This window comes from Streptomyces sp. NPDC026377 (genome assembly GCF_055567715.1).
Window position 1 is genome coordinate 1 of the sequence record NZ_JBVHPV010000025.1, and the last position, 54,973, is coordinate 54,973.

A 54,973-nucleotide genomic window follows, 5' to 3' on the forward strand; every position below is an offset into this window, starting at 1 on the left:
CCGCCCAACCCGGCCCCCCCCCCCTCGGGGGCGGGGGAAACGCCGCCCCCCCCCCCCCCCCCCCCGGGGGGCCCCGCCACCCCCCCCCCGGGGGGGGGTTTGGGGGGGGGGGGGGGGGGGGGGGGGCCGTGCACATGCCTCAGCCCACCCACGTCACCAGCACCCCCACCCCACCCCCCACCACTCCACGAACGCCCCGCACCACATCCACCGCCCGATACCCCGCCGCGACCCCCACCTCCACCCACTCCGGTCCCGCCCCGGACCTGGCCCCCTCCCCGCCCAGCAGCAGCCCAGGCAGCTCCGACGTCACCCCCGCCACCCCGGGCACCGCCGCCAGCGCGGGATCGGGGGACGGGCGTACCTCGGGTGGGGGAATCGGGGGTGCCGGGTCCGCGGGGGCGTCCAGCAGGGCCGTCACCCGGATGTCGACACAGGACACCCGCAGGCCCAGGCGGGCCCGCGCCGCCCCCAGCACCGCCTCCCGTACCTCTTCCGTCCGGGGCCGGTCCACGCCCCAGACCACCACCTCCGCCACCGCCCGCGACTCCCCGGGCGGCAGCCCGCTCGGGGGCGGCGCGACCACCGGGATCCCGGCCGCCGCCGGGTCCGCCAGGGACAGGCGCAGGGACGTCACGGCCAGGCCCGGCACCGGCGCGCAGGCCGCCCGCAGCACCGCCCCGGCCGCCCGTTCCGTGATCCACGCGCCGTCCGCCGCGTCCCCGAGAGGCAGCAGCCTGCCCAGGGCCAGTCGGTGGCGTACCTCCGTGCTCCATGCGTCTGGGGTCATTGCTCCACCCTGCCGCATCCCGGGCGCGAGATGGGGCAACCGCGCTTAGTGTGGGCAGCAGAGGGGAGGGGGAAAGCCGAAAGGGATGAACGCCATGAGCGACACCGTGGGAAGCAGCCGCCCCGAATCGTCCGGCCCGGGTGACAGGGAGTCCGAGGGCGGGATCGGCGGAACCAGAAAGAGCCCCACCCCCCGGCGCGGCGGCGGCGACCCCGGCACACGCGGGCGCACCACCATCGCCGACGGCGTGGTGGAGAAGATCGCGGGGATGGCGGCCCGTGAGGTCATGGGTGTGCACGCGATGGGCAGCGGTCTGTCCCGTACGTTCGGCGCGGTGCGCGACCGGGTGCCGGGCGGCGGCAAGGCCGCGGTGGCGCGCGGGGTGAAGGCCGAGGTCGGCGAGGTCCAGACCGCACTCGACATCGAGATCGTCGTCGATTACGGCGTGTCGATCTCGGATGTGGCCCGTGCCGTACGGGAGAACGTGATCGCGGCCGTTGAGCGGATGACCGGGCTTGAGGTCGTCGAGGTCAACATCGCGGTGAGTGACGTGAAACTGCCGGACGAGGAAGAGGACGAGCCGGAGCCGCGGCTCCAGTGAGGCCCCGCTGCGGCCCGGCCCCGACGAAGAGCGACTGAGGAGCTCAAAATGAGCATGGCGGTGATCGGACTGGTGGCCGGCATGGCGCTCGGCTTCGCCGGATACTTCGGCGGATTCGGGGCGTTCCTGCTGGTCGCGGCGTTGGGCGCGATCGGGTTCGTGGTGGGCAGGTTCCTGGAGGGCGATCTTGAACCCGGGGACTTCTTCCGTCCCCGGGACCGCGGCGACCGGCTGAGGTGACGCGCTCCGATGACGATGTCGTCGACGGCGTCCCCGGGCTCCTCCGGGGGCCCGGCCCGGGAAGGGTCCGGGTCCGGACCGGACGTGTCCGGCTCCGGCGCGTCCGCGCCCGCCACCACCCCGGCCCGTATCGCGCCCGCCGGACGCGGGGCGACGCGGATCGCCGACCGGGTGGTCGCGAAGATCGCCGCACAGGCGGCGCGCGAGGCACTGGGCGCGCCCCCCAAGGGCGGCAGCGCGCCCCACGCGGCGGTCACGGTGCACCAGGAGGTGGCCCGTGTCCGGGTCAGCCTGGAGCTCGGCTACCCGTCCGACCTCGGCGCCCAGTGCGGCGCGGTGCGCCGGCAAGTGGCCGAGCGGGTAAGGGCGTTGGCGGGCATGGAGGTGCCCGAGGTGGCGGTGCAGATCGAGCGTCTGCACGCGGCGCACACCGGTGCGGCGGACCGGGGGAGGATCACATGAGCGAGACCGGCCGGCCGGGGCGCGACGACGCGTACGGCGACGAGGACGGCACCACCCGCCCGCTGCCCGTCATCATGGAGAAGACCCCGGGCGCGGGCATCGACGCCCCCGGGCTCGACCAGTCGCAGTCGTCCGCCGCCTACGACCCCGTACCGGTCCTCGCCGAGGGCGAGGGCGACGGCGAGGGCCGCCGGGCCGGGCGCTTCTGGTCCGCGCGGCGGATCCCCGCGGCGCTGGTGGCCCTGGTCGTCCTGGCCGCCTCCGGAATCCTGCTGTACGACGTCGCGGCCGTACGCGCGGACCGCCCCGGGATGCGCTGGCGCCGCGGACTCGCGCACTGGCTGGCCCGGCACACCGTGGACGACGTGGTGGTGCTCATCGGCGCCGGTGTCGCGGTGGTTCTCGGGCTCTGGCTGATCGTGCTGGCGGTGACGCCCGGCCTTCGGGACGTGCTGCCGATGCGGCGGACCTCGGCCCCGGTACGCGCGGGCCTCGACCGCTCCGCCGCCGCGCTGGTGCTGCGGGACCGGGCGATGGAGGTCCCGGGTGTGCAGTCGGCGCGGGTCAGGATGGGCCGCGCCAAGGTCGCCGTACGGGCCGTCTCGCACTTCCGCGAGCTGGACGACGTACGGGCCGATCTCGACGCCGCGCTCGGCGCGGGCATCAAGGAGCTCGGGCTCGCCGGACGGCCCGGGCTCTCCGTGCGGGTGGGCCGTGCCGCCAGGAAGAGGTGACCCATGATCAGGACGGTGAACCGGGTGCTGATCGGCCTCGCCGGGCTGGCCCTGACGGCGGCGGGCGGCGCGGTTCTCGCGGCCGGGGCGGGTCTGTCGGTCCCGTCGTGGTGGCCGTGGACGGACACCGACGACGTCCTGCTGAGCCGGGCGAGCCGTGAGCGCTGGCACGACCACGGCTGGTGGTGGCCGACGGTGATCGCGGCGCTAGCCGTGCTCCTCCTGCTCACCCTGTGGTGGCTGCTCGCCCAGCTGCGCCGGGCGCGGCTGGCCGAGGTCCTGGTGGACTCGGGCGACGGCGAGGGAGCGCTGCTGCGCGGCCGCGCCCTGGAGACGGTCCTGGCGGGCGAGGCGGAGGGACTGCCGGGCGTGGCCCGCGCCCAGGCGACCCTGCACGGCCGCCGCACCACCCCCGCGGCCCGCGTGTCCCTGGTCCTGGAACCCCACGCGGCCCCCGCCGAGGCCCTGGCCCGCCTCACCTCGGAGTCCCTGGCCCACGCCCGGGACTCAGCGGGCCTGGCGGCCCTCCCGGCCGAGGTCCGCATGCGCGCGCTCAAACACCGGGCCCACCGAGTGACCTGACTCCGCAACGGACCGGGCGCCGTGGCGAGCCGCCCGCCCTTGGTGGGCGGCGGCGCCCGCTCACCCGTCCCGGACCGGGCGCCAGGCACCCGGCCCGGGGTCAGAACCCGTGTCGTGCCCCGCCGTCCACCGGCAGCATCAGGCCCGTCAGGTAGGACGCGGCGGGGGAGAGCAGGAACGCGGCCGTGTTGCCGAATTCCTCGGGGGTGCCGTAGCGGCGCAGGGGGATGCGGGACTCGTTGGCCGTGCGGGCGGCCTCCGCGTCGCCGGAGAGCGCGTCGAGCCGGCGGACCCGGTCGGTGTCGATGCGGGACGGGAGCAGGCCGACCACGCGGATGCCGCGCGGGCCCAGTTCGTCTGCCAGGGACTTGGCGAAGCCCGCCAGGCCCGGGCGCAGGCCGTTGGAGACGGTCAGTCCGGGGATGGGCTCGTGGACCGAGGCGGACAGGACGAAGCCGATCACCCCGCCCTCGTCCAGCTCCTCCGCCGCCGTGCGCGCCATCCGTACCGCGCCCAGGAACACCGATTCGAAGGCCGAGCGCCACTGCTCGTCGGTGTTGTCGGCGACGAAGCCCGGCGGCGGCCCGCCCACGCTGATCAGTACGCCGTCGAAGCGGCCGAACCGCTCGCGGGCGGTGGCGATCAGCCGGGCGGCCGCGGCGGGGTCGGCGTTGTCGGCGGCCACGCCCAGCGCGTTGGGGCCCAGCTCCTCGGCCGCCGCGCTCACCGCCTTCTCGTCGCGTCCGCCGACCACCGTCTTCGCGCCGTCGGCCGTGAGCGCCCGGGCGGCGGCGAGGCCGAGGCCCCGGGAGGCGCCGGTGACGACGTAGACGCGGTCCTTCAGTCCAAGATCCATGCGCCTATCCTGCCTCCAGCCCCATCGCGGTCGCCACCAGTCCGATGTGGCTGAAGGCCTGCGGGAAGTTGCCCAGCTGCCGCCCGGCCGCGGGGTCGTACTCCTCGGCGAGGAGTCCGACGTCGTTGCGGAGCCCGAGGAGCCGGTCGAACAGCTCCCGCGCCTCCTTCTCGCGGCCGGTCAGCCGCAGCGCGTCGGCCAGCCAGAACGAGCAGACCAGGAAGGTGCCCTCGTCGCCCGGCAGCCCGTCGACCGTGGCGCCCTCGGTGGTGTAACGGCGTACGAAGCCGTCGCGGCCGAGTTCGGCGCGGACCGCGTCGACCGTCCCGATCACCCGCGGGTCGTCGCCCGGCAGGAACCCGACGCGCGGGATGAGCAGCGTCGCCGCGTCCAGCTCCGCGGAGCCGTACGACTGGGTGAAGGTGTTCCGCTCGGGGTCGAACCCCTTCTCGCACACCTCCCGGTGCACCTCGTCGCGCATCCGCCGCCAGCGCTCCGCGTCCCCGCGCCGCGACGGGTCGGACTCCAGGGCCTTGACCGCCCGGTCAGCGGCGACCCACGCCATCACCTTGGAGTGGACGAAGTGGCGGCGCTCCCCGCGCACCTCCCACAGCCCCTCGTCCGGCTCGCGCCAGCGCGCCTCCAGGAAGCCGAGCAGGCTGAGCTCGACGTTCCAGGTGTGCCGCTTGGTGGCCATGCCGGAGGTGCGGGCCAGATGGAGGGAGTCGATGACCTCCCCGTACACGTCGAGCTGGAGCTGTTTGACGGCGGCGTTGCCGATCCGGACCGGGGCGGAGTCCAGATGGCCCTTGAGCCAGGGCAGTTCGATCTCCGGCAGCCGCCGCTCGCCGCCGAGACCGTACATGATCTGGAGGTCGGCCGGGTCGCCCGCGACCGCCCGCAGCAGCCAGTCGCGCCAGGCCGCCGCCTCGTCCAGATAGCCCGCGGAGACCAGCGCCTCCAGCGTCAGCGTCGAGTCGCGCAGCCAGCAGTAGCGGTAGTCCCAGTTGCGCACGCCCCCGATCTCCTCGGGGAGCGAGGTGGTGGGGGCCGCGACGATGCCGCCGGTCGGGGCGTAGGTGAGGGCCTTGAGGGTGATCAGGGAGCGGACGACGGCGTCCCGGTAGGGGCCGCAGTCGCGGCACTTGCCGGCCCACTCGCGCCAGTCCTCGAGGCTCTGCTCCAGCGCCTCGTACGGATCGATTATCGACGGGCGGGGCTCGTGCGAGGGGTGCCAGGTCAGCACCATCGCGACCTTCTCCCCGGCGCTCACGGTGAACGACGAGCGGGTGCTGAGCTGCTGCCCCCACGTCTTGATCTCGGGGTCGGTGCGCAGCCAGACCGAGTCGGGGCCGGCGACCGCGACCCGGTGGCCGTCGGCGCGGCGCACCCAGGGCACCACCCGGCCGTAGTCGAAGCGCAGCCGCAGCACGGAGCTCATCTCCACGCTGCCGCTGATCCCCTCCACGATCCGTACGACGTCGGGCGCGGTGTCGCGCTGGGGCATGAAGTCGAGGACGCGTACGGTCCCGCCGCGGGTCTCCCAGACGGACTCGAGCACGAGTGAGTCGTCGAGGTAGGCGCGGCGCGTGCAGTCCCCGGCACCCGCCGGGGCGATCCGCCAGTGGCCGTTGTCGTCGTCGCCCAGCAGCGCCGCGAAACAGGCCGCGGAGTCGAAGCGCGGCAGGCACAGCCAGTCGATGGAGCCGTCCCGGCCGACGAGGGCGGCTGTCTGGAGGTCGCCGATGAGGGCGTAGTCCTCGATGCGTTGGATACGTCGCGTCACGCTCTGGCGTCTTCCCGCCCGGTGTGATTGTCAATCAGACAGGTGCGTCACTCCGTACGGCCGGACGCTGCCCATCGGCGCAGGCGGGGGGCGTGAGGGCGCGCCGGTCAGGCGGCCGCGGGCGCCGGCGCGGCCGGCTCGCCCTTCGCGGCCGCCTCGGCCCGGTCGCGCTTCTCGCGGCGGACCAGGATCACCCAGCCGACCGGGACTCCGGCGGTGAACAGCCACCACTGGACGGCGTACGCCATGTGCGGCCCGATGGAGGAGTGGTCCGGCGCCGGGATCAGCTCGGGGGAGCCGTCGGGGGGCTCGGGCGCGGTCTGCTCGATGTAGCCGCCCAGGACCGGGCGGCCGAGCGCCTTCTGCTGCTGGGCGCTGCTGATCAGCATCACCTGGCGGGGCGGCAGGCCCTTGACGTCCTTGATGCCGCTGGCCGCGGTCGTCTGGTCGGCCATCAGCCGTCCGGTGACCGTGACCTCGCCCCTGGGCGGGGCCGGGATGCGCGGGAACTCCGTCTGGCTGCCGTTGTCCGCCACCCAGCCGCGGTTGATCAGCACGGTGGGCCCGCCGGCCAGGACGAACGGGGTGAGCACGTGATAGCCGACCCGCCCGTCGGCGGCGGTGCGGCGGCGCACCACGACCTCGTGGGCCGTGTCGTAGGTGCCGGTGGCGGTGACCCGGCGCCAGTACTGGGCGTGCGGGACGGTGTGGCCGGGTGAGGTGAGCGCGGTCACCGGGACCGGCTCGGCCTTCAGGTTGTCCGCGATGACGGTGTTCTGGGCCACGCGGTGCTGGTGGCGGTGCAGCTGCCAGAAGCCCAGCTCGATCATCGTGGGGATGAGGACGAGGGCGAGGAGGGTGACGAGCACCCACTGCCGGGACAACAGGAAGCGGTACACCCCACGACGGTACAACTCCGGCGCGGGGTGTTCTCACGGGGGTCGGTTCCGGCGGGGGCGAAGGAGGGGGCTGGGGCGAAGGCGGAGGCGGGGGTCCGGCGCGGTGGCCCGCGACGCGCGCCGGATGCGCGGGCGCGCGGGGCGGACCGCGCGGGGCGGACCGCTCGGGCGGCATCGGCCCCTCGGTCCAGCCGCCGGGTGCGCGGGCGCGCGGGTCAGACCTTGTCGACGATGCCCACCTGGCCCTCCGCTCGGGCGCAGTGCCCGCCGCAGTACCAGTGCCCCTCGACCTCGACGCCCTGGCCGATGATCTGGACCCGGCAGTGTTCGCAGATGGGCGCCATGCGGTGGATGGCGCACGAGAAGCAGTCGAAGACGTGCACCGCGCCCTGCGCGTGCACCTCGAAGGACATCCCGTAGTCGTTTCCGCAGACCTCGCAACGTGCCATGCGCCACAGGGTGGAACGCGCCGCGCCGTAACGCGGGGCGGCACGCCACGCGGTCACCCGTCTGCCGGAGCCACGTCCCGCAGCAGCTGGGTGAAGGCCGCCTCGTCGATGACCGGGGTGCCGAACGCCTTCGCCTTCACGGTCTTGGAGGTCGCCGAGTCCGGGTCGTTGGTCACCAGCAGACTGGTGAGCCGCGAGACGCTGCTCGCCACGTGCAGCCCGGCCTCGACCGTGCGGTCCTCCAACAGGTCGCGGTCGATGGAGGTGTCACCGGAGAACGCCACCCGCATGCCCTGCTTGAGTGGTTTGTCCGCTTCGTAACGCCCGGGGTTGGGGTACGGACACGCCGGGCGCTTGCGCGCGGGACGCCAGCTCGAACTCCGTCCGTACGGCCCTGTCGCCTGGTAGCCGATGCGGGGGGCGGCCGGGCCGTCCGACCACTCGGTGAGCGGGCGGCATTCGAGCAGCGGCAGCCGCGCCCCGACCCGCGCCGCCTGGTGCAGGCTCGGGCGGAACGCCTCGGCCAGCACGCGCGCGTCGTCCAGGGCATGGTGCGCGCGCTGCTGCACCACTCCGTAGTGCGCGGCCAGCGACTCCAGTTTGTGGTTGGGCAGCGGCAGCGCGAGCTCCTTGGAGAGCGCGATGGTGCACAGCCGCTGGCGCACCGGCGCCGCGCTCTTGGCCCGCGCGTACTCCCGCGCGATCATCTGCCAGTCGAAGATCGCGTTGTGCGCCACCAGGACCCGTCCGTCCAGACGCTCGGCGAACTCCCCGGCGATGTCCGGGAAGAGCGGCGCGCCCGCGAGGACGTCGGTGGTCAGACCGTGGATCCACACCGGCCCGGGATCGCGCTCGGGGTTCACCAGCGTGTACCAGTGGTCCTCGACGTTGCCCTGGGCGTCCAGGCGGTAGACGGCAGCAGAGACTATCCGGTCGTCGCGGGCGAGGCCGGTGGTCTCCACGTCGACGACCGCGTACCCCTGCGGGTAGGCGGCCGGCCACGTCGTTGCTGCTGTCGTACGGTCGTCGAGCATGGTCACAGAGAATACGGGGCCGCACTGACAGTCCGACCGGCGCCCGTCAACGCGACTGTGCGAGCAGGCCGTCCACCAGGGCCCGCACCGACGCCGCGAACAGCCTCTCGGCGTCCGGCGGCCGGGCCAGCGCGCGGGCGAGCTCCGGGTCGTGTCCGGCGGGCGCGGTGTGCCACAGCTCGTCCTCGCCGGGGTGCTGGACGGGGGCGCGTTCGCGGTAGCGCTCGACCAGGACATGGCCGACGACCTGGAACTGGACGGCCCGCACCACCCGCGCGGCCGCCCCGCCGCGCAGCCCGGCCGTGTGGACCTCGTGGACCAGGGCCTGCTGGGCGGGCAGGAACATCCGGTCGGTCAGGCCGCGTTCGTGGACCATCGCGATCAGGTGCGGGCGCGCGCGCAGCTCCCGGCGCAGCGCCGTGGCGACCGAGACGATCCGGGCGGCCGGGGTGCGCCCGCGGGGCCGGATCTCGCCCAGCTCCCGTACGGTCCGCTCCACGAGGGCGTCGAGCAGCGACTCGCGGTTGCCGACGTGCCAGTAGATCGAGGTGACCGCGGTGCCCAGCTCCGCGGCCAGCTTGCGCATGGTCAGGGCGGCCGGGCCGTGCTGTCTGACCAGCAACCCCGCGACCTCCAGGATCTCCTCGCGGCTCACCGGCGTACGCGTCATGGCCCGCGCCTCCCAACTCCCGTGCGGCCACGGCCCTTTACCCTTCATCGGACGCGGTGTAACTGTGTTACAGACCCGGGGGGAACGCACTGCGAGGCACGACCCAGGAAGGGTGGTACGCCATGGCACGCGTACGGTACGGCGCGCGGACCGAGGAGGAGATCCGGGCCGCGCGCACCGCGAGCTCACGGCTCCCCGACATCTGGTCCACCGGTGTGGTGGCCGTCTGGGAGAGCGACCCCGACGCGGTGGCGGCCGTGCTGCCGCCGCCGCTCAAGCCCGCCGGGGATTCACTCGTACGGGCCAACATCAGCCGGGTGGACCTGCCCGGCCATCCGCTGGGCGCGGGCTCGGTGGCGGTGTCCGCCGTGCACGACGGGCAGCCCGGCTGGTATCCGCTGGTGATGCCGATGACCCAGGAGCGGGCGCTGATCGGCGGCCGCGAGGTGTTCGGCGAGCCCAAGAAGCTCGGCGAGGTCACCGTCGAGCGGGACGGACTCGTCGTGCGGGCCGCCCTCGCCCGGCACGGCATCGCCTTCGTGGAGGTGCGCGGCGCCGTCGATCGGGCGCTGCCGCTGCCGGAGCCCGCGGAGAAGGTCGACTTCTACTTCAAGTTCCTGCCGGCCGTGGACGGCGAGGGCTTCGACGCGGACCCGGTGCTGGTGCACTGCGTACGCAACGAGAAGGTCCGCAAGCTGGAGCGGATCACCGGCGACGTGGTGCTGCGCGAGTCCATGTACGACCCGGTCGCGGACCTTCCCGTGCGCCGCGTCGTGGAGATCACGATCGGGGAGAAGACCACCGACCAGCGGGGCCGGGTGGCCGGACGGGTCAGCGCGCGCGACCTGTTGCCCTACATCCACCAGCGCTACGACGACCCCGCGCAGCTCCTCGACGGGCCGCCCGCGGGGAGTGTGTGATGCGGCTCGCCGAGGGGCAGGTCGCCGTGGTCACCGGTGCGGCGAGCGGGATCGGGCTCGCCCTGGCCCGCCGGTTCGCGGCCGAGGGGCTGCGGGTGGTCCTCGCGGACGTCGAGGAGGCGGCCCTGGAGAAGGCGGCCGGGGAGCTGCGCGAGGAGGGGGCGCGGGTCCTCGCGCGCGTGGTCGACGTCTCCGAGCGCGCGTCCGTGACCGAGCTCGCGGACGCGGCGTACGACACGTTCGGCGCCGTCCACGTCCTGTGCAACAACGCGGGTGTCGGCTCGGGCGCCGAGGGCCCGATGTGGGAGCACGAGCTCAACGACTGGCAGTGGGCCTTCGCCGTCAACGTGTGGGGCGTCTTCCACGGCATCCAGGCGTTCGTCCCGCGCATGATCGAGTCCGGCGAGCCCGGCCACGTCGTCAACACCTCCTCCGCGGACGGGGGGATCGCGCCGCTGCCCACCGCCTCCGTGTACGCGGTCACCAAGGCCGCCGTCGTCACCATGACGGAGTCGCTGTACGCGCATCTCAAGGCCGCCCGCGCGCGCGTGGGCGCCTCCGTGCTCTTCCCCGGCCCGCACATGCTGCGCACCGGCCTGTGGGAGTCGCACCGCAACCGCCCCGCCCGGTACGCCAAGGAGCGCCCGCGCAAGGCGCCCTACCGCAGCCTCGGCCAGTGGGAGGCGGCGATGCGGGCGGCCGGGCACGAGGTCGCGTTCACCCCCGTCGAGGAGGTCGCCGGGACGGTCGTCGACGGGATCCGCGCCGACCGCTTCTGGATGCTCCCGGAGAGCGAGCACAGCGACCGCCAGATCAGGGCGAGGTCGCGCTCGATGCTGGACCGGGCCGACCCGTCGTACCTGGAGAGCTTCATTCTCGACTGACCCGCGAGGAATCCGTCATGCCACAGCAGCACAGCACCCCCGAAGGCGGGCACCACGACCCGTACCTGATCATCTCCTCCGACTGCCACGCCGGACTCCCCACCGAGCGATACCGGCCCTACCTCGCCTCCCGCTTCCACCGCGACTTCGACGAGTTCCTCGACGGGCGCGAGCGCCGCCGTGAGGAGATGACCCGCCTCGGGGTCCGCAACGAGGCCTTCGCGGACCAGTGGTTCGCCGAGAACGAGGAGGGCCTCAAGGGCGGGTGGGACGTCGACCGCCGGCTCAAGGAACTGGACGGTGACGGGGTGGCCGCCGAGGTCGTCTTCCCCGACGCGGACGCCGTCGACAGCCGCACCGCCGCCCCCTTCGGCGTCGGCCTCGGCCTCTCCGGCGACCAGGACCCCGACCTCGGCATGGCGGGCGCGCAGGCGCACAACCGCTGGCTCGCCGAGTTCGTCGGCCACCATCCCGAGCGGCATCGCGGGGTCGCCCTGCTGTCGGTCACCGGTGACGTCGACCAGGTGGTCGCGGAGATCCACCGGGCCAGGGGGTCCGGGCTCGGCGCGCTGATGATCCCCTCGATGTGGGTGGACAAGGCCCCCTACCACGACCGCCGTTACGACCCCGTCTGGGCGGCGGCGGCCGAGACCGCGATGCCGGTCCTCACCCACTCGGGCGCGGCCCCCCGCCACGAGTACGGCGACCACCTCGGCATCTACGTCAGCGAGGTCACCTGGTGGCCTGCCCGGCCGCTGTGGTTCCTGCTCTGGTCCGGCGTCTTCGAACGCCACCCCGGGCTGCGCTTCGGCGTCGCGGAGTCGGGCTGCTGGTGGCTGCCGAACCTGCTGTGGTTCATGGACCGGCTCTACCTGGGCGCACACGGCGGCAAGAAGCTCTCGCCGTTCGCGGAGCTCAGGCGGCCGCCCAGCGAGTACCTGGACCGCCAGATCTTCGTCTGCGCCACCAACACCAAACGGCGCGAACTGGCCCAGCGCTACGAGATCGGCGTCGACAACATCCTCTGGGGCTCCGACTTCCCGCACCCCGAGGGCACCTGGCCGCACACCCGGGAGTGGCTGCGCAGGACGTTCCACGACATCCCCGTCGCGGAGACGCGCCGGATGCTGGGGCTCGCGGCGGCGGAGGTCTTCGGCTTCGACACCGCGAAGCTGGCCCCGCTGGCCCGGCGCATCGGCCCGACCCCGGCCGAACTCGGCCAGAGCGAGGACCAGTCGGCCGTCGAGGCGTCCTGGGCGCGCTCGCGGGAGGTGGGACGGCACTGGCTGACCGACCACGACTTCCCCGTCCTGGGGGCGTCATGACCGCCGACCGGTACACGGTGATCTCGGCGGACTGCCACGCGGGCGCCGACCTCCTGGACTACAAGCCGTACCTGGAGAAGCGGTACCACGACGACTTCGACGCCTGGGCCGCCACCTACGTCAACCCGTACGAGGACCTGCTGGCCGACACCGCCGACCGCAACTGGAACTCCGCGCGGCGGGTGGCGGAGCTGGAGGCGGACGGGATCGTCGCGGAGGTGGTGTTCCCCAACACCATCCCGCCGTTCTTCCCCTCGGCCGCGCTCATGGCGCCCACGCCGACCGGGGAGGAGCTGGAGCGGCGCTGGGCCGGGCTGCGGGCGCACAACCGCTGGCTGGCCGACTTCTGCGCCCTGGTGCCGGGCCGCAGGGCGGGCGTCGCGCAGATCCTGCTGAACGACGTCGAGGCGGCGGTGGCGGAGATCCAGCGGACCAGGGAGGCGGGCCTGACCGGCGGCATCCTGCTGCCGGGCGCCCCGCCCGGCTCGGGCGTCCCCGAGCTCTACTCGGACGTGTACGACCCGATCTGGGCGGCCTGCGCCGACCTCGGCGTCCCCGTCAACCACCACGGCGGCTCCGCGTCGCCGCCGCTGGGGGAGGAGCCCGCCGCCCGGGCCGTCTTCATGGTCGAGACGACCTGGTTCTCGCACCGCGCGCTCTGGCACCTGATCTTCGGCGGCGCCTTCCACCGCCACCCGTCGCTGAGGCTCGTCCTCACCGAACAGGGCTCGGGCTGGATCCCCGGGGTGCTCGACATGCTCGACTACTACCACGGCCGTCTGGTGTCGGCGGCGACCCGGGCGGCGACGGCGGAGTCCAAGTTCGGCGCGGGCCTGGCCGAGTCCATGGGCAGGGGCCCCAGCCGGGTCTGGCGCGAGAACTGCTACGTCGGCGCCAGCTTCATGCGCCCCCACGAGGTGCCCCTGCGCGACCGGATCGGCCTCGACAAGATCATGTGGGGCAGCGACTACCCGCACGACGAGGGCACCACCCCGTACTCCCGCGAGGGCCTGCGGATCGCCTACGCCGGGCTGCCGCCCGAGGAGGTGGCCGCGATGGTGGGCGGCAACGCGGCCCGCGTCTACGGCTTCGACCTGTCCCTCCTCGACCCGGTCGCGGCGAAGGCGGGCCCGGCCGTCGAGGAGATCGCCGAGCCCCTGAAGGAGATCCCGCCGGACGCCACGAGCCCGGTGTTCGCGCGGGGCGGGTCGGTACGGGTGTGGTGAGGCGGGGGGTGAGACCCTTCGCCGCATGACGGAAGCGGAGACGGCCGAGGGCCACGACGAGGCCCACCGGAGCGGCCTCGGAACCCGCCTGAACTGGCTGCGGGCGGCGGTCCTGGGCGCCAACGACGGCATCGTGTCCACGGCGGGCCTCGTCGTCGGCGTGGCCGGCGCGACGGACGACCGCTCAGCCCTGCTGACGGCGGGCCTCGCGGGCCTGCTGGCGGGCTCGATGTCGATGGCGGCGGGCGAGTACGTCTCCGTGTCCACCCAGCGCGACTCCGAGAAGGCCGCGTTGGCGATGGAGCGGCGCGAGCTGCGGGAGGAGCCGGAGGCGGAACTCGACGAGCTGAGCGGTCTGTTGGAGGACCGCGGCCTCAGCGCCGAGCTGGCGCGGGAGGCGGCCGAGCAGCTCACCGAGCGCGACGCCCTGCGCGCCCACGCGCGCGTGGAGCTCGGCATCGACCCCGACGAGCTGGCCAACCCCTGGCACGCGGCGGGCGCCAGCTTCCTGGCCTTCACGGCCGGGGCGCTGCTGCCCCTGCTCGCCATCGTCCTGCCCCCGTCCGAGGTCCGCCTGTACGTGACGGTCGCCTCGGTCCTGGCCGCCCTGACCCTGACGGGCTGGTGGAGCGCCCGCCTCGGGGCGGCACCGGCGGGGGCGGCGGTGCTGCGGAACGTGAGCGGGGGTGCGGTGGCGATGGGGGTGACGTATGCGGCGGGGGTGGCGTTGGGGGCGGCGGGGGTTTGAGGGTCAGGGGCGGGTGCGGGTTCGCCGTAGGCGTTCTGGGGGGATGCGGTCGGCGCCGATGAGGGGCAGGTTGTCGGGGACCTGGATGGTGAGGCCAGGCAGGTCCGCCAGAGGCGAGAGGTCGAGCGGGGCTCCGGTGGTCGTCGACCGGAAGAGGAACAGCTCGGTCAATCGGGGCAGCTCGCGTACCGGGCCCAGCCCGTCCGGGAGTTCACATGCGGTCAGGGCCAACCCCTCGAGCCGAGTGGCACGGTCCAGCATGCTCAGATCGAGAGAGTCGAGCTCATAAAGGCCCAGGTGCCGCAGCCGTCCGAGTACGTCGGGCATCCGGCACAGTTCCCGCAGCTGGGACTGTCCGGAGAGCGTCAGACGGGTGAGGAGAGGCCAGCGTTCGATGCCCTTGAGGCTCGCATACCGAATCTGTCGCTGAAGCGTCAGCGAGGTCAACGGAGGGCCCAGGGGCAGTTCGGCGAGGCTTTCGATGAGCGCGGGATGGCCGACGGACACGCTGGTGAGGCCGGTCATCTCCCGTAGCGGTTCGAGTGAGAGCTCTGGATCGAGCATGTGGAGGGTGAGGTGCTCAAGGCCGGGCCCGGTCAGCGGCGTCAGATCGCGCACTGCGGAGCATCGGCCCAGAAAGACCCGCTTGAGCCGGGTGAGGGAGGCGAGAGGGGTGAGATCCGCGAGATCCATGCTGCCGTAGACGAATAGCCATTCGATTTCCCGGGCCGCGATCAACGGATGGAGATCCGCATGGTTGCCGGACAACTGGATGTGCCGTGCGCCGGGCAGTAGCCGGAGGGCTCGCAGCTGCTCCGGAGTGGTGACGGTCAGGAACACCTTGTCCCATGCCGCTGCCGCCAACACCTCCCGGGTGTACTCCTCAGCACCGAAGGCTCCCCAGGCCGCCGAGACCTGGTCGGCCACGTGCGCCCGCTGATCCTCCCGGAACCGCGAAATGACCTCCAACGCCGCATCCCCCCGGATCGCCGCAGCCGTTCGCACCACCGCCCCCGCCTCGTACTCGTCCAGCCCCTCCGGCCCCGGCAGCAGCTCAAGCACCAGCTCGCCCACCTTCGCCAGCTCCTCCGCGTCGTCCAGACTCCGGGGCGGCAGCAGCTCCCGCGTCCGGGTCTGGATCGTCTCCCGGACCGCCGGATCCAGCTCGGGCGCGTGCTCCAGACAGGCCGCCGCCAGAAGGACCAGCCGGTGGCGCAGCTTCGGGGCCCGGTCGGCCCGGCGGAGCAACTGCTTCAGCAGCCGGGCGCGTTCGTCCGCGCGCGCGTGGCCGACCGCCATCTGGACCACGTCGTCCCAGGTGTCGTCGTGCGCGTTGGCCGCGAGCACGCCGAAGTCACGGGACTCCACCGCCGCCTTCGCGCCGAGGTAGTCCTGGAAGGTGCGGTGCACGAAGCCGACCGTCCCCGGGGCCGGTTCGCGCAGCAGGCCGCTGCGGATGAGCAGATGCGCGAAGACCTGCTCGGGAGTGCCCCGTACCTGCGGCATCGCCGTGAGCCAGTCGGCGATCATCTCCATGGCCTCGCCCTGCTCGGCCTCGGCCTGGGCGTTGCGGATCAGCCAGTACGCCAGGCGCTGGAGGAGCGCGGTCTGCTCCTCGCGAGTGAGCTCCACCCCCTCCACCCCCGCGATCTCGCGTTCGGTGTCCCGCCGTACGAGCAGCATGTCCAGAGCCGCGTCGTACAGCTCCTTCCTGGCGCGCGGCAGCTGCATCCGGCGGTCCCGGTTGAGCGCGCACAGCAGGGCGCACATCAGCGGGTTGGTGGCCAGCCGTCCCAGGTCGCGACGGCTGCCGACGGCCTGGCGCAGCGAGGTCTCATAGGTGGCGAGCCGCGCGCGCTCGGCGGCGCCCAGGCACTCGCCGCGCGCGGCGTCGTGCCAGTGGCCGATGAAGGTGCGGATGTCGTCGCGGTCCATCGGCAGCAGCGAGTGGGCGGCGAAGCCCTGCCGGGAGAGCCAGTCCACGGGCACCGCGGAGGGGCGGGTGGTGACGACGTAGCGGGCGTTGGGGAAGGCCGCGATCAGCGACTTCAGCCAGGCCTCGGTACGGTGGCGCAGCCGGACGGGGACCTCGTCGACACCGTCCACCAGCACCAGCCCGCGCCCGCCCGCCAGCACCTGCTCCACCCATCCGGCGGGCGCCGCCCCGTGCAGCGGCACCCCGGCCGCCCGCAGGAACTCGTCGGGGAGCGGGAGCGTGTCCGCCTGGGTGAAGGCGCGCAGCCGCAGCACGAAGGGGACGCACCGGTTCCAGTCCGCCAGCTCGCCGGTGAAGGTGCGCCGGGCCGCGTTGAGGGCCAGCCACTGCACCAGCGTGCTCTTGCCGGAGCCCGCCGGGCCCCGCAGCACCAGCCGGTCGGCCCCGGCGAGCGCCTGTTCGGCGTCGACCGCGACCTGCTCGCCCCGGGCCGGGCCGAAGTCCCCGCGCTCCCCGCTCACCGCGAGGCTGATGTAGGCCGTGTCCAGCGCCCACTCGCCGCGCGAGCGCCCCAGGGTCAGCCCGAACAGCTCCAGGCGCCCGTGCGTCTCGGTGACATAGGCCGCGTACCGCTCCTCGAAGCTCAGGGCCGCCGCCTGGGGTCGCGGGCCGAGCCGGTCGCGTACGTCCGCCACCAGGTCGTGCGTCCGCCCCGCCACCCGTGCCTGCTCCACCGCCGCCCGCGCGGCGAACGCGGGGTGCGCGGTCAACTGCTCGACCACATGGGCGCAGCAGAGCCCCAGCAGCTCCTCGTAGAGCGCCTCGCCCGGCCCCGGATACGGACGGCGGAGCCCCGCTCGCAGCCGCTCGGGGTCCAGGCCGAGGGAGAACAGGTACTCGCCGGTGATCTCGCCCGCCGCCGCGAACGCGTCCGCCACCGCCTCGGCCGCCGCCGTCCGCTCGTGCTCCGGCAACGAGCCGTACGCGTCGGTGAGCCGCCGCCCCAGGACCTTCGCCAGCCGTTCCGGCGACGCGGGCCTCGGCAGCGGGCGGACCGGCGCGGCCACCAGGCCCGCGCCGGGGCGCGGGCTCAGGAGCGACTTGGCGACGGTGGAGGCCACCGTCCCGGCCAGCCGTAGGAACGCGACTTCCATGCCTGTCACGGCAGTTGACCTCCCCTGGGCCCGGAGGAGGGAATCCTACGCCGTGGGCCGGTCCGGCCGCGGGGCGGTGACCGGCGGTCTCGGCGGGCGGGCACCGATGGCACAGGCGTACGGTGAGAGACGGACTCCCCGTACGGCTTTCTCCGTACGCCCCCCGACTGACCAGCAAGGATCTGCCCCATGCGCGCCACCGTCATCCACGCCCCCCACGACATCCGGGTGGAGGACGTGCCCGACTCCGTGGTCCAGCTTCCCACCGACGCGGTCGTGCGGGTGCTGCGGGCCTGTATCTGCGGCAGCGACCTGTGGGCCTACCGGGGCGAGTCCGCCCGGCAGCCGGGGCAGCGGATCGGGCACGAGTTCCTCGGCGTGGTCGAGGAGGCGGGCTCCGAGGTGACCGGGTTCCGCACCGGCGACCTGGTGGTCGCGCCGTTCGTCTGGTCCGACGGCTCGTGCGACTACTGTGCCGAGGGGCTCCAGACGTCCTGCCCGCAGGGCGGCTTCTGGGGCTCGGTGGGCTCCGACGGCGGTCAGGGCGAGGCGGTGAGGGTGCCGTTCGCCGACGGCACGCTGGTCAAGCTGCCCGCCGCCGCGGCCGGTGACGAGCGCCTGCTCACCGCGCTGCTGGCGCTCTCCGACGTGCTCGGCACCGGCCACCACGCGGCCGTCGGCGCCGGGGTGAAGCAGGGCTCCACGGTAGCCGTCGTCGGGGACGGGGCGGTCGGGCTCTGCGGAGTCCTGGCCGCCAGGCGGCTCGGCGCCGAGCGGATCATCGCGCTCGGGCGCCACCAGGTCCGTACAGACATCGCGCGGGCCTTCGGCGCCACGGACGTCGTCGCCGAGCGTGGCGAGGCCGCCGTCGCGGCGGTGCGCGAGCTGACCCGGGGCCAGGGCGCGCACGCGGTGATCGAGGCGGTCGGCACCGAGCAGTCGATGCGCACGGCCGTGGAGATCACCCGCGACGGCGGCGCCATCGGCTACGTGGGCGTCCCGCACGGCAGCGGCACCGGCCTCGACCTGAGCGTCATGTTCGACCGCAACATCGCGCTGCGCGGCGGCGTCGCCCCGGTCCGCGCCTACATCCCCGAGCTGCTCCCGGACGTCCTGTCCGGTGCCGTCGACCCGTCCCCGGTCTTCGACCTCACGGTCGGCATCGACGGCGTCCCGGGCGGTTACAAGGCGATGGACGAGCGCACCGCCCTGAAGGTGCTGATCAAGCCGTAGCGCGGGCGCCGGGGCCGGGCGGGAGAGCCGCCCGGCCCCGGGGCACCACGCCTTACCGGACCGCGCGCAGGGCGTTGACGATCCCCGCCCCGTAGAACCCGCTGCGGTGCCTGCCGCCCTCGCAGACCGCGTCCGCCTTGCCGTCCCCGTCGATGTCGTACGGGACGGGGCAGGCGGTCGGGTCCGCGCCTTCCCTCAGAAGCTCCTTGATCTTCCAGGCGGGCGCGTGCGGGTGCGCGGACTTCAACAGCGCGGCCACGCCCACCACGTGCGGGGTCGCCATCGAGGTGCCCGCCATGTACGCCCACTTGCCGCCGGGCACCGGGCCGAGGATGAGTCCGCTGGTGGCCGGCGCCTGCGGCGGCTGGTAGGCCGTCGAATCGCCGCCCGGCGCGGCCACGTCCACCACGCCCAGGCCGTAGTTGGAGAACGAGGACTTCAGGCCCTTGGCCCCGGTCGAGGCGACCGTGACGACCCCGGGCAGCTGGGTGGGGATGTCGAGGCAGGTGCTCGGGTCGACCGTCCGCTCTCCCGGGGTGGAGTCGTTGGGACTGGCCGGGTCGGTGATCGAGTCGGCCGCGAGGTCGTAGCTCTCGTTGCCGGCCGCCGCCACGTTCACCGTGCCCCGGGACTCGGCGTACCGGCTCGCCCGGGTGATCGCCTCGACCAGCGCCTTCTGGTCCGGGTCGGTCTTGCAGTTGAAGTACCAGGGGTCGGTGTAATAGCTGTTGTTGGTGACGTCGATGCCGTGTTCGGCGGCCCACATGAAGCCGCAGACGACGGCCTCGGTGTAGAAGAAGCTGCCGCCCTGGGTGGAGACCTTGATCGCGGCGACCTTCACCCCGGGCGCCACCCCGGTGACCCCGACGCCGTTCTTCGCCGCGGCTATCTCGCCCGCCACATGGGTGCCGTGCGGGGAGCCGCCGGTGGCGAACGGCCGCCAGGCGCCGTCGCTGGTGTCCGGTGTGCCGCCGATGCAGCTCACCGACTTGGAGCGGTCGAAGTTGGGCGCGATGTCCGGGTGGGTGTCGTCCACGCCCGTGTCGATGACGCCCACGGTCACCCGCGAGCTGCCGAGGGTCTTCTCGTGCGCCTTGTCGGCCTTGATGGCCTTCAGGTCCCACTGGAGCGGCTCCAGCGGGTCCTCGCCCGCCGATGCCCCGGCGCCCGCGGCCCGGACCTCCGCGGCGGTGAGCTCCTTGGGCGTGCCGACGTCGGTGGTCGTCTGCGCGGGCAGCGGCGCGGTCCGGGTCGCCCCGGCCGACTCCACACCCCGTACCGCCCGCATGGCGCGGGCGAAGCCGGGGGCGGCGGAGTGGGCGACGATCACGCCGATCCGGTCGTAGGACTGGACGACCGTGCCGCCGGCCGCCGTGATCGCTCGCCGGACCTTGTCGGCGTGCCCGTATCCCCTGCGGAGGTTGACGACATAGCTGAGCGAGGAGGCGTCGGCGACGGGCGCCGCCTGCGCGGCGCCGCCGCCGGGCACGGCCGAGGCGGTGCCCGGCAGGACCGCGAGCGCGGCGGCGGTCGCCATCACGGCGGAGACGGCGAGGGCGCGGTGCGTACGGGAGAAGTGCGACGTCATGGGTGCTCCATGTGGCTGACGGATGTCTCGGTACGTACGGGAAGGAGCTCCGCGGCGGGCGCGGCCCGAAGCAGGGCCGCGCCCGCCGGTCGTGGTGCTACTCGGTGACCGCGCTCAGCGCGTTGACGACGCCGCGGCCGTAGAAGCCGTTGACGCGCTTGCCGCCCTCACAGGTGGAGTCCTGGACGCCGTTGCCGTCCGGGTCGTACAGACCGGTCGGGCAGCCGGGGTTGTCGGCCTGCTCCTTGAGCATCTCCCGCAGGTCCGCCGGGGACGCCCAGCGGTGCTTGGACTTCAGCAGCGCGGCGACGCCCACGACGTGCGGGGTGGCCATGGAAGTGCCCTGCTTGTAGCCGTACTGGCCGCCCGGCAGCGTCGCCAGGATGCGCCCGTTCCTGTCCGGGGTGTCCGGGATCTGGTACTTGTCCCCGCCGGGCGCGGCCACGTCGACCTGGCCCAGACCGTAGCTGGAGTAGTACGACTTGATGTGCTGCGCGCCGGTCGCCGAGACCGTGACCACACCCGGCAACTGGGCCGGGATGTCCGGGCACTTGGCCGGGTCCACGGTCACCGTCGGGTGCGGCGCGGGCTGGTCGTCCGGGCTGGAGGAGTCGGTGAGGGCGTGCTTGGACAGGTCGTAGTTCTCGTTGCCGGCCGCCGCCACGTTCAGGACGCCCTTGTGCTCGGCGTACCTGCTGGCCCGGGTCACCGCGTCGAGCAGCGCCTTCTGGTCCGGGTCGCTCTTGCAGTTGAAGTACCAGGGGTCCACGTAATAGCTGTTGTTGGTGATGTCGATGTGGTGCTCGGCGGCGAAGACGAACCCGCAGACCACCGCCTCGGTGAAGAACAGCCCGCTGCCCTGCTCGGCGACCTTGATCCCGGCGACCTTCACCCCGGGCGCGACGCCCGCGACCCCGACCCCGTTGCGGGCCGCGGCTATCTCGCCCGCGACGTGCGTGCCGTGGTCGCTGCCGCCCGCGTACGGCCGCCAGGCGCCCGGCGAGGTGTCGGCGACGCCGCCCACGCAGTTGGCCGACTGGGAGGCGGAGAAGTTCGGGGCGAGGTCCGGGTGGGTGTCGTCGACGCCGGTGTCGATCACGCCGACGGTGACCCGGCGGCTGCCCGGGTAGATCTTGGCGGCCTTGTCGGCGCCGATCGCCCGGAGGTTCCACTGGTTGGCCTCCAGCGGCTCCTGGCCGGGGGCGGCGGACGCCTTCGCCTTCGCGGCCTCGGCCGGGGTGAGGGCCTGGGTCGTGCCCTCCTCGGTGGTGGCCTGCGCCGTCAGCGGCGTGGTGCGGGTGGCACCGGCCGAGGAGACGCCCCTGGCCCGGCGTATCTCCGCCGCGAAGGCGGGGTTCGTGGAGTGCGCGACGACCACGCCTATCCGGTCGTAGCTGACGACGACCGTGCCGCCCGCCCTGGCTATCGCCTTCTGCACCCGGGCCGAAGTGCCGTGTCCGCCCGTGGTGTTGACGACGTACGACAGGTTCGGGCCGTCGGCGGCCGGGGCCGGCGCGGCCGAGGCCGTGGCCGCCGGAAGGAAGCCGAGCGAGGCCGTGAGCGCCAGACCGGCGGGGAGCGCGAGGGCCCGCCGCCGTCCGGATCCCAGATGAGCCATGGGTTCTCCACATCATCCGTGAGAGCCGTCCACCCGCGGGTCACGAGTGGACGGGTACATGACCAGCGAAGCTATCGCTGATCACATGGGCCCATCAATGAATTCGGGCGGGTTGCTCCGAGAACATCGCACCCGGGGCCGCCGCGCACGGCCAGGGCACCCGTCCGGGCGGCGGCCGCGCGGAAAAACGGCCGGTCTGAACCGAGACGCGACGCCCTCCGTGCCGTTGTCAGGGGGACCGCCCTCATCCGTCCCCGACAGTGAGGCCCCCTTGTCGTCCATCCCCACCGCACCCGCACCACGAGGAGAGTCCGTGGCCACCGACGTGCCACCGCCCGACGGCGGTACCGACACGCGCCCCGCCCAGCCCCCCACCCACAGGTTCGTCGAGGTACAGGCGAGCGAGGAGTTCGCCGAACTGCGCCGCACCCACCGCCGGTTCGCGTTCCCGCTCACCGTCGCCTTCATCGCCTGGTACCTGCTGTACGTCCTGCTGTCCAACTACGCGGGCGGCTTCATGGGCCACAAGCTGTTCGGCAACATCAACGTGGCCCTGGTCTTCGGCCTCGCCCAGTTCCTCACCACCTTCCTCATCGCCTGGTTCTACGCGCGCTACGCCGCCGCCAAGCTCGACCCCCGCGCCGAGGCGATCAAGTCCCGCATGGAGGCCGACGCATGAGCGCCCCCCACAGCCACCTCCCGCTCGCGGCGACCGCCACCAGCGAGCACCGCCCACTGATCATCACCCTGTTCGCGGTGTTCGTCGTCGCGACCCTGGTCATCACCGTCTGGGCGGGCCGCCAGACCAAGAGCGCGGCCGACTTCTACGCGGGCGGCCGGCAGTTCACCGCCTTCCAGAACGGCCTCGCGGTCTCCGGCGACTACATGTCCGCCGCGTCCTTCCTCGGCATCGCCGGCGCCATCGCGCTATTCGGCTACGACGGTTTCCTGTACTCCATCGGCTTCCTGGTCGCCTGGCTGGTGGCACTGCTCCTGGTCGCCGAGCCGCTGCGCAACTCCGGCCGCTACACGATGGGCGACGTGCTCGCGTACCGGATGCGCCAGCGGCCCGTACGGACGGCGGCCGGCACCTCCACCATCGTCGTCTCGATCTTCTACCTGCTGGCGCAGATGGCCGGTGCGGGCGTGCTGGTCTCGCTGCTGCTCGGCATCACCAGCGACGCGGGCAAGGTCCTCATCGTCGCCCTGGTCGGCGTCCTCATGATCGTGTACGTGACGATCGGCGGGATGAAGGGCACCACCTGGGTCCAGATGGTCAAGGCGGTCCTGCTCATCGCCGGCACCATCCTGATCACCTTCCTGATCCTGCTGAAGTTCGACTTCAACCTCTCCGACCTGCTCGGCAGGGCCGCCGAGAACAGCGGCAAGGGCAGCGCCTTCCTGGAGCCCGGTCTGAAGTACGGCAAGACCGGCACCTCCAAGCTCGACTTCATCTCCCTCGGCCTCGCCCTGGTCCTCGGCACGGCCGGACTGCCGCACATCCTGATCCGCTTCTACACCGTCCCCACCGCCAAGGCCGCCCGTAAATCGGTGAACTGGGCGATCGGCATCATCGGCGCCTTCTACCTGATGACGATCGTGCTCGGCTTCGGCGCGGCGGCCCTGCTCAAGCCGGGCGACATCATCGCCTCCAACCCGGCGGGCAACACCGCGGCACCGCTCGCGGCCCTGGAGATCGGCGGCGGCAGCGGCTCCAACGGGGGCGCGATCCTGCTCGCGGTGATCTCGGCGGTCGCCTTCGCCACGATCCTCGCGGTCGTCGCGGGCCTCACCCTCGCCTCCTCGTCCTCCTTCGCGCACGACATCTACGCCAACGTCATCCGCAAGGGGAAGGCGACCGAGAAGGAGGAGGTCAGGGCGGCGCGCTGGGCCACCGTCTTCATCGGGGCCGTCGCCATCGTGCTGGGCGCCTTCGCCCGCGACCTGAACGTCGCCGGCCTGGTGGCGCTCGCCTTCGCGGTCGCCGCCTCCGCCAACCTGCCGACCATCCTCTACAGCCTCTTCTGGAAGCGCTTCACCACCCAGGGCGCGCTCTGGTCGATCTACGGCGGCCTCACCACGGCGGTCGTGCTCGTCCTGTTCTCGCCGGTCGTCTCCGGCAACCCGAAGACGTCCATGTTCAAGGGCATGGACTTCCACTGGTTCCCGCTGGAGAACCCCGGCCTGATCTCGATCCCCGTCGGCTTCCTGCTCGGCGTGGTCGGATCGCTGCTGTCCAAGGAGGAGCCGGACGCGGGCAAGTACGCCGAGCTGGAGGTCAAGTCCCTCAGCGGAGTCGGCGCCCACTAGGGCTCCCGTACGGATACGGGCCGCGGCCGCGTCGTAGGGTCCTACGACGCGGCCGCGCCGCACCTCGTGTCAAACGGCCCCCGCCGTTGTCGGTCCTCTCACGTAGGCTCGGCTGTATACATCAACCGGTAACCGGGGGAGGGGGCCCACAGTGCTCATCGACACATACGGCCGTGTGGCCACTGACCTGCGTGTCTCGCTCACGGACCGCTGCAATCTGCGGTGTACGTACTGCATGCCGGAAGAGGGCCTGCAGTGGCTGGCCAAGCCGGACCTGCTCACCGACGACGAGATCGTCCGCCTCATCCGCATCGCCGTGACCGGCCTCGGCGTCACCGAGGTCCGCTTCACCGGCGGCGAGCCGCTGCTGCGGCCGGGCCTGGTGGGCATCGTGGAGCGCTGCGCGGCCCTGGAGCCCCGCCCCAGGATGTCGATCACCACCAACGGCATCGGCCTGAAGCGCACCGCCGCCGCGCTGAAGGCGGCGGGCCTGGACCGGGTCAACGTCTCCCTGGACACCCTGCGCCCCGAGGTCTTCAAGACCCTCACCCGCCGCGACCGGCACAAGGACGTCATCGACGGCATGGAGGCCGCCCGCGCCGCCGGCCTCACCCCGGTCAAGGTCAACGCGGTCCTGATGCCCGGGCTCAACGACGACGAGGCCCCCGACCTGCTGGCCTGGGCCGTGGAGAACGACTACGAGCTGCGGTTCATCGAGCAGATGCCGCTCGACGCCCAGCACGGCTGGAAGCGCGACGGCATGATCACCGCGGGTGACATCCTGGCCTCGCTGCGTACGAGGTTCACGCTCACCCCCGAGGGCGACGACGAGCGCGGCTCCGCGCCCGCCGAGCGCTGGGTGGTGGACGGCGGACCGCACCGGGTCGGCGTCATCGCCTCCGTCACCCGCCCCTTCTGCGCGGCCTGCGACCGGACCCGGCTCACCGCCGACGGCCAGGTGCGCACCTGTCTCTTCGCGCGCGAGGAGTCGGACCTGCGGGGCGCGCTGCGCTCGGGGGCGCCGGACGAGGAGATCGCCCGGCTGTGGCGGCTGGCGATGTGGGGAAAGAAGGCCGGATCCGGTCTGGACGACCCGGCGTTCCTCCAGCCCGACCGCCCGATGTCAGCGATCGGCGGCTGACTCCCACTCGCTGAGGGCCACCACGCCCTTGAGGAATCCCCGCACACCCAGGAACTGGGAGAGGTGCTCGCGGTGTTCGTCGCACGCGAGCCAGGTCTTGCGCCGCTCCGGCGTGTGGATCTTCGGGTTGTTCCAGGCCAGGACCCATATGGCCGCGGTGCGGCAGCCCTTGGCGGAACACACGGGCGCCTCGTCGGCGATCTCGTCACTCACGGGTACATTCTGCGCCATGAACATGGGGGTGACATGGCGACGCCGAGCAGCCACGGGGGGAGCTGCCCGGCGTCGGTCCGTCGCTCCGACGGGGGATGCGGAGCGCCTACGCAGTATGTCACGGGGGACCCGCTGTGGTGCACCGTAACTTCATGATTGATCTGAGCTTTTCTTGAGCTTTGCGGACGGTGACGGATCAGGTCTGCTCGCGTGACCACGGTTCGTGGTCAGGGCCGCCGGGACCCTGCGCGGGTTCCGCCGGACCGCCCACCGGGGCGGCTCCGAGCATCGGCCGCGCGGGCGATGGCACGAACGTCGACGGCAGCGAAGGGGCGTTCTCCCGCCCCGCGTTGGCGATCACCACAGCCACATAAGGGAGCAGGGCTCCCAGGACGAGGGTCACGATCGCGACAGGGCGTTCGATGTTCCACAGCACCGCCGTCAGCACCACCGACACCGTACGGACGGACATCGAGATCACATAGCGGCGCTGCCGCCCCCGCACGTCTTCCGCCAGACCCTGCCGGGCCCCGGTGATCCGGAAGACCTCGGCTCCGTTCCGCTTCCGCATCTGCTCCACCACCCGACTCCACACCGGACTCTCCCCGGACCGGACTGTTCACACGGTACGCCCGGGATCCGCCGGGTTCGAGACCGGGGGCGGTCCGGCTTGCGTGAGGGAGTCGATCCGTACGGCGTACGGACGAGTCCGACATGCGCCGTATGGCGGATGGGTCAACACTGGCTGCGACTGCTCATGTAGGGCGCAGTGCTCGGCTGAGTGCTCGCGCCGAGCGGAAAGAGGAGGCAGCGATGGGCTGGTTGTGGGCGATCATCGTCGGGTTCGTGCTGGGTCTGATCGCGAAGGCGATCCTCCCCGGCAAGCAGCACAGTCCCCTCTGGCTGACCACGATCTTCGGCATCATCGGCGGTGTGGTCGGCAACTCGATCGCGCGGGCGATCGGCATCGCGGAGACCAAGGGCATCGACTGGGGCCGGCACGGCCTGCAGATCGCCGCGGCGGTCGTCATCGTCGCCCTGGGCGACATGCTCTACATGGCGATGCGGGGCAACAGGCAGCGGGCCTGACCAGCGCGGCGGGCCCCGACGGATACGGCGCGGGGGCGGTCCCGTAACGGAACCGCCCCTCGCGTACCTTTTCGAGTCACGCGCGCGGCCCATACGCGCAGGTCACGCGCGCGGGCCCTACGCGCAGGTCACACGCGCGGGGTTTCGTGCGTGCAAGCCGGACGCGCAGACCGGACGTGCAGACCGGACGCGCAGATCAGGCGCCCTTGACCTCGATCGCGGCCAGGTTCTTCTTGCCCCGGCGCAGCACCAGCCAGCGACCGTGCAGCAGGTCGTCGGCGGTGACCACCGCGTCCTCGGACGTCACCTTCGCGTTGTTCACGTAGGCGCCGCCCTCCTTCACCGTGCGCCGGGCCGCCGACTTGCTCGCCACCAGCTCCACCTCGGCGAACAGGTCCACCACCGGGCCGAGCTCGGCCACCTCGGCGTGCGGCAGCTCGGACAGGGCGGCGGCCAGCGTCGAGGCGTCCAGCTCCGCGAGCTCGCCCTGGCCGAACAGCGCCTTCGACGCGGCGACGACCGCCGCGCACTGGTCGGCGCCGTGCACCAGCGTCGTCAGCTCCTCGGCGAGCGCGCGCTGCGCGGCACGTGCCTGCGGGCGCTCCTCGGTGAGCCGCTCCAGCTCCTCGATCTCCTCGCGGGACTTGAAGCTGAAGATCCGCAGGAACTTGGAGACGTCGCGGTCGTCCGCGTTCAGCCAGAACTGGTAGAACGCGTACGGCGTGGTGCGCTCGGGGTCCAGCCACACCGTGCCGGACTCCGTCTTGCCGAACTTGGTGCCGTCGGCCTTGGTGATCAGCGGGGTGGCCAGCGCGTGCACCTCGGCCTCCGGGGCGACCCGGTGGATCAGGTCGGTGCCCGCGGTGAGGTTGCCCCACTGGTCGCTGCCGCCGGTCTGGAGCACGCAGCCGTGGCGCCGGTACAGCTCCAGGAAGTCCATGCCCTGGAGGATCTGGTAGCTGAACTCGGTGTAGCTGATGCCCGCGTCGGAGTTCAGCCGGCGCGCGACCGCCTCCTTGGCGATCATCTTGTTGACCCGGAAGTACTTGCCGACGTCCCGCAGGAAGTCGATGGCCGACAGACCCGACGTCCAGTCGAGGTTGTTGACCATGGTCGCGGCGTGCGGGCCCTCGAAGTCGAGGAACCGCTCGATCTGGCCGCGCAGCCGCTCCACCCAGCCCGCGACGACCTCGGGCGCGTTCAGCGTGCGCTCCGAGTTCGGCTTGGGGTCACCGATCAGACCGGTCGCCCCGCCGACCAGACCCAGCGGGCGGTTGCCCGCCTGCTGGATCCGGCGCATGGTCAGAATCTGCACCAGGTTGCCCAGGTGCAGGCTGGGGGCGGTCGGGTCGAAGCCGCAATAGAACGTGACGGGACCGTCCGCGAACGCCTTGCGCAGTGCGTCCTCGTCAGTGGAGAGGGCGATCAGCCCGCGCCACTGCAGCTCATCGACGATGTCCGTCACGGTGGTACGTCTCCTAGGTCTGTGTAGGGAAGTGCAACAGCCAGTGTATGGGGGTCAGACCCCCTGGCTGACCGAGCTCATGTTGAAGTCCGGCACCCGCAGGGCGGGCATCGCGGCCCGGGTGAACCAGTCGCTCCACTCCCTCGGCAGGGTCTTCTCGGTGCGCCCGGCCTCGGTGGCCCGCGACAGCAGGTCCACCGGCGACTCGTTGAACCGGAAGTTGTTGACCTCGCCGACCACCTCGCCGTTCTCGACCAGGTAGACGCCGTCCCGGGTCAGCCCGGTGAGCAGCAGCGTCGCCGGGTCCACCTCGCGGATGTACCAGAGGCAGGTCAGCAGCAGGCCCCGCTCCGTGGCCGCGACCATCTCCTCCAGCGAGCGCTCGCCGCCGCCGTCCAGGATCAGGTTCCCGATCGAGGGCGTGACGGGCAGCCGGGTGAGGGCCGCGCTGTGCCGGGTGGTGATCAGCCGCTCCAGCTTCCCCTCCCGCATCCAGTCGGTGGGGGAGAGCGGCAGGCCGTTGTCGAAGACGGAGGCGTCGTCGCCCGAGGAGTGCGCCAGCTGGAACGGCGCGCACTCCAGGCCCGGCTCGTTCGGGTCGCTGCGCAGCGTCAGCGGCAGCCGGGCCAGCTTCTCGCCGAGCCGGGTACCGCCGCCGGGCTTGGAGAACACGGTCCGGCCCTCGGTGGCGTCCCGCGCGTTCGACGACCACATCTGGTAGATCAGCAGGTCGGCCACGGCGGTGGGCGGCAGCAGCGTCTCGTAGCGTCCCGCGGGCAGGTCGATACGGCGCTGGGCCCAGCCGAGCCGGACCGCGAGCTCCTCGTCGAGGGCGCCCGGGTCGACGTCCTTGAAGTCCCGCGTGGAGCGCCCGGCCCAGGCGGAGCGCGCCCGGTCCGGCGACTTGGCGTTGAGCTCCAGGGTGCCGGTGGGCTGGTCGTGGCGCAGCCGCAGGCCCGTGGAGGTGCCCAGATAGGAGGAGGTCATCTCGTGGTGGGCGAAACCGTACAGCTCGCGCCCGCCCGAGCGGGCCCGCGCGAAGGCCTCGCCGAGGGCGGGGGCGAAGTCCGTGAAGACGGCCGAGGAGGTCTCGGCGGGCGCGTCGGTGAAGTCGGCGGACACCGGTACGCCCTCGACCAGCGGCCGGGCGTCCTCGGCGGCCCCGGCGCCGCGTGCCGCCGCCTCCGCCGCCCGCACCAGCGGCTCCAGGTCGTCGGCGGTCACCGCGGACCGCGACACCACGCCCGAGGCCGTGCCCTCGGCCCCGTCGACGGTCGCGATGACGGTGAGGGTGCGCCCGCGGGTGACGCCGTTGGTGGTGAGCGCGTTGCCGGCCCAGCGCAGATTGGCGGAGGAGTGCTCGTCGGCGATGACGACGCACCCGTCGGCGGTCGACAGCGCGAGCGCCCGCTCGACGATCTCGTGCGGCTTGACGGTCGTACGGGAGCTCATCGCCCGGCCTCCTGCGTCGTATTGAGACTGTGCCTTCCCGGGGAGTGACCCCCGGACCCCCAGCCGGGGGCCCTTCGGTGCGTCCGAAGAGTCATCGCCCGGCCTCCTGCGTCGTATTGAGGATGTTCACGCCTCGGAAGAGGGCCGACGGGCAGCCGTGGGAGACCGCCGCCACCTGGCCCGGCTGGGCCTTGCCGCAGTTGAAGGCGCCGCCCAGGACGTACGTCTGCGGGCCGCCCACCTTCTCCATCGAGCCCCAGAAGTCCGTGGTCGTCGCCTGGTAGGCCACGTCCCGCAGCTGGCCGGCCAGCCTGCCGTTCTCGATGCGGAAGAACCGCTGCCCGGTGAACTGGAAGTTGTAGCGCTGCATGTCGATCGACCAGGAACGGTCGCCGACCACGTAGATGCCGCGCTCCACCCCGCCGATCAGGTCCTCGGTGGAGAGCCCGCCGGGGTCCGGCTGGAGCGAGACGTTGGCCATGCGCTGGACCGGCACATGCCCGGGGGAGTCCGCGAAGGCACAGCCGTTGGAGCGGCCCAGGCCCGTCAGCTTCGCGATGCGGCGGTCCAGCTGGTAGCCGACCAGCGTGCCGTCCTTCACCAGGTCCCAGGACTGCGCCTCGACGCCCTCGTCGTCGTACCCGACGGTCGCGAGCCCGTGCTCGGCGGTGCGGTCACCGGTCACGTTCATGACCGAGGAGCCGTACGCCAGCTTGCCCAGCTGGTCGAAGGTGGCGAAGGAGGTGCCCGCGTACGCCGCCTCGTAGCCCAGCGCCCGGTCCAGCTCGGTGGCGTGGCCGATCGACTCGTGGATGGTCAGCCACAGGTTCGACGGGTCCACCACCAGGTCGTAGCTGCCCGCCTCCACGCTCGGCGCCCGCATCTTCTCGGCGAGCAGCGCCGGGATCTGCTCCAGCTCCGCGTCCCAGTCCCAGCCGGTGCCCGTGAGGTACTCCCAGCCGCGCCCCGCCGGCGGCGCGAGCGTGCGCATCGAGTCGAACTCGCCGCTCTTGTCGTCCACGGCGACCGCGGTGAGCTGCGGGTGCAGCCGCACCCGCTGCTGCGTGGTGACCGTGCCCGCGGTGTCCGCGTAGAACTTGTTCTCGTGGACGGTGAGGAGCGAGGCGTCCACGTGCGCCACCCCGTCCGCCCGCAGCAGCCGCTCGCTCCAGTCGGCGAGCAGGGCGCTCTTCTCCTCGTCCGGTACGGAGAAGGGGTCGACCTCGTACGCCGAGACCCAGGTCTTCTCCGAGTGCACCGGCTCGTCCGCCAGCTCCACGCGCTCGTCGGACCCCGCGGCCGCGATCACCCGCGCGGACAGCTTCGCCATCGCGACCGCCTGCGAGGCGACCTTGGCGGCGGCGTCCATGGTGAGGTCGACCCCCGAGGCGAAGCCCCAGGCGCCGCCGTGCACGACCCGGACCGCGTACCCGAGGTCCGTGGTGTCGGACGACCCGGCGGGCCGGGCGTCGCGCAGCCGCCAGGCGGCGCTGCGCACCCGCTCCAGGCGGAAGTCGGCGTGGTCGGCGCCGAGCGCGCGGGCCCGCGCCAGCGCGGCGTCGGCGAGGGCCCGCAGCGGCAGCGCCGTGAAGGCTTCGTCGAGGGGATGGGTCCCTGAGGGCACAGTCGTCTCCTGTCGTGTGAGACCGGTCGACCCGATCATGTCGTGGTTCGGGGCGGCCTGCCTATCCCTTTCTGTAGGGACCCCACAGCGCTTTCCGTACGCCACTGTCACAGGTCGATTCCCCGTACACCTGCCGGTACCGATAGTTTGCGGAAGTACGAAACCGCTATCGAAAGGGTGATCCGTTGAGCCGCTCGGTTCTCGTCACCGGAGGAAACCGGGGCATCGGCCTCGCCATCGCCCGCGCTTTCGCCTCCCTGGGCGACAAGGTCGCGATCACCTACCGCTCCGGAGAGCCGGACGCCCTCCAGCAGGAGGGGTTCCTCGCCGTCAAGTGCGACATCACCGACGCCGAGCAGGTGGAGCAGGCCTACAAGCAGATCGAGGAGGCCCACGGGCCCGTCGAGGTGCTCGTCGCCAACGCCGGGGTCACCAAGGACCAGCTGCTGATGCGGATGTCCGAGGAGGACTTCACCTCGGTCCTGGACACCAACCTCACCGGCACCTTCCGGGTCGTCAAGCGCGCCAACCGCGGCATGCTGCGCGCCAAGAAGGGCCGGGTCGTCCTGATCTCGTCCGTCGTCGGTCTGATGGGTTCGCCCGGCCAGGCCAACTACGCGGCCTCCAAGGCCGGTCTCGTCGGGTTCGCCCGCTCCCTCGCGCGCGAGCTGGGCTCCCGCAACATCACGTTCAACGTCGTCGCACCCGGTTTTGTCGACACCGACATGACCAAGGTGCTCACCGACGAGCAGCGCACCTCGATCCTCGCCGGGGTACCGCTGGGCCGCTACGCGCAGCCCGAGGAGATCGCCGCCGCGGTCCGCTTCCTCGCCTCGGACGACGCCTCGTACATCACTGGTGCCGTCATCCCGGTTGACGGCGGATTGGGCATGGGTCACTGATCACATGAGCGGAATTCTCGACGGCAAGCGCATCCTCATCACGGGGGTGCTGATGGAGTCCTCCATCGCCTTCCACGCCGCGAAGCTGGCCCAGGAGCAGGGCGCCGAGGTCATCCTGACGGCCTTCCCGCGCCCGACGCTGACCGAGCGCATCGCCAGGAAGCTTCCGAAGCCCGCCAAGGTCATCGAGCTCGACGTGACCAACCAGGAGCACCTGGACCGGCTCGCGGGCCTGGTCAAGGACGAGCTCGGCAGCCTGGACGGCATCGTCCACTCCATCGGCTTCGCTCCGCAGGACGCCCTCGGCGGCAACTTCCTGAACACCCCCTTCGAGTCGGTCGCGACCGCGATGCACGTCTCGGCGTTCTCGCTGAAGTCGCTGACCATGGCCTGCCGCCCGCTGATGAGCTCCGGCGCCGCGGTCGTCGGTATGACCTTCGACGCGCAGTTCGCCTGGCCGCAGTACGACTGGATGGGCCCGGCGAAGGCGGCCCTGGAGGCGACCTCCCGCTACCTCGCCCGCGACCTGGGCAAGGAGGGCATCCGCTGCAACCTGGTCTCGGCGGGCCCGATCGGCTCCATGGCCGCGAAGTCCATCCCGGGCTTCTCGGACCTGGCGGACGTGTGGAACACCCGCTCCCCGCTGGAGTGGGACATGTCCGACCCGGAGCCGGCCGGCCGCGCCATCGTGGCCCTGCTCTCGGACTGGTTCCCGAAGACGACGGGCGAGATCGTCCACGTCGACGGCGGCGTGCACATGATGGGCGCCTGAGCCTCCCCCTCGCCACGGCCGTCCTCCGTCCGCTCCGCGCGGACGGGGGGCGGCCGTCGTGCGTGTCGGGCCAACTCCCCGCAGACTGATCGAAGCGGACATGTCGGGCAGTCAGCCGGGGAGGAGGTGGGGCGGTTGCGGCCCCTGCGTACGGCCCAGCGGCGCGCCGTCGCCCTCGCGGCGCTGCTGTTCACCGCCCTCGCCGCCCTCGCGGCCCCTTCGGTCGTACGGGCCGCCACCTCGGACGAGCCCGCCCCGCCCGCGCCCATCGAGCCCTTCGGGGCCGACTGCTACACCCTGGTGCGGGGCTCGCATGTGATCGCGTACTGCCACAACCCGTACCCCGACACCGACCGGGTACGGCTGCACACCGAGTGCGCGCGCTGGTGGGACGTCGACGCCGACGCGGCCCCGGTGGAGGTGGGCCCGGCCCAGACCGTACGGCTCACCGACCGGTGCTGGAAGGAAGTACGGGCGGTGTGGGTCACGCATGAGAAGCCGGAGCCCCCGCGTGGCGGGACGCCGAGCACCCCCGCGGCGCCGGAGCCCGTACACGGCGAGGCGCCGGCCACCTCCCCCGAGTAGCGCGGAGCCGTACGCCCTCAGATGCGCTCGCTCAGGCAGACGAACGCGTACCCCGCCGCCTCCGCCGCGGCGGACTCCGCGTCGCCCGACCGGATCGCCTCGACGAGGCGGGAGTGGTCCATGTGGTTCTCCGGGCGCAGCTCGCGCCCCACGTCGTCGCGGAGCCAGTCGCGCACGAGATCGCCGAGGTCCGCGTAGAGCTCGGTGAGGACGTCGTTGTGGGAGGCCGCGACGATCGCCAGGTGCAGGGTGGCGTCGGCGGCCACGAACGCCTCCGCGTCACCCGACTCCCACGCCTCCTCGCGCCGGGCGAGAAGCGCCTCCAGCTGGGCCAGATCCCGTGGGGTGCGCCGCCGCGCCGCCAGCCGCGCCGCCGACGACTCCAGCGTGGAGCGCAGTTCGGCCACATGGCGGGGGTCGGCGTCCGCGAACCGCCGGTGCATCACACCCGCCAGCTCGCTCGTCGCGACCACATACGTGCCGGAGCCCTGGCGGATGTCGAGCAGTCCGTTGTGCGCGAGCGCCCGGACCGCCTCACGGACCGTGTTGCGCGCCACCCCCAGCTGCTCGACCAGCTCGGGCTCGGTGGGGATGCGCGCGCCCACCGGCCACTCGCCCGAGGTGATCTGGTTGCGCAGTTGCGCGATCACCTGGTCGGCGAGGGCGGACCGCCGGGGAGAGCTCAGCGCCATGCCGCTCCTTGGGTTCGGGGCCGGCCCGTGCGCGGGCCGGCGTCGCGGCCATCATCTCGCGGCCGCCCTGGCGAGTGGACAACCAATCATCCCATGATTCTATGATGGACTCATGGCCGACGACGAGACCCGCACCCTGAGCCCCGCGCCGGGCACCACACCCCCCGCCTCCCTCGAAACCCCCACCGTCACCCGTACGGGCGGCCGGGCCTGGACCACCCGGCTCGTCCTCGTCGGTCTCGTCCTGGCCGCGCTCAACCTGCGCCCGGCCATCACCAGCCTCGGCGCGCTCTTCGAGGAGGTGCGCGACGGACTGCACATGAGCGGCAGCGTCGCCGGTGTCCTCACCTCCGTACCGCCGCTCTGCTTCGCCGTCTTCGGCATCACCGCGCCGCGCCTGGCCCGCCGCTTCGGCCCCGCCGTGATCGTCTGCGCGGGCATGGCGGCCATCGCCGCGGGTCTGCTGCTGCGCCCGTTCGCGGGCGGCACCCCGGGCTTCCTCGCGGCCAGCGCCCTCGCCCTGATGGGCATCGCCGTCAGCAACGTCCTGATGCCGGTGATCGTCAAGCGGTACTTCCCGGACCGCGTCGGCTCCATGACCGGCCTGTACTCGATGGCCCTCGCACTCGGCACCGCCCTGGCCGCCGCCGCCACCGTCCCCGTCACCGACGGCCTCGGCGGCAGCTGGCGCGCCGGTCTGAGTGTCTGGGCGCTGCTCGCCGCCGTCGCCGTGCTGCCGTGGCTGCTGCTCGCGCGCGACCGCTCCGGCCGGCCCTCCGGAGGGTCCCCGGCCGCCCACGAGGAGGCCGAGGGGCCCGCCTTCAGGATCACCCGCAGCCGTACCGCCTGGGCGCTCGCCTGCTTCTTCGGCCTCCAGGCCACCGCCGCGTACATCACGATGGGATGGATGCCGCAGATCTTCCGGGACGCCGGGGTCTCCGCCGGGACCGCGGGCGTGCTGCTCGCGGTGACCATGGTGATGGGCGTGCCGCTCGCGTTCGTCATCCCGCGCGTCGCCACCCGGATGCGCAACCAGGGCCCGATCGTCGCCTTCCTCGGCGCCTGCGGGCTCGCCGGCTACGCGGGCCTCTACTTCGCCCCGGCCGCCGGGGCCTGGGCCTGGGCGCTGCTGCTCGGCGTCTCCAACTGCGCCTTCCCGCTCGCCCTCACCATGATCGGCATGCGCACCCGGACCGGTACCGGCGTGGTCCGCCTCTCCGCCTTCGCCCAGTCCACCGGCTACCTCATCTCCATCCCCGGACCCACCCTGGTCGGCGCCCTCTACGACAGCAGTGGCGGCTGGGGCCTGCCGATCGCGCTGATGGCGGGCCTGATGGTGCCGCAGATCGTGGTGGGTTCGCTCGCCGGGCGGGACCGGACGGTGGAGGACGAGGCGGGGATGCGAGACTGAGCGCATGCCTGTGCTCGACCCGAACCCCCAGAACGGTCAGAAGAAGCTCCTCCTCGTGCTCGGCGCGATGCTGGCGATCACGGTGGTCATCGCCGTCATCGCGACGATCGCCTCCCCCTGACTGACCCGCGCCCCTGACCCGCGCCTGGTGACCTGCGCCGACGGCCCCATGGTGGTGCTGGCCCCCCTGCCCCCTAGGGGGAAAAGCCCCGGGGCAAGTGGGTGGGTCACCCGATGGGCCCCGGGCGCCTTCTTCCGTAGGTTCGACGTACGTCAGCGAGACCACGTACTTCACCTTTACGGATTTACGGAGGCGGCCATGTCGGCCCGTACGCACACCCGGTCCACCCCGACGGCCACCGGCCGCGCCGACTTCCGGCTCCCCTGGTGGGGCGTCGTCCTGCCCACCGTCGCCTTCGTTGCCCTGCTCGTGCTCATCACGGGTTCGCACGACGCCGAGGCCGCCGGGGGCAACTCTGCCATCAGCCACCTCGTGGACCGCGTCCAGCACACGCTGTCCCGCTGAACACCCTTGTCAACCCTGGTGCGAGAGCGCCCCGGGACCCTGCGCCCGGTGGCGTGATCCGTGCGAAGCTGGTGGACATGAGCGTCGACACACCCCGCAGGATCGTCCTCCTCCGGCACGCGAAAGCCGACTGGCCCCAGGTGTCCGACCACGACCGGCCGCTCGCCGACCGCGGCCGCACGGACGCCCCGGTCGCCGGGCGCAGGCTCGCCGAGACCGGCATCACCCTGGACCTGACCCTCTGCTCGACCGCGGTCCGTACCCGCGAGACCTGGAAGCTGGCCGTGCAGGAGCTGCCGCACCGCCCCAGGACCGTGTACGAGGAGCGGCTGTACGAGGCGTCCCCGGGCGAGCTGCTCGCCCTCCTGAACGAGACGCCGGACGACGTCGCCAACCTCCTCCTGGTCGGCCACAACCCCGGGATGCACGCCCTGGCGGACGCGCTGGCGGGGGAGGCCGAGGGGGAGGTCCTGACGCGGATGAACCGCAGCGGCTTCCCGACCGCGGCGTTCGCCGTTGTGGAGTTCACCGGCTCGTGGAAGACGGTGGAGCACGGCGTGGGCAGGCTGACGGACTTCTGGGCGCCGCACGCGTGAGGTGTACGTGAGACGGGCCCCGGCGGGCCCGGTGGGCCCCGGCGGCGGTTCTCCGCGCCGGGGCTCCTTGTTTCGGCGTCGCCTGTTCTGCCGCGCGGATCCTGATCTCCCGCGCGGCCTCTGCTGCCCTGCGGGGCCTCTGTTGCCCCGCGCGGTCAGTGGGGCAGGTTCGCCGGGCCGTCGGCGGCCTCTACCTCTTCGCGAGTGATGCCGAGGAGGTAGAGCACGGTGTCCAGGAACGGCACGTTCACGGCGGTGTGGGCGGCCCGCCGGACCACCGGCTTGGCGTTGAAGGCGACACCGAGACCGGCCGCGTTGAGCATGTCCAGGTCGTTGGCGCCGTCGCCGATCGCCACGGTCTGGTCGAGCGGGACGCCCGCCTCTTCGGCGAACTCGCGCAGCAGCCGCGCCTTGCCCGCCCGGTCCACCACGGCGCCGGTGACGCGTCCGGTGAGTTTGCCGTCGACGATCTCCAGGGTGTTGGCGGAGGCGAAGTCGAGCCCGAGCCGCTCCCGCAGATCGTCGGTGACCTGGGTGAACCCGCCGGAGACGACGCCGACTTGGTAGCCGAGGCGCTTGAGCGTACGGATCAGGGTGCGGGCGCCCGGGGTGAGCCGCACCTCGGCGCGGACCTTGTCCACGACCGACTCGTCCAGCCCCGCGAGCAGCGCCACGCGCGCGTGCAGCGACTGCTCGAAGTCGAGTTCGCCCCGCATCGCCTGCGCGGTGACCTCGGCGACCTTGTCCTCGCAGCCGGCGTGCGCGGCGAAGAGCTCGATGACCTCGTCCTGAATGAGCGTGGAGTCCACGTCCATGACGACCAGCCGCCGGGCGCGCCGGTGCAGCCCCGCCGAGACGACGGCGACATCCACACCGAGGGCCGCGGCCTCCGTCGCCAGCGCGGTGCGCAGGGGCCCGGTCGCGGTGCCCGAGACGGCGAACTCGACGGCGGTGACGGGGTACTTGGCGAGCCGGAAGATACGGTCGATGTTGCCGCCGGTGGAGGTGATCCGGGCCGCTATGGCCGCCGTGGACTCGGCGGTGAGCGGGTGCCCGAGCACGGTGACGTGCGAGCGCCCGCTACCGCGCGGCCGGTTGTCGCCGGTACCGGAGATGATCTCGGCCTGGAGCCGCAGCGACTCCGCCCAGCTGTGCACGGTGGCCCGCAGCTCGCCCTCCGTGCTCACGGTCGGCGCGGTGACGAGCGCGCACAGGACGATACGGCCACGGGTGACGACCTGCTCGATGTCGACGACGTCGACGGCGTAGGCGGCCAGGGTGTCGAAGAGTCCGGCGGTGATCCCCGGCCGGTCCTTCCCGAAGATCTTGACGAGCAGGGTCGGGGTGTCCGCGCCCGGGGTGTCCGCACCCGGGAGGGCGGTGTCCGGGAGGGCCGTGTCCGAGAGGCCGGTGTCCGGGAGGCCGGTGTCCGGGGTCCGACCAGCGGGGCGGGGGGGCTGAGAAGCGCTCATGGTGCTTCCACCGTATAGGCCCGCCGACCGGCCCCGGTGCGGTGTCCCGCCCACCGGACAGGTTGTTCGCCCGGGGGGGGGAGGGGGGATGGCGGCGGTACGCAATGTGCCGGTCACGCTGGGTTGATTTTCCCCCACCCCGCCCCTTCCCTGAAGCCCTCGGGCGGGCGGCCGGCTGTCCCGTCCGCGGGGCGGCGGGTGCGGGCCGCGCAGTTCCCCGCGCCCCTTTTGGCCCGGTGTTTGTCTGCGGACCGGTGGTGGGTTGCTCGCGCAGTTCCCCGCGCCCCTGCGGGGGGACGGCCTGGTGGTTCGTCTGCGGGGCGGTGGGGGCTGGTCGCGCAGTTCCCCGCGCCCCTTTTGGCCCGGCCTTTGTCTGCGGACCGGTGGTGGGTTGCTCGCGCAGTTCCCCGCGCCCCTGCGGGGGCGCAGTTGTCGGGCTGTGGGGGCGTGGGGTGCTCGCGGTCCTGGGGTGCCGGGTGGCCCGCAACCCCCTGGGGGCGCCGGGAACTGCGCGCCCGGCCCACCACGACCCGCACGTCAATGGGGCCCGGGGCGCAGCCCCTGCGGGAATCGGGCTGGAAGGGCAACTCACCCCGAACCCCACTCGTCCCGCAGATACGGATTCACCTCATCCCGCCCCGGCCGATACACCGGCGAAGGCGCGTACGGCCCACCCCGCCCATACGCCTCCTCCGGCGACGGCCCCGCAGGCACCCCCCACGCGACCGCCCGCCGCCCGGCCGCCCCCACGCCGTACGCCAGCAGCGCCCCCATCCCCCCGGCCAGCGCCCCCCACCCCGCCCCGAGGACCACCGCCATCCCCGCACTCCCGTGCAGCTCCACCCCCGCCCCGAACGCGTCGAACCCCAGCACGGACAGCGACGCGTCCGCCGACACCCCCGTCAGCCACACCATCAACGGCAGCGCCACGGCGGTCACCGCGCCAAGGGACACCGCGCACCACCCCGCGAACGCCCCCGCGGAACGCCCCCGCACCGGCGTACGCGCCGCCGCGAGCACCCCCGCGTACACCATCACCACCCCCATCGCGACCGCCAGCAACCAGACGCGCCCGTCCAGCTCGGCCAGCCGCCCCACGCTCACGCGCCGGTCGCTCTCGAAGGCGAGCAGCTTGTCCAGCGGGTCCGGCAGCACCTTCGCCAGCGCCCCCGTGGCATGCCCGTTCCACGGGACGAGCAGGCCCAGCGGGAACGCCAGCCACACCCCGTTCGGCGTGCCCAGCAGCGCGGCGCCCGCGATGCGCCCGGGACGGTCGTCGCCCACCATCGCGTACGCCGCCGCCGCGAGCCCCGCCGCCACCGCGACCAGGGCCACCGCCACCAGCGCCGACGCGGCGGGCCGCACCACCCGGTGCAGCCACTCCCAGCCGCGCGGCAGCGGCGAGCGCCGTGAGGCGAGCAGGGCGACCAGCACCACACCGAGCACCCAGAACACCGCGCCCACCAGCGAGTCCGCCGTGTTCACGGTGAAGCCGACCTGCGCCTTGGCGTCGGCGAGCCTGCCCAGCCGGTCCGGCAGCAGCCCCCCGATGCCTCCGAGGTCCCCGAGGTCGCCGAGCCCGGGGATCGAGACCTTCCCGGAGCCCGGCGACCCGCCCGTGTCGAGACCGAGCGAGCTCCCGTCGATGGTGACCAGGTCGTGCCCGGCCCAGGCGAGCCCCGCCACCACCCCGACGAACAGCACCACGACCCCGCCCGCCCGCGCCGCGAGCTCCGCTGCGGGCAGTACCGCGCCCGCCGCCCGCAGCGAGCGCAGGAAGAAGAAGGCGAGGAGCAGCGCGCCCGCGAGCGACACCCCCAGTGGCGTGATCTCGACGGCCGTCGTCGCCTGCGCGCCCGTCAGGCCGAAGGCCGAGACATCGCCCGACGGGGTCACGGTGCCGCCCGCCCCGAGCACCACCACGGCCGCCGTCATGGGCCCGAGCGACCCGGCCGCGTCGGCGCCGAGCAGATGCAGTCCGAGGGCCGCGGCCCCGGCCATCCCGGCCAGCGCCCAGCTGACCGAGGCGACGGAGGCCAGCAGGACATCGCCCCAGGGGACGGATCGCGGCGCCCCCCGCGACTCACGCGCACCCGGAGCCCCGAGCCCCCCGGAGCCCTTCTCCCCGCTCCTGTCGCCCATGGTCACCAGGCCCCCCCGGGTTTCGTCCCACTTGTCCCGTTCACTCATGATCCGTACGCAGTCATGGGTGCTTACTACTGTCCGGGCGCGTTTCAGCTGAGTCAACGGCGCGCGCGTACACGTCTGTTGCCGGACTGCGACAGGTCTGTGCACGTTATTCACAAGGGGCGGGTTTCGGATACGAGCCCGGGCCTGAAATAGTTCCCCACGATGTTCGCCATCCCTAGACTCCTCATATCGGGGGATTGCTCGGGGGACAACAAGTGGGGCATGGAGTGCCGGAACTCGTACTGGAATTGAATGGCAGGACCTGGACGCTCGACGCGTCCCGGTCGTACACCCTCGGACGTGATCCGCAGGGAGACATGGTGATCGACGACGCCAGGGTCTCCTGGCGGCACGCCACGATCAGCTGGGGCGGCCGGAGTTGGGTCATCGAGGACCACGGCAGCACCAACGGCACCTATGTGCAGGGTCAGCGGATCCACCAGATGGAAATCGGCCCGGGCTCCTCGGTGCACCTGGGCAACGCGACGGACGGCCCGCGGCTGAATCTCACCGCCGGTGCCGGTGCCGCCGCCCCGGCCGGAGCCGCCGCGTACAGCGCGCCGGCCGCCGCCCAGCAGGCCCCGCAGCAGGCTCCGCCGCAGCAGCCGCAGCACGGCGGCGCCGGCTGGGCCCCGCAGCAGCCCCAGCAGCCGGTCCCGCACCAGCAGGTTCCGCAGCAGGCGCCCCAGCAGGCCTGGCAGCAGCCGGTCCCGCAGCAGGCGCCGCACGCCCAGGCTCCGCATGCCCAGCCCCCGCACGCCCAGGTCCCCCCGCAGGGTCCCGGCGGCCCGGCGGGCGCGCAGGCCGCCTACGGCGACCGCAGCCCCACCACGTTCCACCAGTTCTCCCTCGGCCGGGTGATGCGCATCGGCCGTGCGCTGGAGAACGAGCTGGTCGTCTCCGACCTCCAGGTCTCGCGCAACCACGCCGAGTTCCACTCGACGCCCGACGGGCGCATGGAGATCCGCGACCTCGGCTCGCACAACGGCACGTACGTCAACGGCCAGCCGATCGCCAAGGGCGGCTCCGCGCTGCTCGGCCCGAACGACATCGTGGGTGTCGGCCACTCCACCTTCCGGATCGTCGGCGACCGCCTGGAAGAGTTCGTCGACACCGGTGACGTCTCCTTCTCGGCCCGCCACCTCACCGTGACGGTCGACGGCGGCAAGCAGATCCTCAAGGACGTCTCCTTCGGCGTCCCGGAGAAGTCCCTCATCGCCGTCATCGGCCCCTCCGGCTCCGGCAAGTCCACCCTGCTCAAGGCGCTCACCGGCTACCGGCCCGCCAACCAGGGCGACGTCCTCTACGACAACCGGAACCTGTACAAGCAGTTCGCCGAGCTGCGCCAGCGCATCGGTCTGGTCCCGCAGGACGACATCCTGCACAAGGAGCTGACCGTCAAGAAGGCGCTGAAGTACGCGGCCAAGCTGCGCTTCCCCGCCGACACCACCGAGTCCGAGCGCGAGCAGCGCATCGACGAGGTGCTGCGCGAGCTCAAGCTGGACATCCACAAGGAGAAGAAGGTCACCTCCCTCTCCGGTGGCCAGCGCAAGCGCGTCTCGGTCGCCCTGGAGCTGCTGACCAAGCCGTCGCTGATCTTCCTGGACGAGCCGACCTCCGGCCTCGACCCGGGCATGGACCGCGACGTCATGCAGCTGCTGCGCGGGCTCGCCGACGACGGCCGCACGGTCCTCGTCGTCACCCACTCGGTGGCCGAGCTGGCGATCTGCGACAAGCTCCTGGTGATGGCGCCGGGCGGCTCGGTGGCGTACTTCGGTCCGCCCGAGGAGGCCCTGAACTTCTTCGGCTACGGCACCTGGGCGGATGTCTTCTCCGCCTTCGAGAACTACCGCGACTACGACTGGGCGGGCCGCTGGAAGGGCTCGCAGCACTACCAGATGTACGCCGCGGACATCGACGCCGTCGCCGCCCAGTCCGTCCAGATGCCGGCGCCGAACCAGATGCGCCCGCCCAAGCCGCAGAGCTGGGGAGCCCAGCTCTGGACGCTGATCCGGCGGTACTCCTCGGTCATCGCCTCCGACAAGGGCTTCCTCGGCCTGATGGTGATCCTGCCCGCCGTCCTCGGCGCGGTCAGCGTGGTCATCCCGGCGAAATTCGGTCTGGCCCCGCCCGACAGCTCCAGCAAGTTCAACGGCGACGCCGGCACGATCATGCTGATCCTCGCGGTCGGCATGTGCTTCTCGGGCGCGGCCAACTCCGTACGAGAACTGATCAAGGAACGGGTCATCTACGAACGGGAACGGGCCACCGGCCTCTCCCGCTCGGCCTATCTGATGTCCAAGGTCATCGTCCTCGGCGTGATCACCGCGATCCAGGGCGTCATCATCTGCGGCATCGGCTTCTCCACCCGGGACCTCCCGAAGGAGGGCCTGATCATGCCGCCGGCCGCCGAGATCTGCCTGGTGGTCATCGCCCTCGGCTTCACCTCGATGATGTTCGGCCTGGTGATCTCCTCGCTGGTGAAGACCGCGGAGAAGACCATGCCGCTGCTGGTCATGTTCGCGATCGTGCAGGTCGTCTTCACCGGCATCCTCTTCAAGGTCTACGGCTCCATCGGCCTGGAGCAGTTCGCCTGGCTGATGCCCTCGCGCTGGGCGATCGCGGGCGCCGGCTCCACGCTGGACCTCGCGCACCTGATGCCGCCGTGGGACCAGAACAAGCCCAACGACCTGGACCCGCTGTGGGAGCACTCGGCGAGCCAGTGGGGGATCAACATCACCGTGCTGATCGCCCTGGGCGTCCTGTGCGGTTTCGCGGTCGCGCGCCTGCTGCGCCGCCACGAGCCCGAGGTCATGCGCAAGTAGCGGACCCCGCCACACGCCGAAGGGCGGCACCCCGTACGGGGTGCCGCCCTTTCGTGTGCCGTCGGCGCCGTTCGGCGGGCGTCGGTCAGTAGGCGCCGTTGACGTTGTCCATGGAGCCGTACTTGTCGGCCGCGTAGTTGGCGGCGGCCGTGATGTTGGCGACCGGGTCGTAGATGTTCCACGACGTGCCGGCCACGTGGTACGCGTTGAAGGTCGGCTGGATGACCTGGAGCAGACCCTTCGACGGGACACCGTTGATCGCGTTGATGTCCCAGCCGTTGATGGCGTTCGGGTTGCCGGTCGACTCCCGCATGATGTTGCGGTACAGACCGTTGTACGAACCCGGGATGCCCTTGGCCTTCATGATGTCCAGGGACTGGCGGATCCAGCCGTCCAGGTTGTTGGCGTAGACCGGCTTGCGGGCGGCGGCGCGGCTCGCGGCGGCCTGGGCCGCGCGCTTCTTCGCCGCGGCCTCGGCCTTGGCCTTCGCGTCGGCCTCGGCCTTGGCCTTGGCCTGCACCTTGGCCTGCTTGACCGCGGTGACGTGCTGCTTGGCGATGTTCGCCTCGACGGCCTTCGCGTTGGTGACGGCGGCGGTCACGGAGAAGGCGACGGGCTCGGCGGCCACGGCGGTTCCCGACTCGCCACTGCCCGGCAGGACCGAGATGGCGAGCGCGGCGGCGCCGAGGGCGGCGACACCGGCAATCGAGATCTTGTGCGTCTTGTTCAGACGACTGTGACCAGGGTTGCGGGACTCGGGCATGGTGGTGGGACCTCTTCCGAACGACGGGGACGGCACACGAAAGCGCCGCGGCGGTGAGCCGCAGCGCTGTGCGACGGGAGCCATTGTTAGCGGCCGCAAAATCCCGTGGCAAAGGTGTGACGTACGAAGCGGCATAGTGGATCAGGGGCGGGGAAAAAGCGCCTCCCGCCCCTGCTCACCCCGCTCACAGGGGCTTTATCTCTCCACTAAGCCGCTTCGTAAGTGATGTGCGTCCTATGCGCGGGCTCACATCGGCCCGGTAACACTTTCACCGTGCGTTGCACGAGCAATTCAGTGTGTAATGGTGCTCGTCCGGAAGGATGAGGTGGACGTCGCCGAACTCGTGCCAGAGGTAGAGCCCGCTCAGCGCCTCGGTGTACGCGGCGCCGATCGCCGCCCGCCCCGCGACCGCCTCCAGCATCAGCAGATGGGAGGCCTCCGGCTCGTGCAGCCCGGTCAGCAGCCCGTCCACCACGCGTACCCCGCGCGCGGGCGTCACCACCAGATCCGTCCACCCCGACGCGGCCCGGACGATCCCGTCCACCCCGGCGGCCGACTCCAGCGCCCGTACAGCCGTCGTCCCCACCGCCACGACCCGGCCGCCTCCCGCGCGCGCGGCGTTCACCAGCCGGGCCGTGGACAACGGCACCTCGAAGCGCTCCGGATACGGCGGCTCGTGCGCCTCGGACGAGGCCACCCCCGTATGCAGGGTGATCAGCGCGAACTGCACCCCGCGCCGCACCAGCTCCGCGACCAGCTCCACCGTGAAGGGCCGCGCCGCGCTCGGCATCTCCGCCGAGCCCACCCCGTCCGCCGACGCCAGCGCGAAGACCGTCTGGTAGGCGGAGAGCGGCTGGTCGCCCGCGGTGTACGCGTACCGGATGGGCCGCCCGTACCGTGCCAGCAGTCCCGGTACGTCCCCGCCCTCCGCCCGGGCCCACCACAACCGGTCCCCGCCCCCGCTCAACGGCTCCTCCAGGGTCAGGCGCCGCCCGCCGGGCAGCGCCACCGTCGTCCACGCGCGCGTACCGGTACGCCGCCGGGTGCTGCCCGAGGGCTCCGGGGTACGCAGCTCGACCGACCAGCGCCCGTCCGGGCCCAGCGTCGAGAAGTGCGCCACCACCCGCTCGCCGTCCACCGTGCCGTCCACGGCCGCCGCCATCGTCGCCGAGGTGTTCACCGCCAGGACGTCCCCGGCGCGCAGCTGCCCGGCCAACTCCCGGAACGCGTGATGGGAGACCTCGGTGCCGCGCGACACCAGCAGCCGCACGTCGTCCCGCCCCGAGCCGCGCACCTCGGCGGGCACCGACGCCATCAGCTCCGGCGGCACCCGGATCCCGAGGTCCGCCGTCATCGCGTCCCCCGGGCAGGGGCGCGCGTCCCGGCGGCGGAACGGTTCACCGGGCGGCTCACCGGGCCACCTCCACGAGCGCGGGCGCCGCGTACCGCCCGCTCGCCGGCCGGCGCTCGATCAGACTCAGGAAGCCCGGCACCACCGTCTCCGGCTCCGGCCGCCCCTCCTCGTCGCCGGGCACGGCCGCCCGGTACAGATCGGTGCGCATGTCACCCGGGTCGACCGCCCACACCCGCAGACCCGGCTCCTCCACCGCGAGCACGGCCGCCAGCTGGTCGAGCGCCGCCTTGGACGCCCCGTAACCGCCCCAGGTCGCGTACGCCTCCGCCGCCGCGTCCGAGCTGACCACCAGCACCGCGCCCGCCGACGAGCGCCGCAGCGGGCCCAGCGACTCCTGGACCAGACCGAGCGCCGCCACCACATTCGTCTCCAGGGCCGCCCGGAAACCCTCCAGGCTCTGCCGCTCCAGCGGCACCAGCGGCTCGGCCCCCAGCGCGCTCGCGTTGTGCACGAGCAGATCGAGTCCGCCCAGCTCACCGGCGGCCGCCACCAGCTCCCGGCGGTGTCCGGCGTCCCTCACGTCCCCGGCGAGCGCCACTACCCTCGTTTCGGGGCCCGCCAGCTCCCCGGCCGTCTCCTTCAGTACGGACGCGGTCCTCGCGTCCAGGACGAGGTCCCAGCCGCGTGCGGCCAGCGCCCGCGCGAGCGCCCGCCCCAGACCCTTCGAAGCCCCCGTGATGATCGCTACCGGCATGGTCTTCCGTCCCCTCGCAGTCCGCTGCGCGCTGTCGTCCGTCGGCGGTACGCGTCGGCCGTACGGACCCCGGTCCGCCGACAGCCCCAGCGTCACTCCCCGTACGCCCCCCGCGCCTCAGCCGTACGCCCCAGCCGCCCAAGGCACTTCGACCTAGTCCCCAGGGCCCGGCCCGGTGCCGTCCACAGGCGGATACGGACCGTCACACCCCGCGGGTACGGTGATCCCATGAGCCACCGACCGAGCTCCGGCCTCGCCGCCGTGAGCACCGCACTCCTCGCGATGAGCAGGCATCTGGAGGTGCGCGACGTCCTCAAGACGATCGTCGCCTCGGCCCGCGACCTGCTCGACGCGGAGTACGCGGCTCTCGGGGTCCCCGACGACCACGGCGGCTTCGCGCAGTTCGTCGTCGACGGCGTCAGCGACGAGCAGTGGAAGGCGATCGGCCCCCTGCCGCGCCAGCACGGCATCCTCGCGGCGATGCTCAAGGACAAGAAGCCGGAGCGGATCGCCGACGTCCGCAAGGACCCCCGCTTCGGCGGCTGGCCCGCGGCCCACCCCGACATGTCCGACTTCCTGGGCGTGCCGATCCGCGACGGCGACGAGACGCTGGGCACCCTCTTCCTCGCCAACAAGCGCTGCCCCAAGCCCGAGGGCGGCTGCGGCTTCACCGAGGACGACGCCGAACTGCTCGGCATCCTCGCCCAGCACGCGGCGATCGCCCTGACCAACGCCCGGCTCTACGAGCGGAGCCGCGAGCTCACCATCACCGAGGAGCGCACCCGCCTCGCCCACGAGCTGCACGACGCTGTCAGCCAGAAGCTCTTCTCGCTCCGGCTGACCGCCCAGGCCGCGACCGCGCTGGTCGACCGCGACCCCGCGCGCGCCAAGGACGAGCTCCAGCAGGTCGCCGCGCTCGCCGCCGAGGCCGCCGACGAACTGCGCGCGGCCGTCGTCGAGCTGCGCCCGGCCGCCCTGGAGGAGGACGGCCTCGTCAACACCCTCCGCACCCAGATCCAGGTCCTCGACCGCGCCCACAGCGCCGAGGTCACCTTCGAGAACTGCGGGGTGCGGGCGCTGCCGCCCGCCCAGGAGGAGGCGCTGCTGCGCGTCGCCCAGGAGGCCCTGCACAACGCCCTGCGCCACTCCGGCGCCGAGCACGTCTCGGTCGTCCTCGTACGGCGCGGCCAGGGCGCCGCCCTGCGGATCGTCGACGACGGCCGCGGCTTCGAACCCCGGGCGGTCCGCCGCGCCGGACGGCACCTGGGCCTGGTGTCGATGCGGCACCGGGCCGGTGGCGTGGGGGGACGGCTCTTCGTGAAATCGGCGCCCGGGCAGGGCGCCACGATCGAGATGGAGGTGCCAGGTGGCTGACAGCATCAGAGTCCTGCTGGTCGACGACCACCAGGTGGTCCGCCGCGGCCTGCGGACGTTCCTGGAGATCCAGGACGACATAGAGGTCGTCGGCGAGGCCGCCGACGGTGCCGAGGGGGTCGCCCGGGCCGAGGAGCTGAAGCCGGACGTCGTCCTGATGGACGTGAAGATGCCCGGCATGGACGGCATCGAGGCGCTGCGCAAGCTGCGCGCGCTGGCCAACCCGGCGAAGGTGCTCATCGTCACCAGCTTCACCGAGCAGCGCACGGTGGTGCCCGCGCTGCGGGCGGGGGCGGCGGGCTATGTGTACAAGGACGTCGACCCGGAGGCGCTGGCCGGCGCGATCCGCTCGGTGCACGCCGGGCACGTGCTCCTCCAGCCGGAGGTCGCGGGCGCGCTGCTGTCCCAGGACGACGCGGGCGGCGGCCAGGGCCGGGGCACCTCGCTCACCGAACGCGAGCGGGAGGTCCTCGGACTCATCGCGGACGGCCGCTCCAACCGGGAGATCGCCCGGGCGCTGGTCCTCTCCGAGAAGACGGTCAAGACACACGTGTCCAACATCCTCATGAAGCTGGACCTGGCGGACCGGACCCAGGCGGCGCTGTGGGCGGTCCGCCACGGCCTGACCGACTGACGGACGAACCGACAGACCGACAACCACCCATAAGTAAATACGGATCGTCACGGTCCGGTGAGAGATTCATACCGTCGGGTGGATGTCACCCACACGGCGCATCCCCGGCGGCCGATGAGCGTTCTCCAGGGCGTGCTGCGGCGGACCGCCGCGGCGAGACCAGGAGGAACCTGAAGTGAAGAACCTGAAGAAGGCCGCCGCCGTCGCCATGATCGCCGGAGGAATCGTCGCGGCCGGTGCGGGTGCCGCGTCCGCGCACGGCGGCGCGCTGGCGGACGGCAAGGCCGAGAACTCCCCGGGCGTGCTCTCCGGCAACCTGGTCCAGGTCCCGGTCCACGTCCCGGTCAACGCCACGGGCAACTCGGTCAACGTGATCGGCCTCCTGAACCCGGCGTTCGGCAACGAGTCCACCAACGTCTGACCCCAACGGGCGCGCGCCCCGGCCAGCGCCCTCCCCAGACCGCATTCCCCGCGCTCCTTCTCGACCCGGAGTTCGTCTGCGGGCGGGTGGTGGGTTGCCCCTGCTGGGCCGGTGTTCGGCTGCGGGCCGTGGTGGGTTGCTCGCGCAGTTCCCCGCGCCCTTGACCCCGAGGGGCGCGGGGAACTGCGCGCTCAGCCGTCCACGGTCCGCAGACGAAAGAAGCAGTCCGGGCGCAGCCCCAAGGCGGGCCGCAAGGACCGGCCAGGGACCGGGGGCGCAGCCCGAAGCGGAGGGCAGGGGGTCCGCAGGGCCCCCACGTTGCCCCACCCGCCCCAGCCGGGGCGCAGGGGCCGGGGCCGCAGACCCCGGGAGAGCCACCTCACCACCCGCACCCACACCCCACCCCCGGAGGGTTTGGGGAAGGGGCGGGGAGGGGCTCACCCCCGAGCAACCCCCTCCACGTACGCGTTGTACGCCGCCACCCGAGCCCGCCGAGCCACCCGCTCCACCGGCCGCAACGCCTCCGCCCGAGCCCACAGCTCCGACGCGCTCACGGCCCCGCCGACATCCTCCGCCCCCCGCGCCACGTCCACCAGAAGCCCCACCCGCCGCGCCAGCTCCAGCACCCGTACCGCCCGAGGCGGATACCCGGGAGCCAGGACCGGCTCATCCGGCCCCTCCGCCCGCGCCCGGTACGCGTCGATCGCCGCCCGGGCCGCCGGCCCCGACCCGGCCACGTCCAGCCGGGTCAGCACCGCCGTCGCCTCCCGCAACCCCTCCGCCAGCTCCCGCTCCGCCTCCCCGAGCGAGGGCACGTCGGCCGGCGGAGCCTCCCGTACCGCCAGGCACTGCCACAGCACCTCCACCCGCACATCACCCTCGGGCCCCACCTCGCTCACCTGAGGCACCAGCCCGTGCGGCGCCCCGAAGCCGACGACCGCCTCCTCCGCCTCCAGCGCCCGCGCGTTGAACTCCGGCGGCCCGCTGAGCCCCAGCGGATGCCCCGGCGCGGGCAGCGCGACCCGGAAGCCCGTCACCCCGAGCCCCCGCAGCCGTCCGAGCGCCAGCGTGAGCCCCACCGGGGCCGCCTCACCCGGCAGCCCCGCCACCCGGTGCACCGTGTCGTCACCGACGATCGCCGACGCGGCGTCGTCCGGCGAAACTTTCCCGGCCAACAGGGCATTTCCCCATGCGGCCAGCCGACCTGAACGTGGTTCCGAGAACATGGACCCAGCCTAGGTACTGGCCCTCGCGGCAGGTCCACTCCCTCAGTGGCGTAGGTTTTGTCTGGGAGATTTCCCCGGGACCCTGCCCACAGGCACAGCCCGGACCTCAAGACGATTGCATGGGGAGACAACGCGCTCATGAGCGATGTACTGGAGCTGGTGGACGTATCCGTGGTCCGCGACGGACGCGCTCTGGTGGACGACGTCTCCTGGTCGGTCAAGGAGGGCGAGCGCTGGGTGATCCTCGGCCCCAACGGCGCCGGCAAGACCACCCTCCTCAACATCGCCTCCAGCTACCTCTTCCCGTCCACCGGCACGGCGAAGATCCTCGGCGACCGCCTCGGCAAGGTCGACGTGTTCGACCTGCGCCCCCGCATCGGCATGGCCGGTGTCGCCATGGCCGACAAGCTGCCCAAGCGCCAGACCGTGCTCCAGACGGTCCTCACCGCCGCGTACGGCATGACCGCCACCTGGCAGGAGCAGTACGACGCCGTCGACGAGGAGCGCGCCCGTGCCTTCCTCGACCGGCTCGGCATGACCGACTACCTGGACCGCAAGTTCGGCACGCTCTCCGAGGGCGAGCGCAAGCGCACCCTGATCGCCCGCGCGATGATGACCGACCCCGAGCTCCTCCTCCTCGACGAGCCGGCCGCCGGTCTCGACCTCGGTGGCCGCGAGGACCTGGTCCGCCGCCTCGGCCGCCTCGCCCGCGACCCGTACGCGCCCTCGATGGTCATGGTCACCCACCACGTCGAGGAGATCGCCCCCGGCTTCACCCACGTCCTCATGATCCGTCAGGGCAAGGTGCTCGCCGCCGGCCCCATGGAGACCGAGCTCACCTCCCGCAACCTCTCCCTCTGCTTCGGCCTCCCGCTCGTCGTCGAGCACCGCGGCGACCGCTACTCCGCCACCGGCCTGCCACTCGCCTGACGCCGGGCGGATCGACAGGTGCACTGTCCGTGACGGGGTGCCCGGACCTACCATGACCTCGTGAACGCTTGGGTGGGTTGGCTGATCGTGGCGGCGGGTCTCGGTATTCCCCTGGTGCTGACCGCCATGCCGGAATTCGGCATGCTGGCCGTCGGCGCCGTCGCCGCGGCCGTCGGCGCGGGTCTGGGCCTCGGCACCGTCGCGCAGGTCCTCGTCTTCGTCGTGGTCTCGGTCGCCCTGATCGCCGTGGTGCGGCCCATCGCGGCCCGGCACAGCGCCGAGCGGCCCCACCTCGCCACCGGCATCGACGCGTTGAAGGGCCGTCAGGCCGTCGTCCTGGAGAGAGTCGACGGCAGCGGCGGCAGGATCAAGCTCGCGGGCGAGGTGTGGTCGGCGCGCACCCTCGACGACGGCCAGTCGTTCGAACCCGGGCAGCAGGTCGATGTGGTCGAGATCGACGGAGCGACTGCCATCGTCATGTGAACCATGCCAGGATCATCCGGGCCGGCAGCCGCGCGGCTGCCGGGCACTCCTGAAGCAAGACCGGGCACTTCCTAGAGCAAGAAAGGCACGGGGAACGCGATGTCAGCGATCATCATCGTCCTGATCATTCTGGTGGTGCTGGTCTTCATCGCCCTGATCAAGACCATCCAGGTGATCCCGCAGGCCAGCGCGGCCATCGTGGAGCGCTTCGGCCGCTATACGAGGACGCTCAACGCGGGCCTGAACATCGTCGTCCCGTTCATCGACTCCATCCGCAACCGCATCGACCTGCGCGAGCAGGTCGTGCCGTTCCCGCCGCAGCCGGTGATCACCCAGGACAACCTGGTCGTCAACATCGACACCGTCATCTACTACCAGGTGACCGACGCCCGGGCCGCCACGTACGAGGTGGCCAGCTACATCCAGGCGATCGAACAGCTCACCGTCACCACGCTGCGCAACATCATCGGCGGCATGGACCTGGAGCGCACCCTCACCTCCCGCGAGGAGATCAACGCGGCCCTGCGCGGTGTCCTCGACGAGGCCACCGGCAAGTGGGGCATCCGCGTCAACCGCGTCGAGCTCAAGGCGATCGAGCCGCCGACCTCCATCCAGGACTCGATGGAGAAGCAGATGCGCGCCGACCGTGACAAGCGCGCCGCGATCCTCCAGGCCGAGGGTGTCCGGCAGTCCGAGATCCTGCGCGCCGAGGGTGAGAAGCAGTCCGCGATCCTGCGCGCCGAGGGTGAGGCCAAGGCCGCCGCGCTGCGCGCCGAGGGCGAGGCCCAGGCGATCCGTACGGTCTTCGAGTCCATCCACGCGGGCGACCCCGACCAGAAGCTCCTCTCGTACCAGTACCTCCAGATGCTCCCGAAGATCGCCGAGGGAGACGCCAACAAGCTCTGGATCGTGCCCAGCGAGATCGGCGACGCGCTCAAGGGCCTCTCCGGCGCGTTCGGCAACCTCGGCGGCGGGATGCCCGGCTTCAACACGGGCGCCGAGCGCCGCGAAGAACCGCCCGTCGACTGAACAACAGGTGATCGGGCACAGATGACTGAGCAGACTTGACCGAGCACAGTTGACTGTGTCGTACAACATCCGTGCATGATCGGTGCGGCCCCCCGACCTCCATGGCGGGGAGGCGTCTCACTGATCGTGTAAGGAGATGGCGTTGTCCATCTGGGAAGCACTAGCGGTCTTCGCGGCCGGCATCGGCGCCGGCACCATCAATACGATCGTCGGCTCCGGCACCCTGATCACCTTCCCCGTGCTGCTGGCCACCGGGCTGCCGCCCATCACGGCGAACGTTTCCAACACCCTCGGCCTGGTCTCCGGCTCCATCAGCGGAGCCATCGGCTACCGCCGCGAACTGCGCGGCCAGACCCGCCGCATCCTGCGCCTGGCGTCCACCGGTCTGCTCGGCGGTCTGCTCGGCGCGGTCCTGCTGCTCGCGCTGCCGTCCAACGCGTTCGACGCCATCGTCCCCGTCCTGGTCGGCGTCGCCCTGCTGCTCGTCCTCTTCCAGCCGCGCATCGCCGCCGCCGTGAAGCGCCACCGCGAGGCCACCGGAAGCAGCGCCCACCCCGACGGCGGTCCCGTCCTGCTCGTCGGCCTCTTCCTCGCCAGCGTGTACGGGGGATACTTCGGCGCGGCCCAGGGCGTCCTCTACCTCTCGCTGATGGGCCTGCTGCTCCCCGAGAGCCTCCAGCGCGTCAACGCCGTCAAGAACATCCTCGCGGCGCTGGTCAACGGGGTCGCCGCGGTCTTCTTCCTCTTCGTGGCCGACTTCGACTGGACGGCCGTGCTGCTGATCGCCGTCGGCTCGACGATAGGCGGCCAGCTCGGCGCGAAGGTGGGCCGCCGACTCAAGCCCTCGGTGCTCCGAGGGGTGATCATCGCGGTCGGCGTGGTGGCGATCGTGCAGCTGGTACTGCGCTGAGGCAGAAAAGGAGGCCCGCCGCGAATACGGCGGGCCTTTCCGGGGCGCGGGGACCTGCGCGACAAGCCACGTACGGCCCGCACCCGAAAACCGCTAGGCCGCGCCCCGAGCCAGCCACTCCGGCAGGGCGGACCGATCCCCCGCGGCCATGGCGAGCAGCATCGCGTCGGCGGGCGACGGCACGAACGGCTCGCGCAACAGCGGCATCCCCGCCTCCTCCGGCGTCCGGTCCGCCTTGCGGTGATTGTCCTCGGCGCAGGACGCCACCGTGTTGAGCCAGCTGTCACGGCCACCCTGGGCCCGCGGCACCACGTGGTCCACCGTCGTCGCGCGTCTGCCGCAGTACGCGCACCGGTGCTGGTCCCGGACCAGCACCCCCCGTCTCGACCACGGAGCCTGTCTTCGGAACGGCACCCGCACGTACCGGCAGAGCCTGATCACACGGGGGACCGGTATCTCGACCGCGGCGGCACGCATCCTCAGCTCGGGATGCTCCTGCTCGACGACGGCCTTGTCCTGAAGGACCAGCACGACCGCACGGTTCAGAGTGACCGTCGACAGCGGCTCGAAGCTCGCGTTCAGTACCAGCGTGTCCCGCATTGTGCCCACCTCCGCGTAGTGCCGGCCCACCCCCTGGCGGGCTTGGATCAACTCTGGCCGGGCCGGCCACGACGGACAACGCATTAAAAATGCCCTGCTCTGGTCTCTCCAAGACCAGAGCAGGGCAAACAATGAAGGAACGATCAACCGACCGGAATCAGCTGTTCGAGGGACCTGTGTACGTACCGATCAGCTGGGCGCGTGCCAGGGTGTGGAACCGCAGATTGAATGCGACGACCGCCGGCGACGCGTCCGCGTCCGGTCCCAGCTTCGCGGAATCCACCGCGTACACGGTGAAGACATAGCGGTGCGACTCACCCGCGGGCGGGGCCGCGCCACCGAAGTCCTTCGAGCCGTAGTCGTTGCGGACCTGGACCGCCCCGGCCGGCAGACCCTCGAACTTATCCGTGCCCGCGCCGGCCGGAAGCTCGGTCACCGACTTCGGAATGTCGAACACCACCCAGTGCCAGAACCCGCTCCCGGTCGGGGCGTCCGGGTCGAAGCACGTCACCGCGAAGCTCTCGGTCCCGGCCGGGAACCCCTCCCACCGGAGGTGGGGAGAGGTGTTCCCTTCCGCGTACACCTGGGCGTCCTTCAGCGGCGCACCCTCCTGGACGTCCTCGCTCACCACGGTGAACGAGGGCACCTCGGGGTGGAAGTCATGGGGGAGCGGCGGCCTCTTCAGCTCGCTCACGCGGGCACCTCCTGATCGGTAACCAAATGACGGGGCCGAGCCTAGAACCAGTTGCGCCGTCCGCCGACCTCAGCCAGCCACTGGTGGAGATAGGCCGCCCAATCCGTCCCCTGGTAGTCGCTCAGACCCACCTGGAACGAGCGGTACGAGTCGCTGCCCTCGCTGAACAGGCCCGGCTTCTTGTCCATCTCCAGCACCACGTCCATCGCGCGGTCATCCGCGACGAAGGTCAGCTCCACCTGGTTCAGCCCCCGGTACTCCGACGGCGCGTAGAACTCGATCTCCTGGTAGAACGGCAGCCGCTGGCGGGTGCCGCGGATGTGGCCGCGCTCCATGTCCGCGCTCTTGAAGCGGAAGCCCAGCTGGATGAAGGCGTCGAGGATCGCCTGCTGCGCCGGCAGCGGATGCACGTTGATCGGGTCCAGGTCGCCCGAGTCCAGGGCGCGCGCGATCTCCAGCTCCGTCGTCACACCGATGTGCATCCCGCGCAACGGCTGGCCCGCGACCGTCGTGACCGGCGTCTCCCACGGGATCTCCAGGCCGAACGGCACCACATGCACCACGCCCGCCTTCACCTCGAACGCGCCGCCGAGGCGCAGCTTGGTGAACTCGATGTCCTGCTTGGTCTCGTGGTCACCGCCCTCGATCTCGACGCGGGCCTGAAGGCCGACCGAGAGCCCCTCGATCCGCTGGTCCACGGACCCGCCCTGGATCCGGACCTCACCCTGGACGACACCGCCCGGCACCACGTTCGCCTCGGTCAGCTCGGTCTCCACCGAAGCGCCTCCGGCACCCAGACTC

General features: G+C 72.4%; 54 protein-coding genes and 1 pseudogene (1 of these 55 cut by a window edge). 30 read left to right on the forward strand and 25 right to left on the reverse strand.

Annotation, left to right across the window (positions count from 1 at the left end):
* Positions 1-139: 139 nt before the first annotated feature.
* On the reverse strand, positions 140-790 hold the full coding sequence (locus tag ACZ4MU_RS32535) for a hypothetical protein (RefSeq protein WP_467883139.1): 651 nt from the start codon (positions 788-790) through the stop codon (positions 140-142).
* A 94-nt stretch (positions 791-884) separates the two neighbouring features.
* On the opposite strand from ACZ4MU_RS32535, the gene ACZ4MU_RS32540 reads away from it, so the two are divergent.
* From ACZ4MU_RS32540 to amaP, 5 genes are read left to right on the forward strand one after another with little or no spacing between them, the layout of a single operon-like run.
* Positions 885-1,391 (forward strand): Asp23/Gls24 family envelope stress response protein, encoded by a 507-nt coding sequence (locus ACZ4MU_RS32540; RefSeq protein ID WP_467883140.1) that lies wholly within the window; start codon positions 885-887, stop codon positions 1,389-1,391.
* Between the two features lie 48 nt (positions 1,392-1,439).
* Positions 1,440-1,631: a hypothetical protein gene (locus tag ACZ4MU_RS32545; protein ID WP_358831983.1), complete on the forward strand. Its 192-nt coding sequence runs from the start codon at positions 1,440-1,442 to the stop codon at positions 1,629-1,631.
* Between the two features lie 15 nt (positions 1,632-1,646).
* Positions 1,647-2,093, forward strand: coding sequence for an Asp23/Gls24 family envelope stress response protein (locus tag ACZ4MU_RS32550; protein WP_467883183.1), 447 nt, complete (start codon positions 1,647-1,649; stop codon positions 2,091-2,093).
* Complete coding sequence (locus ACZ4MU_RS32555) at positions 2,090-2,827, forward strand: DUF6286 domain-containing protein (protein WP_467883141.1); 738 nt, start codon at positions 2,090-2,092, stop codon at positions 2,825-2,827. The genes ACZ4MU_RS32550 and ACZ4MU_RS32555 overlap by 4 nt, the downstream gene beginning before the upstream one ends.
* Before the next feature lie 3 nt (positions 2,828-2,830).
* Positions 2,831-3,409, forward strand: coding sequence for an alkaline shock response membrane anchor protein AmaP (gene amaP, locus ACZ4MU_RS32560; protein WP_467883142.1), 579 nt, complete (start codon positions 2,831-2,833; stop codon positions 3,407-3,409).
* Positions 3,410-3,509: 100 nt separating this feature from the next.
* Here amaP and ACZ4MU_RS32565 read toward each other — a convergent pair whose 3' ends face one another.
* The 6 genes from ACZ4MU_RS32565 to ACZ4MU_RS32590 all read right to left on the reverse strand — a co-directional run bounded on the left by ACZ4MU_RS32565 (position 3,510) and on the right by ACZ4MU_RS32590 (position 9,103).
* Entirely contained in the window at positions 3,510-4,265 is a 756-nt protein-coding gene (locus tag ACZ4MU_RS32565; protein ID WP_467883143.1) for an SDR family oxidoreductase, read from the reverse strand.
* 4 nt (positions 4,266-4,269) lie between these two features.
* Positions 4,270-6,051, reverse strand: a complete 1,782-nt coding sequence (locus ACZ4MU_RS32570; protein ID WP_467883144.1) for a glycoside hydrolase family 15 protein — start codon at positions 6,049-6,051, stop codon at positions 4,270-4,272.
* A gap of 107 nt (positions 6,052-6,158) precedes the next feature.
* A complete protein-coding gene (locus tag ACZ4MU_RS32575) occupies positions 6,159-6,950 on the reverse strand; it encodes an SURF1 family cytochrome oxidase biogenesis protein (RefSeq protein ID WP_467883145.1) in 792 nt (263 codons plus the stop codon).
* Between the two features lie 215 nt (positions 6,951-7,165).
* On the reverse strand, positions 7,166-7,399 hold the full coding sequence (locus ACZ4MU_RS32580) for a hypothetical protein (protein WP_266991763.1): 234 nt from the start codon (positions 7,397-7,399) through the stop codon (positions 7,166-7,168).
* A 53-nt stretch (positions 7,400-7,452) separates the two neighbouring features.
* Positions 7,453-8,439 (reverse strand): DEDDh family exonuclease, encoded by a 987-nt coding sequence (locus ACZ4MU_RS32585; protein WP_467883146.1) that lies wholly within the window; start codon positions 8,437-8,439, stop codon positions 7,453-7,455.
* A gap of 40 nt (positions 8,440-8,479) precedes the next feature.
* Positions 8,480-9,103 (reverse strand): TetR/AcrR family transcriptional regulator, encoded by a 624-nt coding sequence (locus ACZ4MU_RS32590; RefSeq protein ID WP_467883147.1) that lies wholly within the window; start codon positions 9,101-9,103, stop codon positions 8,480-8,482.
* Between the two features lie 122 nt (positions 9,104-9,225).
* On the opposite strand from ACZ4MU_RS32590, the gene ACZ4MU_RS32595 reads away from it, so the two are divergent.
* Genes ACZ4MU_RS32595 through ACZ4MU_RS32615 form a run of 5 tightly spaced genes read left to right on the forward strand, consistent with a single transcriptional unit; the run spans position 9,226 to position 14,206 of the window.
* Positions 9,226-10,023, forward strand: a complete 798-nt coding sequence (locus tag ACZ4MU_RS32595; protein WP_467883148.1) for an acetoacetate decarboxylase family protein — start codon at positions 9,226-9,228, stop codon at positions 10,021-10,023.
* Positions 10,023-10,907, forward strand: coding sequence for an SDR family NAD(P)-dependent oxidoreductase (locus ACZ4MU_RS32600; protein WP_467883149.1), 885 nt, complete (start codon positions 10,023-10,025; stop codon positions 10,905-10,907). The genes ACZ4MU_RS32595 and ACZ4MU_RS32600 overlap by 1 nt, the downstream gene beginning before the upstream one ends.
* Positions 10,908-10,924: 17 nt before the next feature.
* Positions 10,925-12,232: an amidohydrolase family protein gene (locus ACZ4MU_RS32605; protein ID WP_467883150.1), complete on the forward strand. Its 1,308-nt coding sequence runs from the start codon at positions 10,925-10,927 to the stop codon at positions 12,230-12,232.
* The gene (locus ACZ4MU_RS32610) at positions 12,229-13,458 is read left to right on the forward strand and encodes an amidohydrolase family protein (protein WP_467883151.1); all 1,230 of its coding nucleotides are present in this window, start codon (positions 12,229-12,231) and stop codon (positions 13,456-13,458) included. The genes ACZ4MU_RS32605 and ACZ4MU_RS32610 overlap by 4 nt, the downstream gene beginning before the upstream one ends.
* Positions 13,459-13,483: 25 nt before the next feature.
* On the forward strand, positions 13,484-14,206 hold the full coding sequence (locus ACZ4MU_RS32615; protein ID WP_467883152.1) for a VIT1/CCC1 transporter family protein: 723 nt from the start codon (positions 13,484-13,486) through the stop codon (positions 14,204-14,206).
* Positions 14,207-14,209: 3 nt separating this feature from the next.
* Here the strand turns inward: ACZ4MU_RS32615 and ACZ4MU_RS32620 are convergent, their stop codons facing one another.
* Complete coding sequence (locus tag ACZ4MU_RS32620) at positions 14,210-17,296, reverse strand: NACHT domain-containing protein (protein ID WP_467883184.1); 3,087 nt, start codon at positions 17,294-17,296, stop codon at positions 14,210-14,212.
* A gap of 189 nt (positions 17,297-17,485) precedes the next feature.
* Between ACZ4MU_RS32620 and ACZ4MU_RS32625 the strand changes: the two genes are divergently transcribed.
* A complete protein-coding gene (locus tag ACZ4MU_RS32625; RefSeq protein ID WP_467883153.1) occupies positions 17,486-18,529 on the forward strand; it encodes a zinc-dependent alcohol dehydrogenase family protein in 1,044 nt (347 codons plus the stop codon).
* Positions 18,530-18,581: 52 nt separating this feature from the next.
* On the opposite strand, the gene ACZ4MU_RS32630 is transcribed toward ACZ4MU_RS32625, so the two are convergent.
* Positions 18,582-20,117, reverse strand: a complete 1,536-nt coding sequence (locus ACZ4MU_RS32630) for a S8 family serine peptidase (RefSeq protein WP_467883154.1) — start codon at positions 20,115-20,117, stop codon at positions 18,582-18,584.
* Between the two features lie 97 nt (positions 20,118-20,214).
* Complete coding sequence (locus ACZ4MU_RS32635) at positions 20,215-21,735, reverse strand: S8 family peptidase (protein ID WP_467883155.1); 1,521 nt, start codon at positions 21,733-21,735, stop codon at positions 20,215-20,217.
* Between the two features lie 313 nt (positions 21,736-22,048).
* Here ACZ4MU_RS32635 and ACZ4MU_RS32640 point away from each other — a divergent pair, with 313 nt between their 5' ends.
* From ACZ4MU_RS32640 to moaA, 3 genes are all read left to right on the forward strand, one after another.
* Positions 22,049-22,414, forward strand: coding sequence for a DUF485 domain-containing protein (locus ACZ4MU_RS32640; RefSeq protein WP_467883156.1), 366 nt, complete (start codon positions 22,049-22,051; stop codon positions 22,412-22,414).
* Positions 22,411-24,045, forward strand: coding sequence for a solute symporter family protein (locus tag ACZ4MU_RS32645; RefSeq protein WP_467883157.1), 1,635 nt, complete (start codon positions 22,411-22,413; stop codon positions 24,043-24,045). The genes ACZ4MU_RS32640 and ACZ4MU_RS32645 overlap by 4 nt, the downstream gene beginning before the upstream one ends.
* Positions 24,046-24,196: 151 nt before the next feature.
* Entirely contained in the window at positions 24,197-25,186 is a 990-nt protein-coding gene (gene moaA / locus ACZ4MU_RS32650; RefSeq protein ID WP_467883158.1) for a GTP 3',8-cyclase MoaA, read from the forward strand.
* Here the strand turns inward: moaA and ACZ4MU_RS32655 are convergent.
* Entirely contained in the window at positions 25,169-25,387 is a 219-nt protein-coding gene (locus ACZ4MU_RS32655) for a hypothetical protein (protein WP_467883185.1), read from the reverse strand. The two genes, moaA and ACZ4MU_RS32655, sit on opposite strands and share 18 nt — an antisense overlap.
* 208 nt (positions 25,388-25,595) lie before the next feature.
* Positions 25,596-25,970: a DUF3099 domain-containing protein gene (locus tag ACZ4MU_RS32660; protein WP_467883186.1), complete on the reverse strand. Its 375-nt coding sequence runs from the start codon at positions 25,968-25,970 to the stop codon at positions 25,596-25,598.
* A 242-nt stretch (positions 25,971-26,212) separates the two neighbouring features.
* On the opposite strand from ACZ4MU_RS32660, the gene ACZ4MU_RS32665 reads away from it, so the two are divergent.
* Positions 26,213-26,488 carry a GlsB/YeaQ/YmgE family stress response membrane protein gene (locus ACZ4MU_RS32665; RefSeq protein ID WP_358831960.1) on the forward strand — a complete coding sequence of 92 codons (276 nt, stop codon included), beginning with the start codon at positions 26,213-26,215 and terminating at the stop codon, positions 26,486-26,488.
* 196 nt (positions 26,489-26,684) lie between these two features.
* Here the strand turns inward: ACZ4MU_RS32665 and tyrS are convergent, their stop codons facing one another.
* The 3 genes from tyrS to ACZ4MU_RS32680 all read right to left on the reverse strand — a co-directional run bounded on the left by tyrS (position 26,685) and on the right by ACZ4MU_RS32680 (position 31,029).
* Positions 26,685-27,953, reverse strand: a complete 1,269-nt coding sequence (tyrS, locus tag ACZ4MU_RS32670; protein WP_467883159.1) for a tyrosine--tRNA ligase — start codon at positions 27,951-27,953, stop codon at positions 26,685-26,687.
* 54 nt (positions 27,954-28,007) lie between these two features.
* On the reverse strand, positions 28,008-29,405 hold the full coding sequence (locus ACZ4MU_RS32675) for a metallopeptidase TldD-related protein (protein WP_467883160.1): 1,398 nt from the start codon (positions 29,403-29,405) through the stop codon (positions 28,008-28,010).
* A gap of 91 nt (positions 29,406-29,496) precedes the next feature.
* Positions 29,497-31,029, reverse strand: coding sequence for a TldD/PmbA family protein (locus tag ACZ4MU_RS32680; protein WP_467883161.1), 1,533 nt, complete (start codon positions 31,027-31,029; stop codon positions 29,497-29,499).
* Between the two features lie 185 nt (positions 31,030-31,214).
* Between ACZ4MU_RS32680 and fabG the strand changes: the two genes are divergently transcribed.
* From fabG to ACZ4MU_RS32695, 3 genes and pseudogenes are all read left to right on the forward strand, one after another.
* Positions 31,215-31,931, forward strand: a complete 717-nt coding sequence (gene fabG, locus ACZ4MU_RS32685) for a 3-oxoacyl-[acyl-carrier-protein] reductase (protein WP_467883162.1) — start codon at positions 31,215-31,217, stop codon at positions 31,929-31,931.
* 4 nt (positions 31,932-31,935) lie between these two features.
* Positions 31,936-32,703 (forward strand): enoyl-ACP reductase FabI, encoded by a 768-nt coding sequence (fabI, locus tag ACZ4MU_RS32690; protein ID WP_361389433.1) that lies wholly within the window; start codon positions 31,936-31,938, stop codon positions 32,701-32,703.
* 144 nt (positions 32,704-32,847) lie between these two features.
* Positions 32,848-33,198 (forward strand): annotated as a pseudogene (locus ACZ4MU_RS32695) (hypothetical protein); the annotation flags it as partial.
* A gap of 107 nt (positions 33,199-33,305) precedes the next feature.
* On the opposite strand, the gene ACZ4MU_RS32700 reads toward ACZ4MU_RS32695, so the two are convergent.
* Positions 33,306-33,980 (reverse strand): FadR/GntR family transcriptional regulator, encoded by a 675-nt coding sequence (locus ACZ4MU_RS32700; RefSeq protein ID WP_467883163.1) that lies wholly within the window; start codon positions 33,978-33,980, stop codon positions 33,306-33,308.
* 112 nt (positions 33,981-34,092) lie between these two features.
* On the opposite strand from ACZ4MU_RS32700, the gene ACZ4MU_RS32705 reads away from it, so the two are divergent.
* The 4 genes from ACZ4MU_RS32705 (at position 34,093) to ACZ4MU_RS32720 (ending at position 36,513) form a co-directional block, all read left to right on the forward strand.
* Entirely contained in the window at positions 34,093-35,391 is a 1,299-nt protein-coding gene (locus ACZ4MU_RS32705; protein ID WP_467883164.1) for a CynX/NimT family MFS transporter, read from the forward strand.
* Positions 35,392-35,395: 4 nt separating this feature from the next.
* Positions 35,396-35,512 carry an SGM_5486 family transporter-associated protein gene (locus tag ACZ4MU_RS32710; RefSeq protein ID WP_467883165.1) on the forward strand — a complete coding sequence of 39 codons (117 nt, stop codon included), beginning with the start codon at positions 35,396-35,398 and terminating at the stop codon, positions 35,510-35,512.
* Positions 35,513-35,710: 198 nt separating this feature from the next.
* Positions 35,711-35,917, forward strand: a complete 207-nt coding sequence (locus tag ACZ4MU_RS32715) for a hypothetical protein (RefSeq protein ID WP_467883166.1) — start codon at positions 35,711-35,713, stop codon at positions 35,915-35,917.
* A gap of 77 nt (positions 35,918-35,994) precedes the next feature.
* Positions 35,995-36,513 carry a SixA phosphatase family protein gene (locus ACZ4MU_RS32720; protein WP_467883167.1) on the forward strand — a complete coding sequence of 173 codons (519 nt, stop codon included), beginning with the start codon at positions 35,995-35,997 and terminating at the stop codon, positions 36,511-36,513.
* Between the two features lie 155 nt (positions 36,514-36,668).
* Here ACZ4MU_RS32720 and serB read toward each other — a convergent pair whose 3' ends face one another.
* Entirely contained in the window at positions 36,669-37,985 is a 1,317-nt protein-coding gene (gene serB / locus ACZ4MU_RS32725; RefSeq protein ID WP_467883168.1) for a phosphoserine phosphatase SerB, read from the reverse strand.
* A 588-nt stretch (positions 37,986-38,573) separates the two neighbouring features.
* Positions 38,574-40,175, reverse strand: a complete 1,602-nt coding sequence (locus ACZ4MU_RS32730) for a streptophobe family protein (protein ID WP_467883169.1) — start codon at positions 40,173-40,175, stop codon at positions 38,574-38,576.
* Between the two features lie 215 nt (positions 40,176-40,390).
* On the opposite strand from ACZ4MU_RS32730, the gene ACZ4MU_RS32735 reads away from it, so the two are divergent.
* Positions 40,391-43,000 (forward strand): ABC transporter ATP-binding protein/permease, encoded by a 2,610-nt coding sequence (locus tag ACZ4MU_RS32735; protein WP_467883170.1) that lies wholly within the window; start codon positions 40,391-40,393, stop codon positions 42,998-43,000.
* A gap of 85 nt (positions 43,001-43,085) precedes the next feature.
* On the opposite strand, the gene ACZ4MU_RS32740 is transcribed toward ACZ4MU_RS32735, so the two are convergent.
* The 3 genes from ACZ4MU_RS32740 to ACZ4MU_RS32750 all read right to left on the reverse strand — a co-directional run bounded on the left by ACZ4MU_RS32740 (position 43,086) and on the right by ACZ4MU_RS32750 (position 45,871).
* Positions 43,086-43,763, reverse strand: a complete 678-nt coding sequence (locus ACZ4MU_RS32740; protein ID WP_467883171.1) for a transglycosylase SLT domain-containing protein — start codon at positions 43,761-43,763, stop codon at positions 43,086-43,088.
* A 268-nt stretch (positions 43,764-44,031) separates the two neighbouring features.
* Positions 44,032-45,117, reverse strand: a complete 1,086-nt coding sequence (locus tag ACZ4MU_RS32745) for an S-adenosylmethionine:tRNA ribosyltransferase-isomerase (RefSeq protein ID WP_467883172.1) — start codon at positions 45,115-45,117, stop codon at positions 44,032-44,034.
* A gap of 55 nt (positions 45,118-45,172) precedes the next feature.
* The gene (locus tag ACZ4MU_RS32750) at positions 45,173-45,871 is read right to left on the reverse strand and encodes an SDR family NAD(P)-dependent oxidoreductase (RefSeq protein WP_467883173.1); all 699 of its coding nucleotides are present in this window, start codon (positions 45,869-45,871) and stop codon (positions 45,173-45,175) included.
* Between the two features lie 228 nt (positions 45,872-46,099).
* Between ACZ4MU_RS32750 and ACZ4MU_RS32755 the strand changes: the two genes are divergently transcribed.
* The 3 genes from ACZ4MU_RS32755 to ACZ4MU_RS32765 all read left to right on the forward strand — a co-directional run bounded on the left by ACZ4MU_RS32755 (position 46,100) and on the right by ACZ4MU_RS32765 (position 48,300).
* The gene (locus ACZ4MU_RS32755) at positions 46,100-47,245 is read left to right on the forward strand and encodes a GAF domain-containing sensor histidine kinase (protein WP_467883174.1); all 1,146 of its coding nucleotides are present in this window, start codon (positions 46,100-46,102) and stop codon (positions 47,243-47,245) included.
* On the forward strand, positions 47,238-47,879 hold the full coding sequence (locus tag ACZ4MU_RS32760; RefSeq protein ID WP_365112787.1) for a response regulator transcription factor: 642 nt from the start codon (positions 47,238-47,240) through the stop codon (positions 47,877-47,879). The genes ACZ4MU_RS32755 and ACZ4MU_RS32760 overlap by 8 nt, the downstream gene beginning before the upstream one ends.
* 175 nt (positions 47,880-48,054) lie before the next feature.
* Positions 48,055-48,300 carry a chaplin gene (locus tag ACZ4MU_RS32765; protein ID WP_467883175.1) on the forward strand — a complete coding sequence of 82 codons (246 nt, stop codon included), beginning with the start codon at positions 48,055-48,057 and terminating at the stop codon, positions 48,298-48,300.
* Positions 48,301-48,737: 437 nt separating this feature from the next.
* On the opposite strand, the gene ACZ4MU_RS32770 is transcribed toward ACZ4MU_RS32765, so the two are convergent.
* The gene (locus tag ACZ4MU_RS32770) at positions 48,738-49,526 is read right to left on the reverse strand and encodes a hypothetical protein (RefSeq protein ID WP_467883176.1); all 789 of its coding nucleotides are present in this window, start codon (positions 49,524-49,526) and stop codon (positions 48,738-48,740) included.
* A 138-nt stretch (positions 49,527-49,664) separates the two neighbouring features.
* On the opposite strand from ACZ4MU_RS32770, the gene ACZ4MU_RS32775 reads away from it, so the two are divergent.
* The 4 genes from ACZ4MU_RS32775 (at position 49,665) to ACZ4MU_RS32790 (ending at position 52,878) form a co-directional block, all read left to right on the forward strand.
* Positions 49,665-50,456 (forward strand): ABC transporter ATP-binding protein, encoded by a 792-nt coding sequence (locus tag ACZ4MU_RS32775; RefSeq protein WP_406555432.1) that lies wholly within the window; start codon positions 49,665-49,667, stop codon positions 50,454-50,456.
* A gap of 60 nt (positions 50,457-50,516) precedes the next feature.
* The gene (locus ACZ4MU_RS32780; RefSeq protein WP_467883177.1) at positions 50,517-50,939 is read left to right on the forward strand and encodes an NfeD family protein; all 423 of its coding nucleotides are present in this window, start codon (positions 50,517-50,519) and stop codon (positions 50,937-50,939) included.
* A gap of 99 nt (positions 50,940-51,038) precedes the next feature.
* On the forward strand, positions 51,039-51,968 hold the full coding sequence (locus ACZ4MU_RS32785; RefSeq protein WP_467883178.1) for an SPFH domain-containing protein: 930 nt from the start codon (positions 51,039-51,041) through the stop codon (positions 51,966-51,968).
* A 136-nt stretch (positions 51,969-52,104) separates the two neighbouring features.
* Positions 52,105-52,878, forward strand: coding sequence for a sulfite exporter TauE/SafE family protein (locus ACZ4MU_RS32790; protein ID WP_467883179.1), 774 nt, complete (start codon positions 52,105-52,107; stop codon positions 52,876-52,878).
* Between the two features lie 93 nt (positions 52,879-52,971).
* Here ACZ4MU_RS32790 and ACZ4MU_RS32795 read toward each other — a convergent pair whose 3' ends face one another.
* The 3 genes from ACZ4MU_RS32795 to ACZ4MU_RS32805 all read right to left on the reverse strand — a co-directional run.
* Positions 52,972-53,478 (reverse strand): HNH endonuclease, encoded by a 507-nt coding sequence (locus ACZ4MU_RS32795; RefSeq protein WP_266991683.1) that lies wholly within the window; start codon positions 53,476-53,478, stop codon positions 52,972-52,974.
* A 157-nt stretch (positions 53,479-53,635) separates the two neighbouring features.
* The gene (locus ACZ4MU_RS32800) at positions 53,636-54,172 is read right to left on the reverse strand and encodes a YbhB/YbcL family Raf kinase inhibitor-like protein (protein ID WP_467883180.1); all 537 of its coding nucleotides are present in this window, start codon (positions 54,170-54,172) and stop codon (positions 53,636-53,638) included.
* A 41-nt stretch (positions 54,173-54,213) separates the two neighbouring features.
* Positions 54,214-54,973 carry the 3' portion of a sporulation protein gene (locus ACZ4MU_RS32805; protein WP_467883181.1) on the reverse strand. 23 nt of this gene lie beyond the right edge of the window, so 760 of the gene's 783 nt are visible here — the last part of the coding sequence; its start codon lies beyond the right edge, outside the window — the gene reads right to left on this strand; its stop codon occupies positions 54,214-54,216.

Coding starts and splice junctions, on each gene's coding strand:
- ACZ4MU_RS32535 (WP_467883139.1), bottom strand. CDS start 790: ATGACCCCAGACGCATGGAGCACGGAGGTACGCCACCGACTGGCCCTG.
- ACZ4MU_RS32540 (WP_467883140.1), top strand. CDS start 885: ATGAGCGACACCGTGGGAAGCAGCCGCCCCGAATCGTCCGGCCCGGGT.
- ACZ4MU_RS32545 (WP_358831983.1), top strand. CDS start 1,440: ATGAGCATGGCGGTGATCGGACTGGTGGCCGGCATGGCGCTCGGCTTC.
- ACZ4MU_RS32550 (WP_467883183.1), top strand. CDS start 1,647: ATGTCGTCGACGGCGTCCCCGGGCTCCTCCGGGGGCCCGGCCCGGGAA.
- ACZ4MU_RS32555 (WP_467883141.1), top strand. CDS start 2,090: ATGAGCGAGACCGGCCGGCCGGGGCGCGACGACGCGTACGGCGACGAG.
- amaP (WP_467883142.1), top strand. CDS start 2,831: ATGATCAGGACGGTGAACCGGGTGCTGATCGGCCTCGCCGGGCTGGCC.
- ACZ4MU_RS32565 (WP_467883143.1), bottom strand. CDS start 4,265: ATGGATCTTGGACTGAAGGACCGCGTCTACGTCGTCACCGGCGCCTCC.
- ACZ4MU_RS32580 (WP_266991763.1), bottom strand. CDS start 7,399: ATGGCACGTTGCGAGGTCTGCGGAAACGACTACGGGATGTCCTTCGAG.
- ACZ4MU_RS32590 (WP_467883147.1), bottom strand. CDS start 9,103: ATGACGCGTACGCCGGTGAGCCGCGAGGAGATCCTGGAGGTCGCGGGG.
- ACZ4MU_RS32595 (WP_467883148.1), top strand. CDS start 9,226: ATGGCACGCGTACGGTACGGCGCGCGGACCGAGGAGGAGATCCGGGCC.
- ACZ4MU_RS32600 (WP_467883149.1), top strand. CDS start 10,023: ATGCGGCTCGCCGAGGGGCAGGTCGCCGTGGTCACCGGTGCGGCGAGC.
- ACZ4MU_RS32605 (WP_467883150.1), top strand. CDS start 10,925: ATGCCACAGCAGCACAGCACCCCCGAAGGCGGGCACCACGACCCGTAC.
- ACZ4MU_RS32610 (WP_467883151.1), top strand. CDS start 12,229: ATGACCGCCGACCGGTACACGGTGATCTCGGCGGACTGCCACGCGGGC.
- ACZ4MU_RS32615 (WP_467883152.1), top strand. CDS start 13,484: ATGACGGAAGCGGAGACGGCCGAGGGCCACGACGAGGCCCACCGGAGC.
- ACZ4MU_RS32620 (WP_467883184.1), bottom strand. CDS start 17,296: ATGGAAGTCGCGTTCCTACGGCTGGCCGGGACGGTGGCCTCCACCGTC.
- ACZ4MU_RS32625 (WP_467883153.1), top strand. CDS start 17,486: ATGCGCGCCACCGTCATCCACGCCCCCCACGACATCCGGGTGGAGGAC.
- ACZ4MU_RS32630 (WP_467883154.1), bottom strand. CDS start 20,117: ATGACGTCGCACTTCTCCCGTACGCACCGCGCCCTCGCCGTCTCCGCC.
- ACZ4MU_RS32635 (WP_467883155.1), bottom strand. CDS start 21,735: ATGGCTCATCTGGGATCCGGACGGCGGCGGGCCCTCGCGCTCCCCGCC.
- ACZ4MU_RS32645 (WP_467883157.1), top strand. CDS start 22,411: ATGAGCGCCCCCCACAGCCACCTCCCGCTCGCGGCGACCGCCACCAGC.
- ACZ4MU_RS32660 (WP_467883186.1), bottom strand. CDS start 25,970: ATGCGGAAGCGGAACGGAGCCGAGGTCTTCCGGATCACCGGGGCCCGG.
- ACZ4MU_RS32665 (WP_358831960.1), top strand. CDS start 26,213: ATGGGCTGGTTGTGGGCGATCATCGTCGGGTTCGTGCTGGGTCTGATC.
- ACZ4MU_RS32675 (WP_467883160.1), bottom strand. CDS start 29,405: ATGAGCTCCCGTACGACCGTCAAGCCGCACGAGATCGTCGAGCGGGCG.
- fabI (WP_361389433.1), top strand. CDS start 31,936: ATGAGCGGAATTCTCGACGGCAAGCGCATCCTCATCACGGGGGTGCTG.
- ACZ4MU_RS32700 (WP_467883163.1), bottom strand. CDS start 33,980: ATGGCGCTGAGCTCTCCCCGGCGGTCCGCCCTCGCCGACCAGGTGATC.
- ACZ4MU_RS32705 (WP_467883164.1), top strand. CDS start 34,093: ATGGCCGACGACGAGACCCGCACCCTGAGCCCCGCGCCGGGCACCACA.
- ACZ4MU_RS32710 (WP_467883165.1), top strand. CDS start 35,396: ATGCCTGTGCTCGACCCGAACCCCCAGAACGGTCAGAAGAAGCTCCTC.
- ACZ4MU_RS32715 (WP_467883166.1), top strand. CDS start 35,711: ATGTCGGCCCGTACGCACACCCGGTCCACCCCGACGGCCACCGGCCGC.
- ACZ4MU_RS32720 (WP_467883167.1), top strand. CDS start 35,995: ATGAGCGTCGACACACCCCGCAGGATCGTCCTCCTCCGGCACGCGAAA.
- serB (WP_467883168.1), bottom strand. CDS start 37,985: ATGAGCGCTTCTCAGCCCCCCCGCCCCGCTGGTCGGACCCCGGACACC.
- ACZ4MU_RS32730 (WP_467883169.1), bottom strand. CDS start 40,175: ATGAGTGAACGGGACAAGTGGGACGAAACCCGGGGGGGCCTGGTGACC.
- ACZ4MU_RS32740 (WP_467883171.1), bottom strand. CDS start 43,763: ATGCCCGAGTCCCGCAACCCTGGTCACAGTCGTCTGAACAAGACGCAC.
- ACZ4MU_RS32745 (WP_467883172.1), bottom strand. CDS start 45,117: ATGACGGCGGACCTCGGGATCCGGGTGCCGCCGGAGCTGATGGCGTCG.
- ACZ4MU_RS32750 (WP_467883173.1), bottom strand. CDS start 45,871: ATGCCGGTAGCGATCATCACGGGGGCTTCGAAGGGTCTGGGGCGGGCG.
- ACZ4MU_RS32755 (WP_467883174.1), top strand. CDS start 46,100: ATGAGCCACCGACCGAGCTCCGGCCTCGCCGCCGTGAGCACCGCACTC.
- ACZ4MU_RS32770 (WP_467883176.1), bottom strand. CDS start 49,526: ATGTTCTCGGAACCACGTTCAGGTCGGCTGGCCGCATGGGGAAATGCC.
- ACZ4MU_RS32775 (WP_406555432.1), top strand. CDS start 49,665: ATGAGCGATGTACTGGAGCTGGTGGACGTATCCGTGGTCCGCGACGGA.
- ACZ4MU_RS32785 (WP_467883178.1), top strand. CDS start 51,039: ATGTCAGCGATCATCATCGTCCTGATCATTCTGGTGGTGCTGGTCTTC.
- ACZ4MU_RS32790 (WP_467883179.1), top strand. CDS start 52,105: ATGGCGTTGTCCATCTGGGAAGCACTAGCGGTCTTCGCGGCCGGCATC.
- ACZ4MU_RS32795 (WP_266991683.1), bottom strand. CDS start 53,478: ATGCGGGACACGCTGGTACTGAACGCGAGCTTCGAGCCGCTGTCGACG.